Origin of the sequence: Cupriavidus sp. BIS7, from assembly GCF_000292345.1 — a bacterium.
In the GTDB taxonomy this organism is placed as follows: Bacteria; Pseudomonadota; Gammaproteobacteria; order Burkholderiales; family Burkholderiaceae; genus Cupriavidus.
In genome coordinates this window covers 56,974-112,784 of record NZ_ALOU01000058.1, presented here as the reverse complement: position 1 = coordinate 112,784, position 55,811 = coordinate 56,974, and the positions used below count along the sequence as shown (strand labels likewise).

The 55,811-nt window shown below is 64.2% G+C and carries 57 protein-coding genes (2 of these 57 only partly in view); 27 read left to right on the top strand and 30 right to left on the bottom strand.

What is annotated here, in order from left to right:
- The 4 genes from rsfS to rng all read left to right on the top strand — a co-directional run.
- Positions 1–136, top strand: partial view of a ribosome silencing factor gene (gene rsfS, locus B552_RS0119720; protein WP_026035844.1) — the 3' end only. The gene continues 644 nt to the left of window position 1, outside the view; the window shows 136 of its 780 coding nt (coding positions 645–780); the start codon falls outside the window, past its left edge; the stop codon is at positions 134–136.
- Positions 137–175: 39 nt separating this feature from the next.
- Positions 176–655, top strand: a complete 480-nt coding sequence (gene rlmH, locus B552_RS0119715; RefSeq protein WP_019450777.1) for a 23S rRNA (pseudouridine(1915)-N(3))-methyltransferase RlmH — start codon at positions 176–178, stop codon at positions 653–655.
- 102 nt (positions 656–757) lie between these two features.
- Positions 758–1,360, top strand: a complete 603-nt coding sequence (locus B552_RS0119710) for a Maf family protein (protein ID WP_026035843.1) — start codon at positions 758–760, stop codon at positions 1,358–1,360.
- A gap of 162 nt (positions 1,361–1,522) precedes the next feature.
- Positions 1,523–2,980, top strand: a complete 1,458-nt coding sequence (gene rng, locus B552_RS0119705) for a ribonuclease G (protein ID WP_019450775.1) — start codon at positions 1,523–1,525, stop codon at positions 2,978–2,980.
- Positions 2,981–3,064: 84 nt separating this feature from the next.
- On the opposite strand, the gene B552_RS27755 is transcribed toward rng, so the two are convergent.
- From B552_RS27755 to B552_RS0119690, 3 genes are all read right to left on the bottom strand, one after another.
- Positions 3,065–4,573, bottom strand: a complete 1,509-nt coding sequence (locus B552_RS27755; RefSeq protein WP_019450774.1) for a methyl-accepting chemotaxis protein — start codon at positions 4,571–4,573, stop codon at positions 3,065–3,067.
- A gap of 79 nt (positions 4,574–4,652) precedes the next feature.
- Positions 4,653–5,912 carry a multidrug effflux MFS transporter gene (locus B552_RS0119695; RefSeq protein ID WP_026035842.1) on the bottom strand — a complete coding sequence of 420 codons (1,260 nt, stop codon included), beginning with the start codon at positions 5,910–5,912 and terminating at the stop codon, positions 4,653–4,655.
- Positions 5,909–7,243: an MFS transporter gene (locus tag B552_RS0119690; protein ID WP_019450772.1), complete on the bottom strand. Its 1,335-nt coding sequence runs from the start codon at positions 7,241–7,243 to the stop codon at positions 5,909–5,911. The genes B552_RS0119695 and B552_RS0119690 overlap by 4 nt, the downstream gene beginning before the upstream one ends.
- Before the next feature lie 279 nt (positions 7,244–7,522).
- On the opposite strand from B552_RS0119690, the gene phnC reads away from it, so the two are divergent.
- From phnC to B552_RS0119665, 5 genes are all read left to right on the top strand, one after another.
- Positions 7,523–8,377 (top strand): phosphonate ABC transporter ATP-binding protein, encoded by an 855-nt coding sequence (gene phnC / locus B552_RS0119685; RefSeq protein WP_019450771.1) that lies wholly within the window; start codon positions 7,523–7,525, stop codon positions 8,375–8,377.
- A gap of 101 nt (positions 8,378–8,478) precedes the next feature.
- Positions 8,479–9,459 carry a phosphonate ABC transporter substrate-binding protein gene (gene phnD, locus B552_RS0119680; RefSeq protein WP_019450770.1) on the top strand — a complete coding sequence of 327 codons (981 nt, stop codon included), beginning with the start codon at positions 8,479–8,481 and terminating at the stop codon, positions 9,457–9,459.
- Positions 9,460–9,571: 112 nt separating this feature from the next.
- Complete coding sequence (phnE, locus tag B552_RS0119675; RefSeq protein WP_026035841.1) at positions 9,572–10,384, top strand: phosphonate ABC transporter, permease protein PhnE; 813 nt, start codon at positions 9,572–9,574, stop codon at positions 10,382–10,384.
- A gap of 2 nt (positions 10,385–10,386) precedes the next feature.
- Positions 10,387–10,920, top strand: a complete 534-nt coding sequence (locus tag B552_RS0119670) for a phosphonate degradation HD-domain oxygenase (RefSeq protein WP_026035840.1) — start codon at positions 10,387–10,389, stop codon at positions 10,918–10,920.
- Positions 10,917–11,384 (top strand): GNAT family N-acetyltransferase, encoded by a 468-nt coding sequence (locus B552_RS0119665; protein ID WP_019450767.1) that lies wholly within the window; start codon positions 10,917–10,919, stop codon positions 11,382–11,384. Before B552_RS0119670 ends, B552_RS0119665 begins: the two co-directional genes overlap by 4 nt.
- 165 nt (positions 11,385–11,549) lie before the next feature.
- Here the strand turns inward: B552_RS0119665 and phnN are convergent, their stop codons facing one another.
- From phnN to phnF, 4 genes are all read right to left on the bottom strand, one after another.
- Positions 11,550–12,137, bottom strand: a complete 588-nt coding sequence (phnN, locus tag B552_RS0119660) for a phosphonate metabolism protein/1,5-bisphosphokinase (PRPP-forming) PhnN (RefSeq protein WP_019450766.1) — start codon at positions 12,135–12,137, stop codon at positions 11,550–11,552.
- Positions 12,134–12,868: a DUF1045 domain-containing protein gene (locus B552_RS0119655; RefSeq protein ID WP_019450765.1), complete on the bottom strand. Its 735-nt coding sequence runs from the start codon at positions 12,866–12,868 to the stop codon at positions 12,134–12,136. Before B552_RS0119655 ends, phnN begins: the two co-directional genes overlap by 4 nt.
- Positions 12,865–14,097, bottom strand: coding sequence for an alpha-D-ribose 1-methylphosphonate 5-triphosphate diphosphatase (locus B552_RS0119650; protein ID WP_019450764.1), 1,233 nt, complete (start codon positions 14,095–14,097; stop codon positions 12,865–12,867). The genes B552_RS0119655 and B552_RS0119650 overlap by 4 nt, the downstream gene beginning before the upstream one ends.
- Before the next feature lie 110 nt (positions 14,098–14,207).
- Positions 14,208–14,942, bottom strand: coding sequence for a phosphonate metabolism transcriptional regulator PhnF (phnF, locus tag B552_RS0119645; RefSeq protein WP_026035839.1), 735 nt, complete (start codon positions 14,940–14,942; stop codon positions 14,208–14,210).
- A gap of 182 nt (positions 14,943–15,124) precedes the next feature.
- Between phnF and phnG the strand changes: the two genes are divergently transcribed.
- From phnG to B552_RS0119605, 8 genes are all read left to right on the top strand, one after another.
- On the top strand, positions 15,125–15,613 hold the full coding sequence (gene phnG / locus B552_RS0119640; protein ID WP_019450762.1) for a phosphonate C-P lyase system protein PhnG: 489 nt from the start codon (positions 15,125–15,127) through the stop codon (positions 15,611–15,613).
- 48 nt (positions 15,614–15,661) lie between these two features.
- Positions 15,662–16,261, top strand: coding sequence for a phosphonate C-P lyase system protein PhnH (gene phnH, locus B552_RS0119635; protein ID WP_157160306.1), 600 nt, complete (start codon positions 15,662–15,664; stop codon positions 16,259–16,261).
- Between the two features lies 1 nt (position 16,262).
- The gene (locus tag B552_RS0119630; RefSeq protein WP_019450760.1) at positions 16,263–17,384 is read left to right on the top strand and encodes a carbon-phosphorus lyase complex subunit PhnI; all 1,122 of its coding nucleotides are present in this window, start codon (positions 16,263–16,265) and stop codon (positions 17,382–17,384) included.
- Positions 17,381–18,277, top strand: coding sequence for an alpha-D-ribose 1-methylphosphonate 5-phosphate C-P-lyase PhnJ (locus tag B552_RS0119625; protein ID WP_019450759.1), 897 nt, complete (start codon positions 17,381–17,383; stop codon positions 18,275–18,277). Before B552_RS0119630 ends, B552_RS0119625 begins: the two co-directional genes overlap by 4 nt.
- A complete protein-coding gene (phnK, locus tag B552_RS0119620; RefSeq protein ID WP_019450758.1) occupies positions 18,274–19,050 on the top strand; it encodes a phosphonate C-P lyase system protein PhnK in 777 nt (258 codons plus the stop codon). The genes B552_RS0119625 and phnK overlap by 4 nt, the downstream gene beginning before the upstream one ends.
- A 5-nt stretch (positions 19,051–19,055) precedes the next feature.
- Entirely contained in the window at positions 19,056–19,778 is a 723-nt protein-coding gene (gene phnL, locus B552_RS0119615) for a phosphonate C-P lyase system protein PhnL (protein WP_026035837.1), read from the top strand.
- 39 nt (positions 19,779–19,817) lie between these two features.
- Positions 19,818–21,017, top strand: coding sequence for an alpha-D-ribose 1-methylphosphonate 5-triphosphate diphosphatase (locus tag B552_RS0119610; protein ID WP_019450756.1), 1,200 nt, complete (start codon positions 19,818–19,820; stop codon positions 21,015–21,017).
- A 176-nt stretch (positions 21,018–21,193) separates the two neighbouring features.
- The gene (locus B552_RS0119605; protein WP_026035836.1) at positions 21,194–21,709 is read left to right on the top strand and encodes a hypothetical protein; all 516 of its coding nucleotides are present in this window, start codon (positions 21,194–21,196) and stop codon (positions 21,707–21,709) included.
- Positions 21,710–21,715: 6 nt separating this feature from the next.
- On the opposite strand, the gene B552_RS0119600 is transcribed toward B552_RS0119605, so the two are convergent.
- Positions 21,716–22,309 carry a peroxidase-related enzyme gene (locus B552_RS0119600; protein WP_019450754.1) on the bottom strand — a complete coding sequence of 198 codons (594 nt, stop codon included), beginning with the start codon at positions 22,307–22,309 and terminating at the stop codon, positions 21,716–21,718.
- Between the two features lie 84 nt (positions 22,310–22,393).
- Positions 22,394–24,160, bottom strand: a complete 1,767-nt coding sequence (gene msbA / locus B552_RS0119595; RefSeq protein ID WP_019450753.1) for a lipid A export permease/ATP-binding protein MsbA — start codon at positions 24,158–24,160, stop codon at positions 22,394–22,396.
- Between the two features lie 96 nt (positions 24,161–24,256).
- On the opposite strand from msbA, the gene B552_RS0119590 reads away from it, so the two are divergent.
- A complete protein-coding gene (locus tag B552_RS0119590; protein WP_035880102.1) occupies positions 24,257–25,039 on the top strand; it encodes a glycosyltransferase family 2 protein in 783 nt (260 codons plus the stop codon).
- On the opposite strand, the gene B552_RS0119585 is transcribed toward B552_RS0119590, so the two are convergent.
- Complete coding sequence (locus tag B552_RS0119585) at positions 24,972–26,198, bottom strand: glycosyltransferase (RefSeq protein WP_019450751.1); 1,227 nt, start codon at positions 26,196–26,198, stop codon at positions 24,972–24,974. The genes B552_RS0119590 and B552_RS0119585 overlap by 68 nt on opposite strands.
- Positions 26,199–26,226: 28 nt before the next feature.
- Entirely contained in the window at positions 26,227–29,730 is a 3,504-nt protein-coding gene (gene dnaE, locus B552_RS0119580; RefSeq protein ID WP_019450750.1) for a DNA polymerase III subunit alpha, read from the bottom strand.
- A 170-nt stretch (positions 29,731–29,900) separates the two neighbouring features.
- Between dnaE and B552_RS0119575 the strand changes: the two genes are divergently transcribed.
- The gene (locus B552_RS0119575) at positions 29,901–30,749 is read left to right on the top strand and encodes a sulfurtransferase (RefSeq protein WP_019450749.1); all 849 of its coding nucleotides are present in this window, start codon (positions 29,901–29,903) and stop codon (positions 30,747–30,749) included.
- Between the two features lie 15 nt (positions 30,750–30,764).
- Here the strand turns inward: B552_RS0119575 and B552_RS0119570 are convergent, their stop codons facing one another.
- From B552_RS0119570 to rpsP, 5 genes are all read right to left on the bottom strand, one after another.
- Positions 30,765–31,445 (bottom strand): CoA pyrophosphatase, encoded by a 681-nt coding sequence (locus tag B552_RS0119570; RefSeq protein WP_019450748.1) that lies wholly within the window; start codon positions 31,443–31,445, stop codon positions 30,765–30,767.
- Between the two features lie 162 nt (positions 31,446–31,607).
- Entirely contained in the window at positions 31,608–31,997 is a 390-nt protein-coding gene (rplS, locus tag B552_RS0119565; protein ID WP_019450747.1) for a 50S ribosomal protein L19, read from the bottom strand.
- A gap of 73 nt (positions 31,998–32,070) precedes the next feature.
- A complete protein-coding gene (gene trmD, locus B552_RS0119560; RefSeq protein ID WP_019450746.1) occupies positions 32,071–32,853 on the bottom strand; it encodes a tRNA (guanosine(37)-N1)-methyltransferase TrmD in 783 nt (260 codons plus the stop codon).
- Positions 32,854–32,871: 18 nt separating this feature from the next.
- Positions 32,872–33,534, bottom strand: coding sequence for a ribosome maturation factor RimM (gene rimM, locus B552_RS0119555; protein WP_019450745.1), 663 nt, complete (start codon positions 33,532–33,534; stop codon positions 32,872–32,874).
- Between the two features lie 61 nt (positions 33,535–33,595).
- On the bottom strand, positions 33,596–33,847 hold the full coding sequence (rpsP, locus tag B552_RS0119550; RefSeq protein WP_019450744.1) for a 30S ribosomal protein S16: 252 nt from the start codon (positions 33,845–33,847) through the stop codon (positions 33,596–33,598).
- 175 nt (positions 33,848–34,022) lie between these two features.
- On the opposite strand from rpsP, the gene B552_RS0119545 reads away from it, so the two are divergent.
- The 6 genes from B552_RS0119545 to B552_RS0119520 all read left to right on the top strand — a co-directional run bounded on the left by B552_RS0119545 (position 34,023) and on the right by B552_RS0119520 (position 39,199).
- A complete protein-coding gene (locus B552_RS0119545) occupies positions 34,023–35,144 on the top strand; it encodes a sorbosone dehydrogenase family protein (protein WP_019450743.1) in 1,122 nt (373 codons plus the stop codon).
- Between the two features lie 207 nt (positions 35,145–35,351).
- Positions 35,352–35,756: a hypothetical protein gene (locus B552_RS0119540; protein WP_019450742.1), complete on the top strand. Its 405-nt coding sequence runs from the start codon at positions 35,352–35,354 to the stop codon at positions 35,754–35,756.
- A 448-nt stretch (positions 35,757–36,204) separates the two neighbouring features.
- A complete protein-coding gene (locus B552_RS0119535; RefSeq protein WP_026035832.1) occupies positions 36,205–36,705 on the top strand; it encodes a TM2 domain-containing protein in 501 nt (166 codons plus the stop codon).
- A gap of 35 nt (positions 36,706–36,740) precedes the next feature.
- The gene (locus B552_RS0119530) at positions 36,741–37,679 is read left to right on the top strand and encodes a LysR family transcriptional regulator (protein WP_019450740.1); all 939 of its coding nucleotides are present in this window, start codon (positions 36,741–36,743) and stop codon (positions 37,677–37,679) included.
- A gap of 45 nt (positions 37,680–37,724) precedes the next feature.
- A complete protein-coding gene (locus tag B552_RS0119525; RefSeq protein ID WP_019450739.1) occupies positions 37,725–37,958 on the top strand; it encodes a hypothetical protein in 234 nt (77 codons plus the stop codon).
- 155 nt (positions 37,959–38,113) lie between these two features.
- Complete coding sequence (locus B552_RS0119520; protein ID WP_019450738.1) at positions 38,114–39,199, top strand: PA0069 family radical SAM protein; 1,086 nt, start codon at positions 38,114–38,116, stop codon at positions 39,197–39,199.
- Positions 39,200–39,223: 24 nt separating this feature from the next.
- Here the strand turns inward: B552_RS0119520 and B552_RS0119515 are convergent, their stop codons facing one another.
- Entirely contained in the window at positions 39,224–39,739 is a 516-nt protein-coding gene (locus tag B552_RS0119515; RefSeq protein ID WP_026035831.1) for an Lrp/AsnC ligand binding domain-containing protein, read from the bottom strand.
- Positions 39,740–39,847: 108 nt separating this feature from the next.
- On the opposite strand from B552_RS0119515, the gene B552_RS0119510 reads away from it, so the two are divergent.
- Positions 39,848–41,152 carry a D-amino acid dehydrogenase gene (locus B552_RS0119510; protein WP_019450736.1) on the top strand — a complete coding sequence of 435 codons (1,305 nt, stop codon included), beginning with the start codon at positions 39,848–39,850 and terminating at the stop codon, positions 41,150–41,152.
- A 74-nt stretch (positions 41,153–41,226) separates the two neighbouring features.
- Here the strand turns inward: B552_RS0119510 and B552_RS0119505 are convergent, their stop codons facing one another.
- From B552_RS0119505 to B552_RS0119475, 7 genes are all read right to left on the bottom strand, one after another.
- Positions 41,227–43,011 (bottom strand): acyl-CoA dehydrogenase, encoded by a 1,785-nt coding sequence (locus tag B552_RS0119505; RefSeq protein ID WP_019450735.1) that lies wholly within the window; start codon positions 43,009–43,011, stop codon positions 41,227–41,229.
- Positions 43,012–43,113: 102 nt separating this feature from the next.
- Positions 43,114–44,049: an FAD-binding protein gene (locus tag B552_RS0119500; RefSeq protein WP_019450734.1), complete on the bottom strand. Its 936-nt coding sequence runs from the start codon at positions 44,047–44,049 to the stop codon at positions 43,114–43,116.
- Between the two features lie 18 nt (positions 44,050–44,067).
- Positions 44,068–44,817, bottom strand: a complete 750-nt coding sequence (locus B552_RS0119495) for an electron transfer flavoprotein subunit beta/FixA family protein (protein ID WP_019450733.1) — start codon at positions 44,815–44,817, stop codon at positions 44,068–44,070.
- Positions 44,818–45,026: 209 nt separating this feature from the next.
- Positions 45,027–45,821, bottom strand: a complete 795-nt coding sequence (locus tag B552_RS0119490) for a MetQ/NlpA family ABC transporter substrate-binding protein (RefSeq protein WP_019450732.1) — start codon at positions 45,819–45,821, stop codon at positions 45,027–45,029.
- Positions 45,822–45,847: 26 nt separating this feature from the next.
- A complete protein-coding gene (locus tag B552_RS0119485) occupies positions 45,848–46,501 on the bottom strand; it encodes a methionine ABC transporter permease (protein WP_019450731.1) in 654 nt (217 codons plus the stop codon).
- Positions 46,491–47,525: a methionine ABC transporter ATP-binding protein gene (locus B552_RS0119480; protein WP_019450730.1), complete on the bottom strand. Its 1,035-nt coding sequence runs from the start codon at positions 47,523–47,525 to the stop codon at positions 46,491–46,493. The genes B552_RS0119485 and B552_RS0119480 overlap by 11 nt, the downstream gene beginning before the upstream one ends.
- 173 nt (positions 47,526–47,698) lie before the next feature.
- Positions 47,699–48,622, bottom strand: coding sequence for a histone deacetylase family protein (locus tag B552_RS0119475; RefSeq protein WP_019450729.1), 924 nt, complete (start codon positions 48,620–48,622; stop codon positions 47,699–47,701).
- Between the two features lie 162 nt (positions 48,623–48,784).
- On the opposite strand from B552_RS0119475, the gene mltB reads away from it, so the two are divergent.
- A complete protein-coding gene (mltB, locus tag B552_RS0119470; RefSeq protein WP_019450728.1) occupies positions 48,785–49,891 on the top strand; it encodes a lytic murein transglycosylase B in 1,107 nt (368 codons plus the stop codon).
- A 65-nt stretch (positions 49,892–49,956) separates the two neighbouring features.
- Here the strand turns inward: mltB and cysM are convergent, their stop codons facing one another.
- The 6 genes from cysM to B552_RS0119440 all read right to left on the bottom strand — a co-directional run.
- On the bottom strand, positions 49,957–50,859 hold the full coding sequence (gene cysM / locus B552_RS0119465) for a cysteine synthase CysM (RefSeq protein WP_019450727.1): 903 nt from the start codon (positions 50,857–50,859) through the stop codon (positions 49,957–49,959).
- Between the two features lie 111 nt (positions 50,860–50,970).
- Complete coding sequence (locus B552_RS0119460) at positions 50,971–52,296, bottom strand: solute carrier family 23 protein (RefSeq protein WP_019450726.1); 1,326 nt, start codon at positions 52,294–52,296, stop codon at positions 50,971–50,973.
- A 227-nt stretch (positions 52,297–52,523) separates the two neighbouring features.
- Positions 52,524–52,853, bottom strand: coding sequence for a helix-hairpin-helix domain-containing protein (locus B552_RS0119455; RefSeq protein ID WP_019450725.1), 330 nt, complete (start codon positions 52,851–52,853; stop codon positions 52,524–52,526).
- Positions 52,854–53,099: 246 nt separating this feature from the next.
- On the bottom strand, positions 53,100–54,095 hold the full coding sequence (rfaD, locus tag B552_RS0119450) for an ADP-glyceromanno-heptose 6-epimerase (RefSeq protein WP_019450724.1): 996 nt from the start codon (positions 54,093–54,095) through the stop codon (positions 53,100–53,102).
- Positions 54,096–54,121: 26 nt separating this feature from the next.
- A complete protein-coding gene (gene rfaE1 / locus B552_RS27750) occupies positions 54,122–55,066 on the bottom strand; it encodes a D-glycero-beta-D-manno-heptose-7-phosphate kinase (protein ID WP_019450723.1) in 945 nt (314 codons plus the stop codon).
- Positions 55,067–55,144: 78 nt separating this feature from the next.
- Positions 55,145–55,811 carry the final stretch of a UDP-glucose/GDP-mannose dehydrogenase family protein gene (locus B552_RS0119440; protein ID WP_019450722.1) on the bottom strand. It continues 707 nt past the right edge of the window, so the window shows 667 of its 1,374 coding nt (coding positions 708–1,374); its start codon lies off the right edge, out of view — the gene reads right to left on this strand; the stop codon is at positions 55,145–55,147.

The window sequence follows — 55,811 nt, the reverse complement described above, 5'->3', positions numbered from 1 at the left end:
GGCGCGCAAGGTTGCCGCCAAGACTGCTTCCACAAAGACCACTGCCCGGCCTGCTACGAAGACTGCCGCGAAGACTGCTACGAAGACTGCCGCCAAGACCGCTGCGCCGCGCAAGCGTGCCACGCGCTCGGCCTGATTCGTCGAAGTCTTGCAGTCCTGACCACCGGGCATATCCATGCAACTCGTGATCGTGGCTGTTGGCCACAAGATGCCCGGCTGGATCGAAACCGGCTTTGCGGAATATGCGAAGCGGATGCCGCCCGAGTTGCGCATCGAACTTCGCGAGGTCAAACCGGAGACCCGTTCGTCGAGCAATAACGCCGCCACCGTGATGCAGCGCGAAGCCGCGCGCATCGAGGCGGTGCTCGGTTCGCTATCGAAACAATGCCGCATCGTGGCGCTGGACGAACGCGGCAAGGACTGGACCACGGTCCAGCTTGCCGAGCAACTGACTGGCTGGCAGCGTGAAGGTGGCGACGTCGCCTTCCTGATCGGCGGCGCCGACGGGCTCGACCCGGCGCTCAAGGCACGCGCGCAGACGCTGGTGCGCCTCTCCAGCCTGACCCTGCCCCACGGCATGGTGCGCGTGCTGCTGGCCGAACAACTGTATCGCGCCTGGTCGGTCACGCAGAATCATCCTTACCATCGGGCTTGATGTTTCCTGGTGGTCGACTCCCCTCTCCCGCCCTGCGGGAGAGGGGAGCAAGACGGCGCGAGTACAATCGGCGCAAACTCGATTCCTGCTACGACATAGTCCGTGACCTCCCTTCTCTATCTCGCCTCCCAAAGCCCGCGCCGCCGTGAATTGCTGACGCAGCTCGGCGTGACCTACGAACTGCTGCTGGCCGATGCCGGCGAGGATGCCGAGGCGTTGGAGGCCGTCCTTCCGGGCGAAACGCCGGATGCCTACGTCCAGCGCGTGTGTGCGCTGAAGGCCGAGGCAGCGGTCCAGCGCCGCAAGCGCCGTGGCCTGCCTGAAGCGCCGATCCTGACTTCCGATACCACGGTCTGCCGTGGCGGCGACATCCTCGGCAAACCGACCGACGCCAGTGACGCCTCCGCGATGCTGGCTGCGCTGTCCGGCACCACACATCGTGTATTGACCGCCGTAACTGTCGCATCACCGGCTGGACTGCGCCACGCACTTTCGATCTCCCACGTCACTTTCCGTGCGATGCAGACAGCCGAGATCGATCGCTACGTGGCCAGCGGAGAACCGCTCGGCAAAGCCGGGGCGTATGGCATCCAGGGCCGCGCGGCGGAATTCGTCGAAAGGATTGACGGTAGCTATTCGGGTATCATGGGCCTGCCCTTGTTCGAGACGGCGGCACTGCTGCGCGAGGCCGGTCTGCGCTTCTGAGTCACCCCCGCCTTAAAGCCTCAAGTCTCAAGTCTCAAGTCTCAAGCCTCAAAGCCTCCAGCTTCCGGACAAGGTGTGAAGGGGTCAGAGTCCGGTCACAAACCGGGCCACAACAACAAGCGCCGGCGCACCGGCGACGCGAACCAACGCGTATCCATCGATATGACCGAAGACATCCTCGTCAACATTACGCCGCAGGAAACACGTGTCGCCATCGTGCAGCAGGCTGCCGTGCAGGAACTGCATGTCGAGCGCACGCTAACGCGCGGGCTGGTCGGCAACATCTATCTGGGCAAGGTCGTGCGCGTGCTGCCGGGCATGCAGTCGGCATTCATCGACGTCGGGCTGGAGCGCGCAGCGTTCCTGCATGTGGCCGATATCTGGCATCCGCGCGACGGCGACAAGAACGGCCACCTGGCCATCGAGAAGACACTGTTCGAAGGCCAGGCGCTGATGGTACAGGTCATCAAGGACCCGATCGGCACCAAGGGCGCACGGCTGTCCACGCAGATCAGCATCGCGGGTCGCACGCTCGTCTACCTGCCGCAGGACCCGCATATCGGCATCTCGCAGCGTATTGAAGGCGAAGTCGATCGCGAGGCGCTCCGTTCGCGCGTGCAGGGCCTGGTCCCGACCGAAGAACGCGGCGGGTTCATCGTGCGCACGATCGCCGAGGAAGCCAGCGACGAAGAACTCGGCAACGACATCGCCTACCTGCGCAAGATCTGGGCATCGATCCGATCGAACGCCACCACCCTGCCCGCGCCAAGCCTGCTCTATCAGGACCTGAACCTGGCCCAGCGCGTGCTGCGCGATTTCATCAACGACGCCACTGGCGTGATCCAGGTCGATTCGCGCGAGAACTACCAGAAGCTCGTGGAGTTCGCGCAGGAGTACACGCCGGCCGTGCTGTCGCGCCTTTCGCACTACACCGGCGAGCGGCCGATCTTCGATCTGTTCAATATCGACGTGGAGATCGAAAAGGCGCTGTCGCGCCGGGTGGACCTGAAGTCCGGCGGCTACCTGATGATCGACCAGACCGAGGCGATGACGACGATCGACGTCAACACGGGCGGCTACGTCGGGGCGCGCAACTTCGACGATACGATCTTCAAGACCAACCTCGAAGCCGCGCACACCATCGCGCGCCAGCTCCGCCTGCGCAACCTGGGCGGCATCATCATCATCGACTTCATCGACATGGAGAACGTCGAGCATCGCGACGCGGTGCTCTCCGAGCTCAAGCGCGCGCTGTCACGTGACCGCACGCGCATCACGGTCAACGGGTTCTCGCAGCTTGGCCTGGTCGAGATGACGCGCAAGCGCACGCGCGAATCGCTCGCGCATGTGCTGTGCGAACAATGTCCGGTCTGCTCGGGCAAGGGCCAGGTCAAGACGCCGCGTACGATCTGCTACGACATCCTGCGCGAAATCATGCGCGAGTCGCGCCAGTTCAACCCGCGCGAGTTCCGCATCCTGGCATCGCAGGAAGTGATCGACCTGTTCCTGGAAGAGGAAAGCCAGCATCTGGCGATGCTGGGCGATTTCATCGGCAAGCCGATCTCGCTGCAGGTGGAATCGACGTTCCATCAGGAACAGTACGACATCATCCTGATGTGACACCCAAGGCGCAGGCGGCATGCTTCCGAGTGGAGCATCCAGCCGCCCGCGTCCGGACTGCCCGCGCTTCCGGCGGGCGAGTCCTCAATCGTCCAGCCTGAAGCTTTGCACCACGCGGTTCAGCTTGCTGGTTTGATGCTGCTGATGCCTGACCTGCTCGGCGGTGTCGGCCACATGGGCCGCGTTTTCGCGAATGGCGTCGCCTATGCCGCCAATATTCGCGCCCACCTGGTCGATGCCAACGCGTTGCGCGCTGGTGGCCTGGGCCATTTCATGCACGATCGATGTCAATCGGTCGACGCTGGCCAACACTTCCGATATGGTCCCGCCGGTGCTCTCCACCAGACTGCTGCCGGCACGCGAGCGGTCCACGGAATCGCTGATCAGGCTGCGAATCTCCTTGGCGGCATCCGCGCTGCGCTGCGCCAGCGCGCGCACCTCTGACGCCACCACGGAAAAGCCGCGCCCGTGCTCTCCAGCCCGCGCGGCCTCTACCGAGGCATTCAGGGCCAGGATATTGGTCTGGAATGCAATGCCGTCGATCACGCCGATGATGTCCGTGATGCGCTCGCAGGCACGATTTATCTCACCCATGGTCTGGATGACGGCCTTGATCGCCTCGCCACCGTTTCTTGCCACATCGCTGGCCGAGCCTGCAAGGTCACGCGCCGAAGCAGCATGGTCCGCATTGTCATGGACGCTCTGCTTGAGTTGCTCCATGGCCGCCACGATGCTGTCCAGCGCCTGCCGCTGATGATCCGTGCGCGCCGACAATACGGCGTTACGTTGGCTGATCCCGCCGGCCGCCGCAGCCACCGCGTCAACGCTTTCGCGGACCTGCAGCAGGGTTTCGCGCACCACGTCGAGCGTGGAACGGAACGAACGCGCCAGCGCCGTGCTCGGCTGGCTCCCATCCTTGCACAAGGTGATATGGCCGGACTCCTGTCCGATGCGCTCAGCCATGGCCGCGAGTTCTCCCGCCAGCAGTGCATCGGCCTCCAGACGCCTGGCGATCATCGCCAGGAACGCCGTCTGGATCCAGACGAACGCGCAATGCTGCGCCACCACGTCGAGCCCCGTATGCGTGTACACGCTAAACCCCAGGCCGCTGGCCTGGAGCTGGTTCATGGCAAGCTGCTGCACGGTGACGAACGCGGCTGCCAGCAGCACCACGCGCGCATCGCGATAGGCCAGCAGTAGTGACAGCAGCACGAACACCATGAAATGGAACAGGTCCTGCCCATGTGCAAGGTGAACCATCAGCGCGGCGAAGCCCATGAACGTCACCGCCGACACGAACCGTGTCGCCAATTGACCAGGCCTTGCCAGTGCCAGCGCAGTCGAGCACAAGGCAAGCGGCAGACCCGCCTCGACGGCCGTCATTAACGTGCCAAAGTGCCAGCCGATGCCAAGCGATGCGGCAAACAGTATCCAGTTGACCACCATGCAAACGCGATCGACGCGCTTGTGCACCTGGGTGACCAGGCTCTCCTTGCCGGCTACACCGGGCGGAGAAGATGGGCGGCGCTGGGCGGTCTTCCCAGGACCTGACGATGCGACGACGGGTGCGACATTGAAGGACGTGCTGGACATTCTGTTCCCAATCCCTTGAGTAAAGTCCCATCCAAAAATCAATTCGATGATCCGATTGCGCGCCAGATTCGCGACGGCATCATTCAGACGCAGCACCTTCCGCGCCACGGCGCCGTGCGACGTGAAAAGCCGCAAACGCGGCAAGCTGGAGGCCGGCCATGCCGAGCGCCATCTTCACCGTGGAATCCAGCAGCAATGGCACCAGCAGCGCGGAAGACAGCAGGTTGCCAACCTGCTGCACCGTGACGTAGCCGCTGGACGCCAGGCCCCGCCGCTCCGGAAAGCAATCGAGCGCCAGCAACTGCAGGCTGGGCTGCGTCATCATCATCCCGGCCGCAAAGACCGGCAATGCAACCAGCGCCCACGGCATAGCCGGGGCGTGCATGACGGTCACGGCAACGTTGACGGCACCGGCCACCAGCATTACGGCGTGCCCCAGTATCACACTGGCCTCCGGGCTCGTACGGCCGGCAATGCGATGCGCCACCAGCGCGCCCGCGATAATCCCCGTCACGATCGGAATGAACAGCCAGCCAAACGATTGGGCGCCCAGTCCCAGATGCTGATAGACAAAGCGGGGCGCGGCGAAGACGTAGATGTAGATGGCCAGGTTGACGCCGGCATTGGCCAGTGCAAGTGCCATGAAGCGCCGGCTCGACAGCATTCCCATGTAGCCACGCGCCAGCAAGGCTGGATGCATCGGATGCCTGCGTGCCGGCGGCAACGTCTCCGGCACCCATAGCCAGCAGGAAACCAGCAAGCCACCCGATATCAGCGCAAGGAACACGAAGATGCTGCGCCAGCCGATCCACACAAGCAGCCAGCCGCCGCAGATGGGCGCCAGGGCCGGCGCCAGCGCAAAGATCATCGCGATCAGCGCCATGACCTTCTGGGCCTGCATGCCGTCGAATGCATCGCGCACCATCGCGCGTGCGACGATGACGCCGATTCCCGCGCCGACACCCTGCAAGGCCCGACCGGCGTAGAGCATGTCGATGCCAGTGGCCGCCGCGCAAACCAGCGATCCGGCCACGAAGAACACGCAGCCGGCCAGAATCATGCGGCGGCGGCCGATTGCATCCGAGATCGCCCCATGCCAGGGCAGCAGCAATGCAAACGGCAGCAGATAGGCCGTGAGCGATTGCTGCACCTGCGCGGTGCTCGCATGCAGGGCGTCCGCTATCGCGGCAAACGCCGGCAGGTAAGTCGCAATCGCGAACTGCCCCAGCATCGACAACCCGGCGGCCAGGGCCGCCATGGCACCGATGCTGGGCAAGCGGAGGCCGGCCTGCACGCCTTGCGCCGTATCCGGCCCCGCTACGTCCGCACAACGTGTCATGCCGTCATCGATGCCGCGGGCGCAGCCTGTGTGGTGACGGTGTCCTGGACGTCCGCCACTTGCTGCACATCGCGCTCATAGGTGCGCGATGCACGCAGGAAGCACAGCGCGGCAAGCAAGCCGAACGCCGGCATGATCGTCAGCGCGGACTGCAGTCCCAGGGCGTCGGACAGCGCACCACCGACGAACGGTCCGATGGCAAGGCCAAACATGTTCTGGAACAGCGACAGCACTGCGGCGCCGGTGGACCGAAGGCCCGGGTGAACCACGTCGAGCACCACGCCGGAGGCCGGGCCGACCGAGCAGGTCATCAGGAACCCGCCGAGCGCGATCATCAGGAACTGCTGGTTCATGGAATCGGCCGCGCCAAATGCGGCCATCAGGATCGGCATGGTCACCACGCACAGGAACGCCACCGCCTTGAGCTTGTTGCGCGGCTGCTTTGCTGCGGCAACGTCCGCGACGATACCCCAGAAGAACGAACCCACTGCGCCGCAAAGCACGATCAACGCCGCTTGCATGGCGGCCTGGTCCACGGGGATGCCGTGCACGCGATTGAAGTAGCTTGGCAGCCAGGCCCAGATGGTGGACACCACCACAAGTTGCAACGCGGCGCCGAGGCAGGTCCACCAGAGCGTGGACGAACTCGTCAGGGCCGCGATCATGTGCGTGAACAGACCCTTTGCCTGCCCACGGCTGGTGCGGTCACCAAGCTCCGCCGTCTTGTAGTCGGGCACCAGCAAATAGAGAATGGCCAGCAACAGACCCGGCACACCGACAACACCGAACGCCGCCTGCCATCCCCAGCGCGCCGTGATCACGCCGCCCAGCACGACACCGACCACTGCGCCGATCGAGCCTGCCGCGAAGAACGCACCGAGGAGCATCGAGCGCAGCCGCGCCGGAAACAGGCTCGCGATCAGTGCCGCACCAACGGAGCCATAGCCCGATTCGCCCGCCCCCACCACGGCCCGCGCGAGGAACAACTGCGAGTAGTTGCGCGTGAACATGCAGGAGATCGTGGCCATACTCCAGACCACCGCCATCACAAACACGCTCTTGACGCGGCTGACGCGGTCGGCCAGCAGTGCAACCGGAATGCCACCAAGCGCCACCACCACCGAGATGATGGATACCAGTGCGCCTAGCTGCTTGTCAGAAAGGCTCCAGGCCGCCTTGAGATGAGGAAACAGCGAGACGATGACCTGGCGGTCGATGTAGTCGAACAACATCAGCGCGAATGTCATTGCAAACGCAAACCAGGCTCGCCGCTTGCTGACGGCGTAGTCCTTGTTGTCTTCCTGCTGCGGGTCAGCGGAAATGTGATGCATAAGTAGTGTCTCCTCCTGTGCGAGCCGGCTAACGGGCCCTGTCACAACTGCCGTGGCTTGTTGAATGCCCGCTGTTTTTTTGCTGCGTTCAGCGGTGCGCAAACAGTATGGAGGTTCGCACGATGACAATTTGACTTAATGTGACATCGGCTTGACAAGCCGGGACACTAAGGGAATGTGCTATCCGGCCCTGGCAACCCTGAAAATCAGCCGGCGCGCGTCATCGTTCTGTCATCGCCCCCCTCCAGAATGCGCAGGTCATTCAAGCAAGGAGTCGACATGACGCATGCAATTGAAGTCCGCGGGCTGAGCAAGTCCTTCCGTGCGGACCGCAAGGCGCTTGACGATGTCACGCTGCAAATCGCCCCCGGCGAGATGGTTGCGCTGCTGGGCGCGTCCGGCTCGGGCAAGTCGACGCTGCTGCGCCATGTGGCCGGCTTTGTCACGGGCGATGCCGGTTCCGGCGAGATCCTCGTCAACGGCCGCACCGTGCAGCGCAATGGGCGTCTGGCCCGCGACGTGCGCCGCGTGCGCGCAGAGATCGGATTCGTATTCCAGCAGTTCAACCTGGTGGGCCGCCTGCCGGTGATCACCAATGTGCTGGTTGGCATGCTGACGCGCGTACCGAAATGGCGCAGCCTGTTCCGCATCTTCAAGGCCGCCGAAGTGCAGACCGGGCTCGATGCGCTTGCGCAGGTTGGTATAGACGACTATGCGTTTCAACGCGCTTCGACGTTGTCGGGCGGCCAGCAGCAACGCGCCGCCATCGCCCGCACGCTGGTGCAGAACGCGCAGGTGATCCTGGCCGACGAGCCGATCGCCTCGCTCGATCCCGAATCGTCGCGGCGCGTGATGTCGTTGCTCTCGCAGATCAATCGCACACGCAAGGTGGCCGTGGTGGTGTCGCTGCACCAGGTGGATGTGGCGATGCGCTACTGCCCGCGGGTGGTGGCACTGCGCCACGGCAAGGTGGTCTACGACGGCCCCTCCGCCGCGCTGACGCCGCAAATGCTGCGCGACCTGTACGGCACCGAAGCCGACGAACTGCTGCACGACAGCGTGCCCGACACGCCGCAGCCAGCGGAAGGCGTGCCCGCACCGGCCATGGTCAGGATGGAACTCGTGGCTGCCTGAAACGCCGCCTGAAACGCCGCCTGAAGCTCTGCCCCGACCGCCGCACACCAGTCGCCTTCCCCAACCGCTTTTCCCCTCAGCCTTTCCAAACGGAGTTTTCGATGCTTCGCAGAACCTTTCTTGCCGTGGTCGCTTCGGGTGTCGTCGCACTGCCCGCCTTCGCCCAGGACGCCAAAGTCCTGAACATGGGCATCATCTCGACGGAGACGTCGTCGAACCTGAAGTCCGCCTGGCAACCCGTGATCGACGACCTCAGCAAAGCGCTTGGCGTGCAGGTCAAGCCGTTCTTTGCTTCGGACTACGCCGGCATCATCGAAGGCATGCGCTTCAACAAGGTGCAGATCGCGTGGTACGGCAACAAGTCGGCCATGGAAGCCGTGGACCGCGCCAATGGCGAAGTGTTCGCCTCGGTGATCGACAAGGACGGCAACCCGGGCTACTGGTCGCTGCTGATCGTGCGCAAGGATAGCGACCTGAAGTCTGTCGAGGACGTCATCAAGCGCGGCCGCGACCTGACCTACGGCGCCGGCGATCCCAACTCCACCTCGGGCACCGCCGTACCGGGCTACTACCTGTGGGGCGCCAACAAGGTCGAGCCGAAGACGCTGTTCAAGGCCGTGCGCATCAGCAACCACGAGACCAACCTGCTGTCCGTGCTGAACAAGCAGGTGGACGTGGCAGTGAACAACACCGAGAACTTCGAGCGCTATCGCATCAACACGGGCAAGAACGCCTATGACGATGTGCGCGTGCTGTGGAAGTCGCCGCTGATCCCGGCCGATCCGCTCGTCTATCGCAAGGACCTGCCGCCCGAGCTGAAGAAGAAGATCCAGGCCTTCTTCGTCAACTACGGCAAGGGTGCCGACGCCGCACGCGAAAAGCAGGCGCTGGCCACGCTGACGTACCAGGGCTTCCGCGCATCGAGCGATGCCCAGCTGGTGCCGATCCGCCAGATCGAACTGGCCAAGGAAAAGGCCAAGATCGAATCCGATACCACGCTGGCCGCCGCCGACAAGGAAAAGAAGCTGGCCGATGTGTCGCGCCGCCTGGCCGAACTCGACCACGCCACCAGCGCGCAGTAAGCCTCGCCTGAAGCCGATGGTGTGCCACGCGGTGCGCCATCGGACCTGCAGTTCCTGCTTCAGCATTCCAGCTTCAGATTCCCCGCTTCAGATTTCCCTTTCCCGACTGCCCATGACTGCCACTGCCAAGCCCGGCCTGCCCCCCACGCCACAGAGTTCCGTCCGGCCGCCGCGCAATTCCCTCTCCGTGATGCTGATCTGGGCAACCGTACTGGCCACGCTGGCCATGTCCTGGCAAGGCGCCGACATGCGCCCGCTGGACCTGCTGCGCGATTCCGGCAACATGGCCCAGTTCGCCGCTGATTTCTTCCCGCCCAACTTCCGCGACTGGCACACCTATCTCGACGAGATGCTCGTCACCGTGCAGATCGCGCTGTGGGGCACCGCACTGGCCGTGGTCATGGCCGTGCCATTTGGCCTGCTGTGCTCGGCCAACATCGTTCCCGCGTGGGTCTATCAACCTGCGCGCCGCCTGATGGACGCCTGCCGCGCCATCAACGAAATGGTCTTCGCGATGCTGTTCATCGTCGCCGTTGGTCTTGGTCCGTTCGCCGGCGTGCTGGCGCTCTGGATCCACACCATGGGCGTGCTTGCCAAGCTGTTTGCCGAAGCGGTCGAGGCGATCGACCCGCGCCCCGTCGAAGGCGTGCGCGCCACGGGCGCCGGCCCGATCGAGGAGATCGTCTACGGCGTGATCCCGCAGGTGCTGCCGCTGTGGCTGTCGTTCGCGCTGTATCGTTTCGAATCGAACGTGCGCTCGGCATCGGTGGTCGGCATCGTCGGCGCCGGCGGCATCGGCACCGTGCTGTGGGAGATCATCCGCAGCTTCCAGTATGCGCAGACTTGCGCGGTGATGATTATCATCATTGCATTCGTGACCGCCCTCGACATCGTTTCCGCCCAGATTCGCAAGGTGCTCGTATGACCATGCTGACACTTCCGCGCATTGCATCGCTGTTTGAAAACCACGGCACCGCGTACTACGGCGGCGAGGCCATCAGCCAGACGGCCCACGCATTGCAGTGCGCGCAGCTTGCCGAGCAGGCTGGCGACCCAGAGGCGCTGATCGTCGCGGCGTTGTTGCACGATATCGGCCACCTGATGCTGGCGGAGAGCCTGACCACCGACATGCGCCATCAGGAAACCGGCGCCGATGCGCTGCGCGACCTGTTCGGCGAAGACGTGACGGAACCGATACGCCTTCATGTAGCGGCCAAGCGCTACCTGTGCGCCGTGGACCCGGCGTACTTTGAAACGCTGTCTCCGGCATCGGTGCATAGCCTGTCGCTACAAGGTGGCCCGCACGACGCCGGGCAGGCCGCCGCGTTCGCAGCCCAGCCGCATGCCACGGCAGCGGTGCGCCTGCGCCGCTATGACGACCTGGCCAAGGTGGTGGATCTGCAGACGCCTCCGCTTTCCCACTATCTCGAGATGGCCGCACGCTGCGTCCGCACGGCATGAGCGAGATCGACCACGGGATACATCTGATGCTGCGCGAAGTGCAAGGCACCGACGCGGAACTGCTGCAGCTTTCCGCGCTGCTGGCGACGATGGACGACGAAGCGCCGCTGCCACTGGCAACGATGCGCGAGCGCTTTGCGGCCATGCGCCGCTATCCCGACTACCGCTGCTATCTGGTGACTGATGCCGACGACGTGCCGCTTGGCACGTTCAGTCTGCTGGTCTTTCCGGTCATGGTGCACGACGGGCGCCCGGAAGCGCTGCTTGAGGCAGTGGTCGTGGCGCCGCCCGCGCGGGGCCGTGGCATTGGCAAGCGGATGATGCAGGAAGCGATGCGCCTGGCCCGCGAGGCTGGCGCGGCGAAGCTTGCCCTGTCATCGAATGCGCGGCGTCTGCAGGCGCATCAGTTCTATCGGCAACTCGGGTTCACCGAGCACGGGATCAGTTTTAGTACGGCGCTTTGAGAATTGAGTGCTGGCGTAGGGCGTTCGCGATTCAAGCGCTGGCCCTCTCCCCCGCCCCTCTCCCGCTCGCGGGAGAGGGGAGAACACCGCGAGCATATCAACGGCTGTTGGTTTGCTCCCCTCTCCCGCCCTGCGGGAGAGGGGCCGGGGGAGAGGGCAAGCGTTTCAATCCGCTGGCGCACCCACCAGTTGCGCAAACACCGCTGCCGACTCAGCCAGTTCACCGCTGTTGTCGATCTCGACCATCCGGCATCCGGGCGGCACGTCGAACGCCTGCGTCGCGCGTGCAAGCCTCCCGGAGATGGCCTCTTCAGACTCGCGCCCGCGCATCCGCAAGCGCGCGGCCAGCACCTCTGGTTTCACGCGCACATGCACGGCGCACAGCCGTGGATAGCGCGCCACCGCCTGCGGCAGATACTCGCGCGAGCCATTGACGATGACCGTGAGGCCCTGTACGAGCCACTGTTCGATCTCCACACCGATGCCGTAGTGCAGCCCATGGCTGTTCCAGTGCAGCGCCAGGCAACCGAGATCTACGCGCCGGTGAAATTCCTCGGCCGACAGCGCGACTGACGTCTCGTTCTCATCGGCCGCTCGCGTGATATAGCGGTGCGCCACGACGATTCGATCGTCGTGGCGCAGTCGTTCACGCAGCGCGCGCAGCAGCGAATCCTTTCCGCTGCCTGACGGACCCATCACGTAGAACAGGCCGCTGCCATCGGCGGCTGTACGCGGGACGGAGCGCGTGCTCATGCCTGGAGATACGGCGCGCCAGCCCCGTCGATGGTGGTGCCGTCGAATCCGAAATGCCGCGCGACGATAAAGTCCGCGCCGGGCTCGGGCTGCACGAACACGCTGATGCCATCGACATGCAGCGGCGACTCCAGCAGCTTTGCGCAACCGGCCGACAATTGCGCGAACGCTGCGGCCTCGCTGGCAGCGTCCAGCATGCCGGTCAGCGTGATATGGAACGTGAACGTGTCGAACGCGTACGGGTAGCCCCAGGCGTCGAGCATCGCGCGTTGAACAACCGTGAGCCGATGGGGCCGACGGCGGTTCATTTCCTCGACAGTAGCGGGCGCACGGAAACGATCGAACGCACGGATGCAGTCGTCAGCCAGCTCATGCATCCGCTGGCCGCCTTGCCCATTCTGATCGTCAAGACACCACGCGAGGAAGCCGCGCAATGCGCGCAGCGTCAGTGGTGCGTCGAACGCTTTGCGGCCATGCGCAAATGCGCGGGCTGCGGCATCGAGCATCTGCGCGTCGGTGCCGTCGGCCAGGCGGAATGGCGGCTTCAGCGTCGCGTGCAGCGCGTAATGCGCCGGGGCCTCGACCCATTCGGCCGGACGGTCCGCCATGCCCGCAGGCAGCGGCACGGCTGCGCCGGTGTCGGCGTCGCGGCCGAGCCATTGCGCGCCAAACGTGCGGAACGGTTCGGCCGGCGCGAGATAGATCGCGTAACGGTGCGCCTGCATCGTCATGCCGCCAGGCTGCCGCGATCGTCGGCAAGATCGGTGAGATCGGTGAGATCGGCCAGGTCGGTCATCGGCAGCGCAACCGTGGCGTGACGCAACTCGCCATTGACGATGGTGGCGCAGACGCGCGGCAAGCCCGGCTGGCTGTCGTCGACGAGAATCGCGTCGGCACGCATGCCCGGAGCCAGCACGCCGCGATCGCGCAGGCCCGCGGCACGTGCCGGGTTGCGCGATACCAGATGCCACGCATCGGGCAGCGCGCACACGCCAAGCTGCACGAGCTTGAACGCGGCCTGCAGCGGCGCGGGGTAGTAGTAGTCGGATGCCAGCACGGTGCACAGCCCCGCCGCCACCATCTCCGTGGCATTGGGTGCGCCGGTATGGCTCATGCCACGCAGCACGTTGGGGGCGCCGAACACGGTGTCATCGCCGATCTGGCGGGCCAGCGTAGCGGCCTCCACCGTCAGCGGGAATTCCGCAATCGTGCAGCCCTGGCGGTGATAGTGCTGGCGCGTTGCCACGTCCGGGTCGTCATGCGACGCGACGGGCAGGTTTGCGGCCCGCGCGGCGGCAATCAGCCGTGACATCGCGGCGGGCACTTCCTGCGCATTGCGGCTTGCCACACGGAGCCGGTTGCGGAACGTTTCGGTATCGCACTCTGCGCGCTCGGCGTACTGCACGAGCTTGCGCTCGTCGCCCATGCGGCGCGCCATGGTTGGCAGGTGATCGTTGATCGCAAGCAGGCCCACGCGGCCATCGCCCATCCAGGACAAGGCCAGTTCCACGCCCGCCAGGTGATAGGCCTCGAAGCGCAGATGCACCTTGTGCGAAGCACCAAGCACCGGCCGCAACTGGGCCAGAGCTTCGAACATGCGCAGCGCGTAAGCCTCGCCGCGCAGGCCGCCCTCCCACGACAATGTCACGCCGTGGAACTCGGTCGTGATGCCATGCGCCAGCAGTTGGCGATCGACGTCAAGCAGCGCGGCCCCGTACGGGAAGCTCACGCCGGGGCGCGGCATCACCGAACGCTCGAAAGCGTCACCGTGGATATCTACGATACCGGGCAGCACCAGCAGATCGCCCGCATCAATGCAGGGCCCGCTCGATGCAGGCTGCCGCGATACGTTGCCGCCTTGAAAGCCCAGTGTCGCCCGGCCAATGCCATCGGCGCCCAGTATGCGGCGGCCAGTAATCCCGCTGAGCGGGGTCGATGTGGTTTGAGAGATCGGTTGCATGCGCAGTACGTTAGCGTCGGCAAATGACAGACGGATGTCTAGACCAATGTGGCTGCATCGCCTTTCCGGGACAAACCGGGAACAGCCCGGGCGACGCTCTCATTCAATCGCTATTCGTTATCGGAAACGGTCAGTTGTACCCAGTCGCCGGCGAAGCGCGTCATGCTGTATTGCACGGGCGCGCCGTCGATGTCGACATTCAGTGCCTCCACCTGCAGGATCGGGCGCGTCTTGGGCTGGTTTAGCAGGCGTGCCACCGGTGCGCTCGGCATGGCCGCGGTGATGCGCGACCATTTGCGCGTGTAATCGGCAATGCCGTACAGCGCGAGTGCCCGCGAGATCGACTGCGTGCCACGCACCTTCTCTTCGAGATCGGGGAACCGCTTCGGGTCGAAATAATGCTCGGCCACGTCGATCGTGCGGCCCTCGGCCTTGCCAACCATCTGCACGTGCAGGATCTCCGCCGTCCGGCCCAGCCCGAGGTGTTTGGCGATCTCCGGCGCGCGCAGGATCTGGCTGTCGACGATTTCCGTGTGCCCGCGCATGCCCTGCGCGGCCAGGTTCTGCGAAAAGCGCGTACGACGGCCGATTGCATAGTCGATCGCATGTTCCTGCACAAAGGTGCCGCGGCCCTGCTCGATCCGCACGAGACCGCTCAGCTCCAGCTCGCCCATCGCGCGCCGGATCGTATGGCGGTTCACGGCAAAGCGCGATGCAAGTTCCGGCTCCGGCGGCAATTGCTCGCCCGGGCCATACAGCTTGTTGCGGATGTCCTCCGCCAGCGCCTCGCCAATCTGGCGCCATACCGCAACGCCCGAACCCCGTTCGACTTCCCGATCAGACATCTTGCCCTGTCCTGTTGTCATCAAGCATTCATCACTACCGTGCGATTGTGCCTCAGGCCCGGCGCGCCTGTCGCGTGCCCGAGAAAACGCCGGGCCGGTCACGAAACGTTCATCTGCCTGTGGTCTAGTATCGCCGTGTTGTGTTAGTTTACATCTAAACGTATAGACGTATAGGGGTGATCATGGAAAGCGAAACCGCAGGCCAGGCCAATGCGGCGCGTGCCGCGTGGATGCGGGTCCTGGCGCTGGCCCAATCGGACGCGCTGGATGCGGCCTACTCCCAGTTGGGCAATGTGGCTGCGCTGCCCGGTTACCGGCTGCTGCGCAAACCGGAATCAGGCATGGCGATGGTCCGGGCCCGTGCAGGCGGCACCGGGGCCCAGTTCAATCTGGGCGAAATGTCCGTCACACGTTGCGCCGTGGTGCTCGATGAGACGCAAGACCAGCCCGCCACTGCCGGCGTGGCCTATGTACAGGGGCGCGGTACGCGCCATGCCGAGCAGGCAGCCGTGCTGGACGCACTGCTGCAGCTACCCGCGCGGCACCAGCGTGTGATGGACATCGTCATCACACCGCTGGAGCGGGCCCTGGCCGAGCGCGCCGCGCGCCAGGCAGCCACTGCCGCGCAAACACGCGTCGAATTCTTCACGATGGTTCGCGGAGAGGACTGAATGCCATCCACCCAACCGATTGCCATCCAACCAATTGCCACCCTGCCGATGACCGCCACGCCGGCCACCTCGCTGCTGCCGGGTTTCGAGAACCCCGTCGATGACGCCCAGCAGGTGTTTCGCGCCACGCTCGACGCGTTTGCCCATCCGGGCCGGATTGAATCGCTGCCCGTGACTAGTGGACAGCCCGAGGGCCTGTCGGCGGCGCTGACCGCCTTGCTGCTGACGCTGGCCGACCCCGACACCCCTGTCTGGCTGCCCGCCGGCGTACCGGCCGCGGCGCGCGCGTTCCTGCGCTTCCATTGCGGTTGCCCGCTTGTCGATGCGCTTGATGCAGCCACCTTTGTCTGCGTCCCGGCCGGCCATGCCATGCCAGCGCTCGCCGAATGCGCGCAAGGCCTGCCCGCCTACCCAGATCGCTCTGCCACGCTGATCGTGGAAGTCGCATCGCTGCAGGAAGGCGAGGCGCTTACGCTGCGCGGACCCGGCATCGACACCACGCAGACGCTGCGCGTGACCGGCCTGCCGGCCGACTTCCGCAAAAGCTGGCGCGCCAACAACGCGGGCTTCCCGCTAGGCGTGGACCTGCTGCTGGCCAGCGGCGATCAATTCTGCGCGATGACGCGCACCACGCACGTGGAGGACTGACATGTACGTAGCCGTCAAGGGAGGCGAACGCGCCATCCTGAACTCCTACCAGATGCTGGACACCTACCGTCGTGGCGATACCTCGGTTCCGGAGATCACGCTCGACCAGATTCGCGAGCAGATGCCGCTGGCCGTGGCACGCGTGATGGCCGAAGGCTCGCTCTATGATCCGCACCTGGCCGCGCTTGCGCTCAAGCAGGCCGCAGGCGACCAGATCGAGGCGATCTTCCTGCTGCGCGCCTACCGCACCACGCTCGCGCGCTTCGGTTACACGCAGGCGCTCGATACCGGCAAGATGCGCCTGCAGCGCCGGATCTCGTCGACGTTCAAGGACGTGCCCGGCGGGCAGGTACTCGGCCCGACCTACGACTACACGCAGCGCCTGCTCGACTTTTCGCTGGAAGCGGGCCGCGATCCCGCTCCGCTGCCGCCGTCACCGGAACCGCTGACAACGAACATGCCGCGCGTCACCGGTCTGCTCGAAGCTGAATCGCTTGTCGAAGCCGATACGATCCCCGCGGGCGACCCCGCCCCGCCGGACCTGACGCGCGAACCGCTGACCTTTCCCGCCGAGCGGCCCGCACGCCTGCAGAACCTGGCGCGTGCCGACGAAGGCTTTCTGCTGTCGATGGGTTACTCGACGCAGCGCGGCTACGGCAACTCGCACCCGTTCGCGGCGGAGATCCGCTTTGGCAGCACCGAAGTCGAACTGTTCGTCGAGGAACTTGGCTTTGCCGTGACGATCGGTGAAGTCGAGCTGACCGAATGCCAGATGGTGAGCCAGTTCGCCGGCAACGCCGACGAAGCGCCGCGCCTGACACGCGGCTACGGCCTCGTGTTCGGCTACAACGAACGCAAGGCGATGTCGATGGCACTGGCCGACCGTGCAATGCGCGCCGAAGAACTCGGCGAGGCCGGCGATGCCCCGGCCAATGACATCGAGTTCATGCTGTACCACAGCGATAACGTCGAAGCGTCCGGCTTCGTGCAACACCTGAAGCTGCCGCACTACGTGGACTTCCAGGCCAACCTCGAACTGCTGCGCCGCCTGCGTGCCGAACAGCAAGGCACGGCCGCCACCGAGCCGGCCGAAGAACAACCCCAGGAGGAGTCGCTGGCATGAACGCCACCGCCACCGTCGCACGCGACGACCACTACAACTTCGCCTACCTCGACGAATCGACCAAGCGCATGCTGCGCCGCGCGCTGCTGAAGGCCGTGGCGATTCCGGGCTACCAGGTGCCGTTCGGCAGCCGCGAAATGCCGCTGCCATATGGCTGGGGCACGGGCGGCATCCAGGTCACGGCTGCCATCATCGGCCGTCAGGACGTGCTCAAGGTCATCGACCAGGGATCGGACGACACCACCAACGCGATCAACATCCGCCGCTTCTTCGGCCGCGTGACCGGCGTCCAGACCACCGAGCGCACCGCCGAGGCCACCATCATCCAGACGCGCCACCGCATTCCGGAAACGAAACTGCGCGCAGGCCAGACGATGGTCTACCAGGTACCCATCCCCGAGCCGTTGCGCTGGCTGGAGCCGAGCGAGACCGAAACGCGCACGATGCATGCGCTGGCCGAATATGGCTCGATGCACGTGAAGCTGTATGAAGACATCGCCCATCACGGCCATATCGCCACCACCTACGACTATCCCGTGATCGTCAACCAGCGCTACATGATGCGGCCCTCGCCGATCCCGAAGTTCGACAACCCCAAGCTCGACCGCAGCCCTGCGCTGATGCTGTTTGGCGCCGGACGCGAGAAGCGTGTCTATGCGGTGCCGCCGTACACGTCGGTCAAGAGCCTCGATTTTGTCGATCATCCGTTCACCGTGGAGAAGTGGTCTAGCTGCTGCGCGCAATGCGGCGCCACCGACAGCTACCTCGACGAGATCATCACCGACGATGCCGGCACGCGCATGTTCGTCTGCTCGGACACCGAATACTGTGCCGATCGCCAGGCCGCGCAGGCCGCACAGGCCATAAAGCATGCCGCCGGAGGTGAACAATGAGCGCGACACCACTGCTGTCGGTACGCAGCCTGACGCACACCTGGGATGGCGTGCACGGCTGCCACGACGTAGCCTTCGACCTGTATCCCGGAGAAGTGCTTTGCGTGGTGGGTGAATCGGGCTCGGGCAAGAGCACGCTGCTGCAGGCGCTGTCGATGCAGGTCAAGGCGCAGCGCGGCAGTGTCAGCTACGACATGCGCGAATCGGGGCTGACGGACCTGGCCACGCTGTCGAGCGCGCGCATGCGCCTGCTGGCACGCACCGACTGGGGCTTCGTGCGCCAGCACGCCCGCGACGGCCTGCGCATGCAGGTCAGCGCCGGCGCCAATATCGCCGAACGCCTGATGGCCGTCGGCAATCGCCACTATGGCGACCTGCGCGAGATCGCCGGTGCATGGCTCGAAAAGATGGAGATCGACCTTGCACGCCTGGACGATGTGCCGAGCACGTTCTCTGGCGGCATGCAGCAGCGGCTGCAGATTGCGCGCAACCTGGTCACGCATCCGCGCCTGGTGTTCATGGACGAGCCCACCGCGTCGCTCGATGTCTCGGTGCAGGCCCGCCTGCTCGACCTGATGCGCCGCCTGGTCACCGACCTCGGCCTGGCTGCGATCCTCGTCACGCACGACCTGGCCGTGGCACGGCTGCTCGCGCATCGCACGTTGGTGATGCAAGGTGGCCGGGTGGTCGAACAAGGCCTGACCGACCAGATCCTCGATGACCCGCAGCATCCGTACACGCAGTTGCTGGTTTCCTCGATCCTGCAGGGATGATCATGATGCAAGCAGACAACCAGAAGCTGATCGAGGTTCGTGGCCTCGGCAAGATGTTCACGTTGCACAACCAGGGCGGCATCCGCCTGCCGGTACTGCGCGCGATCGATTTCGATGCGTCGCGCGGCGAATGCCTGGTGCTGTCGGGCCGCTCGGGCACCGGCAAGAGCACACTGCTGCGGTGCCTGTACGGCAACTACCTGGCAACCGAAGGCACGATCCGCCTGCGCGACACCAGCATGCCGGACGAACCGTGGGTAGAACTGAGCCATGCTCCGGAACAGCGCGTGCTCAAGCTGCGCCGCGACGTGATTGGCTATGTCTCGCAGTTCCTGCGCGCCATACCGCGCGTCTCCGCGCTTGACGTGGTAGCCGAGCCGCTGCAGCAACGCGGCACCAGCCACGAGGAGGCTCGCATCCGGGCCGCCGCGCTGCTAGACCGGCTGAACCTGCCGCGCCGCCTGTGGGAACTGCCGCCTGCCACGTTCTCTGGCGGCGAGCAGCAGCGCGTGAACATTGCGCGCGGCCTGATCGGCGGGCATCCGATCCTGTTGCTCGACGAACCCACCGCGTCGCTCGATGCCGAGAACCGGGCCGTGGTGATCGCCCTGATCCTCGAGGCGCTGGCCGAGGGCCGCGCGCTGGTCGGCATTTTCCACGACGAAGCCGTGCGCGACGCCGTGGCCACGCGCCTGTTGCCGCTGCAGCCTGCCACCGCACTCGCCTGAAACCGACCGACCTTGCCTGAACCTGAAACGGAACCGGACATGTCTACCACTTACCTCACGCACGCGACGCTGGTGTTGCCCGATTGCGTGCTGCAAGACAGCGCGCTGCTGATCGCCGACGGACAGATCGCCGCCATCGAGCCCGCCTCGGCCCCCGCCAGCGCCAACGTCATCGACCTGCGCGGCCATACCGTGATGCCTGGCCTGATCGACGTGCATTGCGATGCCATCGAAAAGGAAGCCGAGCCACGAGCCAATGTGCTGTTCCCGCTCGACTTTGCCGTTGCGCAGGTGGACCGGCGCAACGCCACGGCCGGCATCACCACGCCGTACCACGCGCTTTCTTTCGCCAGCAACCAGTTCGGCGTGCGCAACAACGAGACCGCCGCAACGCTGGTGCGCGCGGTGGCGGCCTATCGCACGCACAGCCTCGTCGACAACCGCATCCACTGCCGCTACGAAGTGACCGATGGGGCCGCCGTGCCCGTGCTCGAAATGCTGATGGCGGAAGGCGTGGTCGACCTGCTGTCGGTCATGGACCACTCGCCGGGCCAGGGCCAGTTCAAGACGCTTGATGCGTACCTGTCGTACATGATGGGCAACCACGGCATGAGCCGCGAGGAAGCCGCCGATGCTGCCGCGAAGAAGACGGCCTCACTCGACGGCGCGACCGAGCGCGTCAACCGGCTCGTCTCCAAGGCTCATGAGCTTGGCATTCCCACGGCGAGCCACGACGACGATTCGCCGCAGCGGATTGCCGCGATGCACGCGCTCGGTGTGCGCATGAGCGAATTCCCGATCAACGTGGAAACGGCGCAGGCCGCCTCGGCCCATGCGCTGCCGACGATCCTTGGCGCACCGAACGTACTGCGCGGCAAGAGCCAGAGCGGGTCGATGCGAGCGATCGATGCCATCCACGCCGGTGTCGGCACTATCCTCTGCTCCGATTACCAGCCTTCGACGCTGATCGCCGCAGCGTTCGCCGCCGCTCGCCTGGCCGAACTGCCGCTCGACAAGGCGCTTGCACTGGTCACCGCCAACCCGGCCGATGCCTGCCTGCTGAACGACCGCGGCCGCCTGGCGCCGGGCAAGCGCGCCGACGTGATCGCCGTGGGCAACGTCGCCGGACAGCCGCTGGTCACACACACGTGGTCGGCAGGTCGGCTGGTATTTGCGGCGGGATACCCGATGGTGCAGCACGCGGCGCCACGTGCGGCGGAAATGCGGGCGGTGGCTTGAGACGCGGCGCAAGCTTGAGAGGGCCGGCGCATTGCATCGCGCCGGCACATTCTCTAAATATAGGCTGCCGCCCCGAACCCGCACGCTAGGATTTTTCCCGAACATATCGGGCTGGCCTTTGGAATGGCATCCCCTACAGTGAATAGGCGCGAGCGGGTCACGCAAGGGGGGCCGACATGAAGTTAATAAATGCAATGCCAGCACTGCTGGCTGTTTTTTTGTGCGCGGCCTGTGAGGACATGTTCGTCTCCAGGGCGCCGCCGGTCTATCAACGCCCGCTTCCGGCGCCCTACCCGACCCAGCAGCCAGAGGTGGTGCGTGCCACGCCGATCGCGCCGCATGAAATCGACATTGCAGGCTCTTGCAAGCGCACGGAGGAAGACGGTTTCCGGGAAGATGCCACGGTACGCGTTTCGCACAACGCCGTGCAAACGCTGACCTGGAAGCTCTGGGTATCGCGCCGTGGCTGGTGTCATTTCGACCTGGCAGAGTTCAAGCAGGTACAGCAGACGCCACACATCGAGCTGCATGCGATCGATGGCAGCGGCTGCACGCTGATGGTCTGGCAAGACCCACGCCGCATCACGCTGGCCCACGCACGCTGCGAGAAACATTGCACCCCGGGGATCTACGACGAAGCGTGGCCTGTGCTGTTTGACCCCAGGAGTGGCGGCTGCGCGCAGATCCGCTGATTTAGGCTACTTCGCCCTGGGCACGCGGCCCATCAGGAAGAACTCGTCGTTGGGCCGCATGCCGATGGTGTTGGCCATGCGGTTGGACAGTCCAAAGAACGCCGTGATGGCAGCGATATCCCACGCGTCTTCGTCGTCAAACCCGTGAGCGCGCAGCGCGTCGAAATCGGCTTCGCCAACCGTGTGCGAAGCCTGGCAGACTTTCATCGCGAAATCGAGCATCGCCCGCTGGCGCGGCGTGATATCGGCCTTGAGGTAGTTGACGGCCACCTGGTCGGCCACCAGCGGTTTCTTCTCGTAGATGCGCAGGATGGCGCCGTGGGCCACCACGCAGTAGAGGCACTGGTTCGCGCCGGAAGTGGCCACCACGATCATCTCGCGGTCGCCCTTGGTCAGGTTGCCGGTCTCCTTGAGCATCAGCGCGTCGTGATACGCGAAGAATGCGCGGCACTCGTCCGGCCGATGGGCCAGGGTCAGGAAGACGTTGGGAACAAAGCCGGCCTTTTCCTGGACTTCCAGGACACGCTGCCGGATGTCGTCCGGCAGGTTTTCGATGGTGGGAACCGGGTAGCGGCTGATCGGCGCTTGTGGCTGGGTCATGTCTGTCTCCTCGGGATATCTTTCCCTGTTGGTACATGCCCGGCCGTGACTCGTTGTTGTCACGGCCGTCGAATCACGGAAAGCTTACGCCTGTGACGCGAACTGGATGCGATGCAGGCCCGCGTACAAGCCATTTCTGTCGAGCAGCTCGGCATGGCTGCCCTGCTCGGCAACACGGCCTTGCTCCAGCACCACGATCCGGTCGGCGTTCTCGATCGTCGACAGGCGGTGTGCAATCACCAGCGTGGTACGGCCGACCATCAGCGATTCCAGCGCCGCCTGCACCTGGCGTTCGGATTCGGAATCGAGTGCCGAGGTAGCTTCGTCCAGGATCAGGATCGGCGCATCCTTGTAGATTGCGCGTGCGATGGCCATGCGCTGGCGCTGGCCGCCGGACAGCTTCATGCCGTTGTCGCCGATATTGGTCTCCAGCCCCTCTGGCAGGCCCTTGACCACGTCCGTCAGGTAGGCAGCCGCCAGCGCGCGCTCCACGCGGGCGATGTCGATCTTTTCGCGCGGATGCACACCATAGGCCACGTTGGCGGCCACGGTGTCGTTGAACAGCACGACATCCTGGCTGACGAAGGCGATCTGGCGGCGCAGGTCCGCCAGCGCAAAGCGGTCGATCGGCTGGCCGTCGAGCAGGATGCGCCCCTCGGTCGGATCGAAGAAACGCGGCACCAGGTTCACGAGCGTGGTCTTGCCACTACCCGAAGGGCCCACCAGCGCCACTACCTCGCCCGGCGCGGCACGGAGGCTCACATGGTTCAGTGCGGCACGCGGGGCGTCGCCATAACGGAAACCCACGTTGTCGAGCACGAGATCGCCACGCGCACGCTCCAGCGGCAGACCACCGGCTTGCGGCTCGATCGGTTCGTCGATCAGCCGGAAGATCATTTCGGCAGCGGTCAGGCCGCGCTGCAGCGGCTGGTTCAGGTCGGCCAGGTGCTTGAGCGGCGAGATCAGCAGCAGCATCGCCATCACGAAACCGGTGAAGGCGCCGATCGTGGTCTGGTTGCCCTGCGCCTGGATCATTGCGATCGTCAGGATCACGGACAGCGCCAGCGATGCCAGGAATGCCGTTACCGGCTGGTTCAGGCCGCCGGCCACTGCCATGCGCATCGAATATCCGCGCAGCCGCTCGGCCATCACCTCGAAACGCGACATTTCATACGCTTCGCCGCCGTGGAGCTTGACCACCTTGAAGCCACCGACGGATTCCTCCACGACATAGGCGGCGGTGTTGGTCAGCGTCTGGTGTTCGCGGTTCAGGCGGCGCAGGCGGCGGTTGACCTTCGACATCACAAAGCCGATCGCAGGCAGCAGCACCGCCACCACCAGCGTCAGCTTCCAGTTCGTGTAGAACAGGTAGATCAGCAGGGCCAGCACGGTCAACGAATCGCGCACCAGCGTGATCAGCACACCCGTGAGGATCTGCATCACCTGGTTCACCTCGAAGATCACGGCGTTGATCAGCGATGCGGCGGTATTGCGGTGGAAGAACAGCGCCGGCGCGTGCAGCATGCGGTCGAACATCTGCATGCGCATCTTCAGCAACACGCGGTTCGAGATCAGCGAAAGCAGGTAGCCCGAGGCAAACTGCGCTAGGCCGCGCACCAGCGCCACGCCCACCAGCAGTGCGGGAACGTGCCAGAGCTTGCCGGCGTAGGTGCCGCCGAAGCCCTTGTCGAGGAGGTCGTTGACGACCTTCGGAATAATCCCTTCGGCACCCGCCACCAGGGCCATGGCGATGATGGCCAGGACAAAGTTGCGCTTCTCGGGCTGCAGATAGGCCCAGACGCGCTTGAGGGTGTCGGATTCCTGGGGCGTTTGCTGTTTGTTGTCGTTCACGTTCGCTCCACTTGCCAACGGGAAAGGGACGCCGGGGCGACTGCCGCTAGAATGGCGGGCAGCGTCGGCAAGCGGTATCCCATTGCAAGCATCTCTATGAAAATCTCTGTCGTACTGATTACCAAAAACGAGGCACACAATATCCGGGAGTGCCTCGAAAGCGTCTCCTGGTGCGACCGCGCGATTATAGTGGACTCCGGCAGCACGGACGGCACAGTAGAGACCGCGCGCGCCATGGGCGCTGAGGTCTACGAGACCGCCACGTGGCCCGGTTTCGGCCCACAAAAGAACCTCGCCCTGTCCAAGGTGCAGAGTGAGTGGGTACTCTCCATCGACGCCGACGAGCGCGTCACGCCGGAACTGCGCGACGAGATCCTGGCGGCGATTGCATCGGGCCAGGCCGACGCTTACGACATGCCACGCCTGTCACGCTTCTGCGGCCGCTTCATCCGGCACAGCGGCTGGTACCCCGACCGCCTGATCCGCCTGTTCCGCGCGGGCAAGGCCAGGTTCACCGACGACCTTGTGCACGAAAACGTGGTGACCGACGGCCCGGTTGCCCACCTGCAGAACCCGCTGCTGCACTACACCTACGACAACTTCTCGCAGGTGCTGCGCAAGGTCGACCAATACTCGACGCTGGGCGCCCAGCAGGCGTTCCAGCGCGGCAAGACCGCCTCGCCGGCCAGCGCGTGGCTCCATGGAAGCTGGGCGTTCCTGCGCACCTATGTCCTGCGCCGCGGCTTCCTGGATGGCCCGCAGGGCGTTGCCATCGCCCTGATGAACGGCCAGGCCAGCTACTACAAGTACATCAAGCTGTGGCTGCTGCAGCAGCAGGCGCGGCAGCCCGTTGCGTCAGGCGACCCGCAAGCACACTGAACGCCTGGGCGGTTGGCCCAAAGCCCATCTGCTCGATGTGGCGCGCGGCATGCGCCAGCAGCGCCTCGCGCAGCGGCGCGTCCTGCAGGCCCTGCCGGATCGCCGCCGCCAGTTGCGCGGCGTCGCCAACCGGCACCAGCAGCCCGGCGCGGCCATCATCGAGAATCTCGCGCGGCCCCGTCGGGCAATCGGTACTGACCACCACCTGCCCCACGGCCAGCCCTTCTAGCAGCACATTGGGCAAGCCTTCCATCTTCGAACTGAACGCGAGCAGCCGGGCCTGACGAATCCAGGCATGCGGATTGGACTGGAAGCCGGCAAAGGTCACACGGCCGGCGATGCCAAGCGAGCGCGCCAGCGCTTCCAGTTGCGGCCGCGACGCTCCGTCGCCTACCAGCACCAGCCGCTCCTCGATCCCTTCCTGCACCAGTTGCGCATAGGCGTGCAACAGCGCGGTGAAGTCCTTCTGGCTTTCCTCCAGCCGGCCCACGGATACGATGTACGGCCCCGAAGGCGCCACCGCTGCGTCGAGCGGCAGGTTCGCCCTGGCGCGGATATTGTCGAGATCGATCGTGTTGTAGAGTCGCACCAGCTTGTCCGCCGCCTCGGGGATCAGCGCGCGCGCATCGTTCAGCATGCTGTCGGTCAGCATCACCACGGCGTCGTAGTCCGTCTTGCACTGATGCCGCAGCTTGCGCAACTTGCGTCGGTGGCCCCGATCGAGGTGCGCCACGCTGAAGTGCTGATAGCCGATCATCGGCACCGGCAACGGCCCGGTAATGCGCGACAGCGACATGTCGTAGTCAACCACCACGTCATACCCCTGCGCCAGGACCCGCCGGAAACGGCGATTCATCAGCGGCTTGCGCACCGGCGGCAGCAGCAATTCCTCGTAGACCTTGCCGAGCGGCCCGAGCTTGCGCGCCTTCTTGAGCTGGCGGCAATGCGACAGCCAGCGCTCGGGCGCCAACACCTGCAGCTTCACGCTGGCCGGCAGCCGTGCGCGGAAATGGGTCTCAAGTGCCTCCGACGGATACGTCACCGTCAGGCCGACCTCGAACCCTTCATGGTCCAGCGCAGCAAGCAGCGACACCAGCGACGTCTCGATGCCGCCGTGCAGGAAGTGCGTCACATGAAACAGGATGCGCGGCTTACGCATAACTGGCGCACCGGGCGCGCTCATTCGATCAGTCATACATCATGCGCACAGTGTCACCCAGCGCACTGCGCAGGCTCGTCAGCGCTTCTTCGGATGGCGTAATCTGCCACTGGTCGCCAAGCATTGCCTCGCACTGCGCGGTCTTGTTGACGTAGCGAATGCGCACCGGTACGCCCGGGGTCTGCGAGACGTTGGCCAAGTACGGCGTCAGCAGTTCTCGCAGCCGCTCGGTCGATGCGTTGCCATTGAAGCCCAGGCACACCGCATCGGCATAGCGCGCGCGCGCGGCAACCAGGTCCAGCACCGATTCCGCTGTGAACCGCACGCCGCCCGTGAAGGTGTCATGGCGCGCGTTGCCGTGGGCTATCAGCAGCTCGTCTTCGCGGAACATGTGACGGTTGGCGTCGTACAGCTCATTGAATACCGTCAGTTCGATCTGCGCGGACCCGTCGTCGAGCAGCACGATGATCAGCTTGCCGCGCTGGGTCATCTGGGTGCGGATGCCCGTGATGATGCCGGCAATCACCTTGCCGCGCACGTCGCGGCCATAGCCGCCACCGTTGCCCTGTACTTCCTTTTCGAGCGCGGCAAGCGTGCCCTTGACGAACTTGCGCACTTCGTCGCGCGACGCATCGAACAGATGGCCGGAGAAGTAGTAGCCGAGCGCCTGCTTTTCTTCCTGCAGCGTGCGCTTGGGCGACCATCGCGGCTCGTCCACCAGTTCCGGGCGGTGGGATTCGCCCGCGTCGTCCATCAGGTCGAACAGTGACACCTGGTTGGCCGATTCGGCCTTCTGGTCAGCCGCCTCCATGGCGATCGACACCGATGCCAGCAGTTGCGCGCGATTGTCGTTGAGGCTATCGAACGCACCGGCGCGAATCAGCGCCTCGATCGTGCGGCGATTGACCTGGCGGCGGTCGACGCGTTCGCAGAAATCAAACAGGTCCTCGAACGGCTTTTCCGCGCGCGCGCGCAGGATGTCTTCAATCGCGCCCTGACCGGAGCCCTTGATGCCGCCCAGACCGTAGCGAATCGTCTTCGCGTCGGTCGGCGCGAAGCGGTACTCGCTCGCGTTGACGTCGGGCGGCAGCACCTCGATCTTGTTCAGGCGGCAGTCCTCGTAGAGGATCTTGACCTTGTCCGTGTCGTCCATGGCCAGCGACATGTTGGCTGCCATGAATTCGGCCGGATGGTGCGCCTTGAGCCACGCCGTGTAGTAGGCCAGCAGCGCGTACGCAGCCGCGTGCGACTTGTTGAAGCCGTAGCCAGCGAACTTCTCCATCAGGTCGAAGATGTCGTCGGCCTGTTGCGCGGTCAGCCCGTTCTTGTCCGCGCCCTCGCGGAACAACTCGCGGTGCTTGGCCATTTCTTCGGCCTTCTTCTTGCCCATGGCGCGGCGCAAGAGATCGGCGCCACCGAGCGAGTAGCCGCCGATGATCTGCGCCATCTGCATCACCTGCTCCTGGTAGACCATGATGCCGTAGGTCTCCTTGAGCACGGGTTCGACGCGCGGATCGGGATACTCGACCTTCTCGCGACCATGCTTGCGCGCGCAGAAGCTCGGAATCAGGTCCATCGGGCCGGGACGATACAGCGCCACGAGCGCGATGATGTCCTCGAAGCGGTCGGGCTTGGCGTCCTTGAGCATGCCCTGCATGCCGCGGCTTTCCAGCTGGAACACCGCCACCGTGTTGGCGCTCTTGAGGATATCGAACGCAGGGCCGTCGTCGAGCGGAATCTGGCTGCAGTTCCAGTCGGCCTTGCTCGGGTCCAGGCGACGGATGTAGCGCTCGGCCCAGTCGAGGATCGTCAGCGTGGTCAGGCCCAGAAAGTCGAACTTGACCAAGCCGGCGGCTTCCACGTCGTCCTTGTCGTACTGGCTGACCACGCCGCTCATGCCGTCCGTGCCCTGCGTATAGAGCGGGCAGAAATCGGTCAGGCGCCCCGGGGCGATCAGCACCCCGCCGGCGTGCATGCCGACGTTTCGCGTCATGCCTTCCACGCGTTGCGCCAGTTCCAGCAACTGGCGCACCTCTTCTTCGTTGCGTTCGCGCTCGGCCAGCGCCGGCTCTTCCTTCTTGGCTTCCTCTAGCGTGACGAGTTTGCCCGGCTTGAACGGGATCAGCTTGGCCACGCTGTCGACAAAGCCATAGCCCAGGTCCAGCACGCGGCCCACGTCACGCACGGCAGCCTTGGCGGCCATCGTGCCGAACGTGGCGATCTGCGACACGGCGTCCTTGCCGTACTTTTCCTTCACGTACGTGATCACGCGATCGCGGCCGTGCTGGCAGAAGTCAATATCGAAGTCGGGCATCGAGACCCGCTCCGGATTCAGGAAACGCTCGAACAGCAACGCGTACTTGAGCGGATCAAGGTCGGTAATGCCAAGCGCGTACGCCACCAGCGAACCGGCACCGGAGCCACGGCCCGGACCCACTGGCACGCCGTTGTTCTTCGCCCAGTTGATAAAGTCCGCCACGATCAGGAAGTAGCCCGGGAAGCCCATCTTGATGATGGTGCCGGTCTCGAACTCCAGCCGCCCGTAGTACTCGGCTCGCTTCTGCTCGCGCTCGGCCTCGTCGGGGAACAGGACTGCCAGGCGCTTCTCCAGGCCGTCCTTGGCCATGAAGACGAGGTAGTCATCGAGCGACATGCCGTCGGGCGTGGGGAACAGCGGCAGGCGCGGCTTGCCGAGTTCCAGCGTCAGGTTGCAACGCTTGGCGATTTCCACCGAGTTCTGGAGCGCCGACGGGATATCCGCGAATAGCGCGGCCATCTCGTCCTGGCTCTTGAAGTACTGGTCGGTGGTGAACTTGCGCGTGCGGCGCGGGTTGGCCAACAGTTCGCCCTCGGCGATACAGACGCGTGCCTCATGCGCCGTGAAATCGTCCTGCGTCATGAACTGCACCGGGTGCGTGGCCACCACGGGAAGCTGCATCGATGCGGCGAGTTGCACGGCCTGCGGCACGTAGGCATCGGTGCCTGGCTGGCCGGCACGTTGCAGTTCGATGTAGTAACGCTTCGGGAACACGCTGGCCCAGTGCTCGGCGGCACGGCGCGCCGCGTCGGCATTGCCGTTGGCCAGCGCCTGGCCAACATCGCCGCCCATCGCACCCGAAAGCGCGATCAGGCCGGTGGCCAGCGGCAGGCCCTCTTCGCCCGGTTCCTCGAACCAGCCCGGCTCGAGTTCGGCTCGGCCGCGGTGCTGGTTGCCGAGCCAAGCACGCGACAGCAAAGTGCACAGATTCAGGTAACCGATGCGGTCCTGCACGAGCAGCAACATGCGCGACGGCTTGTCTCGATCATCGGCGTTGGTCAGCCAGACGTCGGCGCCCACCACCGGTTTGACGCCGCCGCCACGCGCCTCCTTGTAGAAGCGGATCAGGCCGAAGGCGTTGGCGAGGTCGGTCAGCGCGAGCGCGCCCATGCCGTCGCGGGCGGCGGCCTTGACGGCGTCGTCGAGACGGACGATACCGTCAACGATCGAATACTCGGAGTGCAGGCGGAGGTGTACGAAGCGGGGTGCAGACATAGGGCGCCATTGTACCGGCTCCCCAAATCCCGCAGTCTGAGAGTTTTCTGAAACGCGAGACGCCGGCGACACGTCGACGGGTGTCCCGAAACGCTTTGAGAGGCTATAATTTCGCCTTTCCAATCAGGCAGTTACCGAGCGCCTTGTGCGCCGGCCCGGCAGCAGCGCCCATGCAGATCGTCAATATTTCCGCTTACAAGTTCGTCACGCTCGAAGACATCGAGACCCTGCGCCCCGCCATGCGCGAACGCTGCGACGCGGCCGGCCTGAAAGGCACGATCCTGCTTGCGCCGGAAGGCATCAACATGTTCCTGGCCGGCACGCGTGAACAGATCGACGAATTCATGGCCTGGCTGCATGCCGACGCCCGTTTCGCGGATATCGCGCCCAAGGAAAGCGTGTCGGAAAACCAGCCCTTCAAGCGCATGCTCGTGCGTGCCAAGAAGGAAATCATCACGATGAAGATGCCGCTGATCCGCCCGGAAGCCGGACGTGCGCCGTCGGTGCGGCCCGTGGACCTGAAGCGCTGGCTTGACCAGGGGCACGACGACGAAGGGCACCCGGTGGTGATGCTCGATACACGCAACGCGTTCGAGGTGGCGGTTGGCACGTTCGACGACGCGGTGGAGTACGGCATCGGCAAGTTCAGCGATTTCCCGCCAGCGGTGGCAGAGAACAGGGCGGCACTTGAAGGCAAGACCGTCGTGTCGTTCTGCACCGGAGGCATCCGTTGCGAGAAAGCCGCCATCCACATGCAGGAAGTGGGCATCGAGCGCGTCTATCAGCTCGAAGGCGGCATCCTCAAGTATTTCGAGGAAGTCGGCGGCAGCCACTACAACGGCGATTGCTTCGTGTTTGACTACCGGACCGCACTGAATCCGAATCTGGAGCCGTCCGGGCCTGTGCAGTGCTTCGCGTGCCGCGCGGTGGTCTCGCCCGAGGAACAACAGCACCCGAAATACGTGGTGGGCAAGAGCTGCCCGCACTGCGCGGAAGTGAACGCACCGGCGGCTGCCTGAGCCTGCAGGCGCGAATCAGGCGGCCAGCAGGTGGTAGAGATTGCGTAGCATGCCGGCCGTGGCGCCCCAGATAAAGTGCTGACCACCATCTTCGCGCGGATAGGGCATGGCGTAGAACAGGCGCTCGCCGCCTTCCCAGCGGAACAGCCGGCGCTCATGCCTTGCCGGGTCCATCAGGAACGCCAGCGGCACCTCGAAGATCTCCGCCACTTCCCGCTCGTCGGCATGCAGGGTGAAACCCGTGTGCACCAGCCCGACAACCGGACTCACGTGATAGCCGGTACCCGTGATGTAGTCCGGCAGCGAACCCAGTACCTCGATGTAGTCCCTTGCGAGGCCGATCTCTTCCTCGGTTTCGCGCAGCGCCGTGGCAATGCGGTCGGCGTCGAAGGTTTCCTGGCCACCACCCGGAAAACTGATCTGTCCCGCGTGTGCATTCAGGTTGGCATTGCGCTGGGTAAGCAGCACTGTCAGGCCGTCCGGGCGCTCCACCAGAGGCACCAGCACCGCGGCTTCACGCAGGCCGCGCGTCTTGTCGTAGACACGCGACTCGTCGGTCAGCTCTGGCTGCCATGCCGGCGGCGAAAGCAGCCGGTGCCGGATGAAGTCGGGTTTCATACGCGGCGCGGCAAGCGGCGCGCGGCGGCTATCGGTCTCGATGACCGGTAGCGCCTCGGGGTCGAATTTAGGGCGCATAACGCCAACAAGTATGACAGAAGCGCACGATGTCGCATCGCAGCATAATCGCGCCCGCGTTGCGGATCAGACAAAGGAAACGAGCAAAGAAAAAGGACACCCGAGGGGTGTCCTTCGCAATTCCGGCACGGCACCGGTTGCCCGGTGCCTGACAGGGAAAGCTTATTGCGCAGCGACGGTGGCCTTGGCCTTCGTCACCAGCTTTTCCTTGATACGTGCCGACTTGCCCGAGCGCTCGCGCAGGTAGTACAGCTTCGCGCGACGGACGTCACCGCGACGCTTCACTTCGATGCCGGCGATCAGCGGCGAGTACAGCTGGAACGTACGCTCCACGCCTTCACCCGACGAGATCTTGCGCACGATGAAGGACGAATTCAGGCCACGGTTACGCTTGGCAATCACCACGCCTTCGTAAGCCTGCACGCGCTTGCGGTTACCTTCCACCACGTTCACGCTGACGATAACGGTATCGCCAGGCGCGAATTCGGGGATGGTCTTGTTCGCCGTCAGACGCGCGATTTCTTCCTTCTCGATTTGCTCGATGATGTTCATCGTTTTCTCCGTAACCATCGTGCCGGCGTTGGATGCCCCAGATCGTTCTGGGCCCCGGCAGAGGATGGGGATTTCATTTGGCGGGAGCGAACTCCTGCCCTGCTTTCGCCGCCCACTCCGACAAAAACTTCTCGTCGGCCTTGGACAACAATCCTTGCTCGCGCGCGGCCACGATCAGGTCGGGACGCTTGCGCGCGGTATTGGCCAGCGCCTGCTGGCGCCGCCACTTCTCGATCTCGGCATGATGGCCCCCGAGCAATATGTCGGGAACCCGCACGCCTTCATATTCTTCCGGCCGCGTGTAGTGCGGACAATCGAGCAGGCCATTGACGAAACTGTCCTGCACCGCCGACTGCGCATCGCCCAGCACGCCGGGCAGATGCCGCACCACTGCATCGATCAGCGCCATGGCCGGCAGTTCGCCGCCCGACAGCACAAAATCGCCGAGGCTGATTTCCTCGTCCACGCGACGATCGATCAGACGCTGGTCGATCGCCTCATACCGGCCGCACAACAGCACCAGACCTGGCCGCTGCGACAACGCCATGACTTTTTCATGGGTCAGCGGTGCGCCCTGCGGCGACATCAACACAACGTGCGGCCTGTCGACGCCCGCATCCGACTGCGCTGCCGCGGCAGCGTCTATCGCATCCTCGAGCGGCTTTGCCAGCATCACCATGCCGGGGCCACCGCCATAGGGGCGATCGTCGATTGTCCGGTAATTGTCGACGGTAAAATCGCGCGGATTCCAGGTCCGCAGCGCATAGCGCTGCTGCTTGGCCGCCCGGCTGGTGATACCCCAGTCGGTCAGCGCGCGAAACATCTCGGGAAACAGCGTGATTACATCGAACTGCATCGCGCCTCCCTTGGCACTTCAGTAATCGAGCCCCCAGTCCACCACGATCCGCCGGGCCGATGTATCCACCGTCCGCAGGAACGCGTCGACAAACGGGATCAGCCGCTCCTCGGCCTTGCCGTCCGGCAGCGTATAAGCCACCTGAAGGATCTGATGGGCGCCGTTGTCGATCAGGCCAGTCACTTCGCCGAGCGCTTCGCCCTGCTCGTTGACCACGGCACAACCGATCAGGTCGACCCAGTAAAATTCACCATCTTCCGGCGCGGGGAAATCCGCACGCCGAATCCAGACGCGGCGCCCCTTGAGCATTTCGGCCATATTGCGGTCCGAAACGCCGGAAGGCTGCGCAACCACGGTACCGCTGTGTTCACGCGACTGGGAGATCTTGACGCTTATCGCATCGGCCGATTGGGCCGGCGCCGATACCACGCCTGCCGGCGGCGCACGCAGCAACCACCAGCGACGGGCGTGGAGCAATGCGGAGGCGTCGTCCGCATGCGGCTGGACCTTGATCCAGCCCCGGATACCATAAGCTGCGCCCACATAGCCCACCTCGACCAGATCGTCGGGCAGGCTATCTGCGAACAACAGCGCGGCGGGCAGTTTATCCTGCCGGCCGGGCGCACCGCCTGGCGTGGCGGCCAGGTTCAACGGCTTGCGGCCGGAGGCGTTGCCAGTCACTTTAGCGGAGCGTCAATATTGCTTCAGGCGCGTGCCTTGCGTGGCACGCTGCTCAAAGCTATCAGGCAGCAGCCTTGGCAGCTTGCTTGACCAGGCGGGCAACGGTCGGCGACAGTTGAGCGCCAACGCCTTGCCAGTAGGCCAGGCGGTCTTGCACCAGGCGCAGGCCCTCTTCCTTTTCGGAAGCCAGCGGGTTGTAGAAGCCAACGCGCTCGATGAAACGGCCATCGCGACGGTTGCGCGAATCGGTTGCCACGATGTTGAAAAACGGGCGCTTCTTGCTGCCGCCGCGAGCCAGACGGATTACGACCATGTTTATTCCTCGAAAAAACGGGGGTGTGCGAACACGAAACGCAAGAGTATAGCCCACTTCCCGAGTCCAAACAAACACTTACGGCTTTCCCGCTGCAAGTGGCGCGTCCGGAGCGATGTTGACGCAACATGGCCTGGGGCGCAGCGTGGCAAAAACCGCGAACCGGAGACAAGTCATGCGCCTGAATCAGCACATCACAAGATTCACCAGCATCGTGGCCCTGTTTGGCGCCACGTGGTCCGCAACCGCTGCACTGGCCGCCCCACCGATCGACCAGATCCGGCTGCCGCCGGGGTTCAGGATAGAAGTACTCAGCGACGACGTGCCGGGCGCGCGCGGCATGACGTTTTCCCCGAGCGGCACGCTGTTCGTGGGCAGCCGCGGCGAAGGCAAGGTGTATGCGCTGACGGCGCCGCTTGAACCGCATCCGAAGACGCGCGTGATTGCGTCGGGACTCACCATGCCGGTTGGCGTCGCCTTCCGCGACGGCGCATTGTACGCATCGTCGACCTCACGCATCGTGCGCCTCGATGACATCGAGGCCCGGCTCGACAATCCGCCACGCCCCGTCACGGTCAGTGACAAGTTTCCAACCGAAACGCATCACGGCTGGAAATTCATCGCCTTCGGTCCGGATGGCTATCTATATGTTCCGGTGGGTGCGCCATGCAACATCTGCGCGCAAGACGAAAACCGCTACGCAAACATCATGAAGATGAAGCCGGATGGCTCCGATCTGCAGGTGGTGGCCAAAGGCGTGCGCAACTCGGTTGGCTTCGACTGGAATCCGGTCACGCATGAACTCTGGTTCACCGACAACGGGCGCGACTGGCTTGGCGACGATCAGCCCGACGATGAACTCAATCGGCTGACACGTCAGGGCGAGCACTTCGGCTACCCCTATTGCCACGCTGGCACGGTCCCCGATCCCGAGTTCGGAAAGCAACGCCCGTGCTCGGCATTTGTACCTCCCGTTGCCAAGCTCGGACCGCATGTCGCGGCGCTTGGCATGCGCTTCTACACCGGCAAACAATTTCCGCCCGAATATCGGAAGAACAACATCTTCATCGCCGAGCATGGCAGCTGGAACCGCTCGGTGCCCATCGGCTACCGGATCGCGCGGGTTGTGCTCGATGACGCCGGGCATGTGCTGCACCAGGAGATCTTTGCCGAAGGCTGGCTGCAGAATGGCAAGGCCTGGGGCCGACCGGTCGATGTGCAGGTCGCCCCCGACGGTTCGCTGTTGGTCAGCGACGACATGGCCAATACGATCTACCGCATCCGGTACGCGCCTTGAAGCATCGCTGGAAATCCCGCCCCAACCCCGCCAAGGCAGGCCTGGCGCGGCGTTGCGGCGGAGTTGCGACAGACGCTCCAAAGCTGTCAAAAATGACGAAACAATCCGTTACACCGGTAACGGGATTGGCATAGGCGGTCACACGGCCCCTGCGTACCATGAACCCAACTCCTGACTTATCTCTGCTACAGGATCTTGGGATTCCGCATGCTTACCCGCCCCCGCCTGCGCCTTCTGGTGGCTGGTACCGTGGCCGTCATCGGCCTTGTTGGCAGTATTGCCACCGGCCACGCGCAAGTCGCCTTCTGGCAGCACAACCACACCGATCACCCGGTGCGTGCGGGGCGTTTTGGCGGCTGGGAAATGGCGAGTGTACGCGCCGAGAATCGTGACCATGTGCAGGCGCAGATCGACCGCATGGAGGCGCGCGCTCGCAACGATGACCGCCTGAGCGGGCGTCCACCGACCGCTGGCGGGCGTGAAGACGAACGTGCACATCATCCTGGAGGGGACCGCAACACCCCCGGGGAGGCCACAATGCGTGGCAATGAAGCGCGGCAAGGCAACGGCGGCCCCGGCTGGCAGGCACGTGGGCGCGAAGGCGGCCGCTAGACCTGTCAACAAGCACCAACCGAACGGCCGGAACTTCCGGCCGTTTTTCTTTGTCTCTACATTCGTGCGCGCGAACTAGCGCCGCACAGGCTGCCGCCCGGCGCTGTCCGGGGACGTACAGTGTGCCGTCGTTGCGCAGACGGCAATCGACCTGACCTGCCTCTGTCCGGCACCCACTGCATTGCCTCCACGGTCGGGCGCAGCCTCCATTCATCATGCCTCCCTTATTGACGACCTGACACGGCTTCCGGGCCGTCATCCGGGTCGTTTATCGCCTTCGTAGCTACATGCTGCTGCACACTGTCGTGCTGTACAGCGAAAAGCATATTTCCGATCTGGCCTCGAACGTTGTTGCTGCCATCTGGTCATCCCGACGACAGCAAAATCGTCCGGGCGCGGGCGTACAATGTGCGACCGATTGCCCGCCACCCGCCACCAATTCCATACGATGTCTGCTGCCAGCCAAGCCCCCGCCATCGCCACTGAAGCCCGCAAGACGCCCGACACGCGCGGCAAATCCAAACTGGTCACCGTTGCACTGGCCTTCCTGTTCGGCAGCCTGGGCGCGCATCGTTTCTATCTGAAGGGGCTTGGCGACAAGTTTGGCTGGGCCCATCTGATCGGTACCGTGGCTGGTGCCATCGGCATCGCGTCGCTGATGATCGGAGTCGGCAACACGGCCCTGAACTGGGTATTCGCCGTTGCCGGCGGTATTTCGCTGACAAGTGCCTTCCTGACGGCCATCGTGTTCGGCCTGCGTCCCGACGAGAAATGGGACGAGCGCTATAACCCGCACGGCGCACCCACGCGCTCGGGCTGGCCCGTGGTGATCCTGATCATCCTTTCGCTGATGATCGGCACGGGCCTGCTGATGGCCGGACTTGCGATCAGCTTCCAGACATTCTTCGAATCGCAGGTGGAAGCCGCGAAGGCACTCTCGCAGGAATAAAGGGCACACTGCGAATCGCGCCTCGTGCCACGGCGATGCACTTCGATCTGATCGATATCGCGGTATTCGTGCGCGCGGCGGCGCTCGGCAACCTTTCGGCGGCGGCGCGCGATCTTGCGTTGTCGACCTCCACCGCCAGCGCCCGCCTCCAGAGGCTTGAGGATCAACTCGGCACGCGGCTGCTGCACCGTACCACGCGCCGTCTTTCCCTCACCAGCGACGGCGAGCGTTTCCTTGAGCATGCAGAGCAGTTGCTGGCCACATCGGAACTTGCCGCGCAGTCGGTTGGCCGAGGCGCGGAAGCACCACACGGCGCGCTTCGCGTCGCTGCGCCGGCATCGTTTGGCCGTCAGCATGTGTCCCCCGCGATTCCCGCATTCCTGGCCGCTTACCCCGGCCTGATGCTGGACCTGCGCCTTACCGATCAGATTGTCAGTCTTGTCGATAGCGGCATCGACGTCGCGCTGCGCATGGGCGCCCTGCCTGACTCCACGCTCGTGGCGCGGCCGCTCGCCCCAAGTCATCGCGTTATCTGCGCATCGCCGGCCTACTTTGCCCGCCACGGCGTGCCGCGCCACCCGGAAGACTTGCGCAAGCACAACTGCCTGGTTCTTGGCGATCAGTCGACCTGGCGCTTTGACACCCCCGTGGGCGAAACCTCGGTGAGCGTGCGCGGCAACCTGCGCGTCGACAACGGCGAGGTGATTCGCGATGCAATTCTCGCAGGCATGGGTATCGCGCTGAAGTCGACCTGGGATGTCGCGGTGCATTTGCGCCGCGGGGAACTGGTAACGGTGCTCGACGAATATCCGGTCCTGCCGGCGGTCTCGATCTGGGCCGTGTACCCCAGCCGCCATCTGGTGCCCGCCAAGACGCGCGCCTTTGTCGACTTCTTCGCCAACAGGTTCGGCTCGCCACCCTACTGGGATCGCGACGATTCGCCCCCTCCTCCGCGTATCGCCCATACTGTTTAGATTGACACGCAGCGCCACGCTCCCGGCGCGGCAAAGGGGGACCAGATGGAGCATCCAAGTTATGAGGAAGGACGCCTCGCGGCGATCGCTGTACGGCTGGCCATGTCGTCTGGCCTGCCGCCAGCCAATGCAAAAGCGGCACTGGAACTGGCCTGCCACATGATCGACGACGCCATGGCCCAGAAAAACGAACCTTGCCTGCCGGCTGCCTTGCGCGGTCGGCCCTTCGGTCTCGGCGGGGGACGGAGCAGCAGCCTGTCGGGTTCGAAGCATCTGTAGCAATACCGGGGCAATGCGGCCCCGGCACATTCAGGGAAATGCGCCGGCATGAGATTCCGGCACGGCAGGCGCACTTCCCTTCAAGGCCCCACTATCATGCCCAAGATACTGTATATTTATACAGTATTAGTACTTGAGCAGGCGGGAGGCTCCCCATGGCTTCATTAACAGATGGATTCCGCAAGGGAAGAGGCGCACTGTCCAACGCAGAGTCGCGTTTTGACAGCCTGTCCCGGGAGGCGGATGCGGCCATCCTGACCGATCTGGAAGCGCTGCACGGCGAGCAATCCCCACCGAAAACCACGGTAGCGATAGAGCCCGCGAAGTCGATCATTTCGCGCAATCAATCCCCCGACGTCCCGTTCGACCAGTCGATCAATGCCTATCGAGGCTGCGAGCACGGGTGCTCATACTGTTTCGCGCGCCCGACCCATGCGTATCTGGGCCTGTCGCCTGGGCTCGACTTCGAAACCAAGCTGTTTGCCAAGCCGAATGCCGCGGAACTGCTTGAGCGCGAGCTTCGCAGAAAGACGTACAAGCCCAGCGTCATTGCACTTGGCACCAACACCGACCCGTACCAGCCGATCGAAAGGAAGTTCCAGCTCACGCGCGAGATCCTGGAAGTGCTGGAGCGGTTCAACCATCCGGTGGCGATCACAACCAAGTCGTTCCTGGTGACACGTGACATCGATATCCTCGCCCGAATGGCGGTGAAGGGCCTGGCTCGCGTGTTTGTCTCGGTCACGACGCTTGACGCCGATCTCGCCCGAAAGATGGAACCGCGCGCCAGTACGCCGATGCGGCGGATTGAAGCCATCAGGATGCTTGCCGAGGCAGGCGTGCCTGCGGGGGTACTAGTTGCCCCGGTCATTCCCGCCCTGAACGAGTATGACCTTGAGAACATCCTCAAGGCCTGCCGTGAAGCTGGCGCAACATCTGCCGGGTTCGTCATGCTGCGCCTGCCGCTGGAGGTGCACGACATCTTCGTCGAATGGCTTGGTGAACACTTCCCTGGGCGAAAGCAGCATGTACTGAGCATCATCGAGGACATGCGTGACGGGAAGCATAACGATGCCGAATTCACGCGGCGCATGCGCGGCACGGGGATTTTCGCTGAGCTTGTGCGGAAGCGATTCGATCTGGCTTGCAGGAGGCTTGGATTGAACCAGGAGCGTCACGCGCTTCGCACGGATCTGTTTCAGGTGCCGGCGGATGACGGGCCGCAGGGCAGCCTGTTCTGAGTACACGAACCTGGCCTGCTGCGCTCAGGCCGCGCCCGCCGGACCACGCTCCTTCTCGTCCACGGCAATCGCCAGCGTCTCCTTGATCTCCTCCATCACGACGTAGCTTTTGGACTGCGCGGCGCCCGGCAGCTGCAGCAGGATGTCGCCGAGCAGCCGGCGATACTCGCCGATCTCGCGAATGCGTGCCTTGATCAGGTAATCGAAGTCGCCCGAGACCAGATGGCATTCGAGCACCTCGGGAATCCGCAGCACCTCGCGCCGGAACTGTTCGAACATGTTGCCCGACTTGTTGCCGAGCGAAATCTCCACGAACACCAGCAGCGCGCTGCCAAGCAGCGCCGGATTCAACCGGGCGAAGTAGCCCATGATGACCCCGTCCCGTTCGAGCCTTTTCACGCGCTCGATGCACGGCGTAATCGTGAGGCCGACGGTCTCCGCCAGGTCCTTCATCGATATCCGTCCGTCCGCCTGCAGGACCCCAAGGATCTTCCGATCCAGCCGATCGAGCGAGCGCACCGGCTGACGACTCGTTCTCATGATTTTTTCCTGTTTCCCGACGAAATTCGGTAACTATGACTGCTTTGAAGTCAATAGTATAGAAGCGAATTCTTCCACACCACCATATTGCAGTTGAGAGCCCCCAAAATGCGCGTTCTAGTTCTTGGCAGTGGCGTGATTGGCGTTACCAGCGCCTGGTATCTGGCGCGGGCCGGTCACGAAGTCATCGTGGTCGACCGCGAAGGCGGCCCGGCTCTTGGCACCAGCTTTGCCAACGCCGGCCAGATTTCGCCGGGCTACGCGTCGCCATGGGCGGCGCCTGGTGTTCCGCTCAAGGCCATCAAGTGGATGTTCCAGGAGCACGCGCCGCTGACGATCAAACCCGACGGCACGCTGTTCCAGCTCCAGTGGATGTGGCAAATGCTGCAGAACTGCACGGCCGACCGCTATGCAGTCAACAAGGAACGCATGGTCCGTCTGGCCGAGTACAGCCGCGACTGCATCCGCGCGCTGCGCGCGGAAACCGGCATCAACTATGAAGGCCGCCAGCAAGGCACGCTCCAGGTGTTCCGTACCGACGCGCAGCTCGAAGCCGCGTCGCGCGACATCGCAGTGCTCAAGGAAGCGGGCGTGCCGTACGAACTGCTTTCGCGCGATGAACTCGCCGCGAGCGAACCGGCGCTCGCCGCCGTCGGCCACAAGCTGGCCGGTGGGTTGCGCCTGCCGAACGATGAAACCGGCGACTGCCAGCTGTTTACCGAACGGCTGGCAGCGATGGCTGAATCGATCGGCGTGCAGTTCCACTACAACCGTTCCATCGACGGCCTGCTGACGCAGGGCGACGCCGTGACCGGTGCAATCGTCGAGGGCCAGCCGATGATGGCCGATGCCGTAGTCGTCGCGCTTGGTAGCTGGTCCACACCGTTCGTGAAGCACGTGCTGCCGGGCTTGTCGAACCTGCCCGTCTATCCGCTCAAGGGATTCTCGATCACGGTGACGCTCACCGACGCATCGAAGAGCCCGGTATCGACCGTGCTCGACGAAACCTACAAGGTGGCGATCACGCGCTTCGACGACCGCATCCGCGTGGGCGGCATGGCGCAGATCGTTGGCTACGACCGCTCGCTGGATGCGAACAAGCGCCGCACGCTAGAGCATGTGGTAACCGACCTCTTCCCGGGCGCCGGCGACGTTAGCCGCGCGACGTTCTGGACCGGTCTGCGTCCGATGACGCCAGATGGCACGCCGGTAGTCGGGCCGGCCGGTATTCGCGGCCTGTGGCTCAACACCGGCCATGGCACGCTGGGCTGGACGATGGCATGCGGCTCTGGCCAGTTGCTGTCGGACCTCGTCTCGGGCACGCGCCCGGCGATCCGCGCCGACGATCTCTCCGTCGACCGCTATCGCAAGCAACCGCGCACGCACCACGTGCCGCGTCCGCTGCCGGCCTGATACCTCAGCGCCACCAGGCAAAAAAATGGGCGACCCCTAGGGGTCGCCCATTTTCATTGCTTCAGGCCGGCGGATCAGAACTGATCGGCGTTCAGCGCATTGACCGGCGCCCCACCTTCAACGATCGCTGCGCGCAGCGACGAAGCCTGCGACAGGATGTGCTGGCCGAAGAAATGCGCGGTAGCGACCTTGGCGTCGTAGAACGCCGGGTCTTCCGCACGCTTGGCATCGGCAGCCAGCATTGAACGGCCGAGCTGCCAGCCCGAGAACACGATGCCGCACAGCTTCAGGTACGGCACGCTGCCGGCGAACACGGCATTCGGATCGGCCTTGGTGTTGTCGACGACAAACTTAACCACGGCTTCCAGCGCTTCGCGGCCCTGCTTCAACTGAGCCTGGACCGCCGTGAACGCGGCGCCGCCATGCTTGCCAAGCGCAGCTTCCGTTTCGGCGATCTGCGCGCAGATTGCACGTGCCACGGCGCCGCCATCGCGCACGGTCTTGCGGCCGACGAGGTCGTTCGCCTGGATGGCGGTCGTGCCTTCGTAGATCGGCAGGATGCGCGCGTCACGGTAGTGCTGCGCGGCGCCGGTTTCCTCGATAAAGCCCATGCCGCCGTGCACCTGCACGCCCAGGCTGGTCACGTCGATCGACAGCTCGGTGCTCCAGCCCTTCACCACCGGCACCAGGAATTCGTACAGCGCCATGTTCTGGCGGCGCACGGCTTCGTCCGGGTGCTGGTGCGCGATGTCGCTGGCGGCAGCGGCCACATAGGCCACCGAGCGTGCGCCTTCGATCAGCGAGCGCATCGTCATCAGCATGCGCTTGACGTCCGGATGGTGGATGATCGTCACGGCTTCGCGCGCCGAACCATCTACCGGGCGGCTCTGCACACGGTCCTTTGCGTAGGCCACGGCCTGCTGGTAAGCGCGCTCGGACACGGCGATGCCCTGCATGCCCACCGAGAAGCGGGCCGAGTTCATCATGATGAACATGTACTCGAGGCCGCGATTTTCCTCGCCAACCAGCGTGCCAATGGCGCCGCCGTGATCGCCGAACTGCAGCACCGCGGTCGGGCTGGCCTTGATGCCGAGCTTGTGCTCGATCGACACGCAGTGCACGTCGTTGCGGTCGCCGAGCGATCCGTCAGCGTTGACCAGGAACTTCGGCACGATGAACAGCGAGATGCCCTTCACGCCTTCCGGTGCGTTGGGGGTACGCGCCAGCACGAGGTGGACAATGTTGTCCGCCATGTCGTGTTCGCCGTACGTGATGAAGATCTTGGTGCCGAACACCTTGTACGTGCCGTCGCCCTGCGGCTCGGCGCGCGTGCGCACCGCAGCCAGATCCGAACCGGCCTGCGGCTCGGTCAGGTTCATCGTGCCAGTCCACTCGCCCGAGATCAGCTTGGGCAGGAAGGTTTCCTTCTGCTCGTCGGTGCCGGCGGTGAGCAGCGCTTCGATCGCGCCGTCGGTCAGCAGCGGGCACAGTGCGAACGACAGGTTCGCCGAGTTCAGCATCTCGTTGCAGGCTGCCGAAATCACCTTGGGCAGGCCTTGGCCGCCGAAATCTACCGGGTGCAGCACGCCCTGCCAGCCGCCTTCGCCAAACTGGCGGAATGCATCGCGGAAGCCAGGCGTCGTGGTGACCACGCCGTCCTTCCAGGCGCTCGGGTTCAGGTCGCCGTCGCGGTTCAGCGGCGCCACAACCTGTTCGTTGAATTTTGCGGCCTCTTCCAGCACGGCTTGTGCCGTATCCGGCGTGGCTTCCTCGTAGCCAGGCAACTGGCTGATGCTCTCCATGCCGGCCAGTTCGTTCATGACGAACTGCATGTCCTTGAGCGGTGCGCGATAAGTCATAGCTTGTCTCCTACATCCGTGAAAAAGCCGCTCCGGGCTGTACCCGGAACGGCTTCATTCTTCTGGTTCGACCGGCCGGCTCAGCCGCCGGTCAGGTACCGATCAGCCCAGCGCAGCAACCAGTTCCGGCACCACGGTGTTCAGGTCGCCAACCAGGCCGTAGTCCGCCACCGAGAAGATCGGGGCTTCCGCGTCCTTGTTGATCGCGACGATCACCTTGGAGTCCTTCATACCGGCCAGATGCTGGATCGCGCCCGAGATACCGACCGCAATGTAAAGCTGCGGCGCGACGATCTTGCCGGTCTGGCCCACCTGGTAGTCGTTCGGCACGAAGCCGGCGTCCACGGCGGCACGCGATGCGCCCAGCGCGGCGCCGAGCTTGTCGGCCAGCGGAGTCAGCACCTTAGTGTAGTTCTCGCCCGAGCCCACGCCACGGCCACCCGACACGATGATCTTGGCGGCGGTCAGTTCCGGACGGTCGCTCTTGGTCACTTCACGCGACACGAACTGCGAGATGCCCGCGTCGGCCACGGCCGGGATCGTGTCCACGGAAGCCGAGCCACCCTCAGCAGCGGCAGCGTCAAAGCCGGTACCGCGCACGGTGATGACCTTGATCTTGTCCGACGACTTCACGATGGCGATGGCGTTGCCAGCGTAGATCGGGCGCTCGAACGTATCGGGCGAATCGACCTTGGTGATATCCGACAGTTGGGCCACGTCCAGCTTGGCGGCAACGCGCGGCAGGATGTTCTTGCCGGAGGCGGTAGCCGGAGCCAGGATGTGCGAGTAGTCGCTGGCGATGGCCAGGATCTGCTCGCCGACGTTTTCGGCCAGGCCGTCACCGAAGTAGGGTGCGTCGGCCAGCAGGACCTTCGAAACGCCGGCGATCTTCGCGGCGGCATCGGCGGCGGCCTTGGCGTTCGAGCCGGCCACCAGCACGTGGACATCACCGCCGCATTGGGCGGCTGCCGTCACGGCGTTCAGCGTGGCGGCCTTGATCGATTGATTGTCGTGTTCAGCAATGACGAGTGCAGTCATGTTCTATCTCCCCCGCGCTCAGATAACCTTGGCTTCCGTCTTCAGCTTTTGCACCAGCGTGGCCACATCCGGGACCATCACGCCAGCACTGCGCTTCGCGGGCTCGACGACCTTGACGGTCGACAGGCGCGGCTTCACGTCAACGCCGAGATCTTCCGGCTTGACGGTATCCAGCGGCTTCTTCTTGGCCTTCATGATGTTCGGCAGCGTCACGTAGCGCGGCTCGTTCAGGCGCAGGTCGGTGGTCACCACGGCCGGCAGCTTGACCGACACGGTTTCCAGACCGCCATCGACTTCACGGGTCACCGATGCGCGGCCATCGGCCACCACCACCTTCGAGGCGAACGTAGCTTGCGGCAGGCCGGCCAGCGCGGCCACCATCTGGCCGGTCTGGTTCGAGTCATCGTCGATCGCCTGCTTGCCCAGGATCACCAGGCTCGGCTGCTCCTTGTCGATCAGGGCCTTCAGCAGCTTGGCCACGGCCAGCGGCTGCAGGTCTTCGGCGGATTCCACCAGGATGCCGCGGTCGGCGCCGATGGCCATCGCGGTACGCAGGGTTTCCTGGCACTGGGCCACACCGCACGACACGGCAACGACCTCGGTGACGACGCCGGCTTCCTTCAGACGAACGGCCTCTTCCACGGCGATTTCGTCGAACGGGTTCATGCTCATTTTCACGTTGGCCAGGTCGACGCCCGTGCCATCCGACTTCACGCGGACTTTGACGTTGTAGTCCACCACCCGCTTGACTGCGACGAGTACTTTCATGCGCTCACTCCACTGATAGCTGATAGTCCAAAGTTTTGATTCGCTCGCCATTATAACCACCGGGTTGGCGACGGTACTGATTTTCGAACGATCGTACTATTTTATAGACAAAGAATTGCCGGGCATAGCCGGCAATCCAAAAATTTTGCAGCGATTGTGCCGCAGGATGCCCTGCGCGCACAGGGTTTTTTACGAAAGTCCCGAAAAGATCACCAGGCGGTGATCACGGAATCCTTGAACGTGGCCTGGATGTACTGCTTGATCTCCGGCGAGTGGTAAGCCTTCACGAGCTTGGCCACCCACGGCTTGTTCTTGTCGGCCTCGCGGATTGCGATCAGGTTGGCGTACGGACCCTTCGGACCTTCCATGGCGATCGCGTCACGCGTGGGCGACAGGCCGGCCGACTCCGCGTAGTTGCCGTTGATCGCGGCGGCGTCCAGGTCGTCGAGCGAGCGCGGCAGTTGGGCGGCGTCGAGTTCCACGATCTTGATCTTCTTCGGATTCTCGACGATGTCGAGCGGCGTCGCCTTCAGGCCGGCGTCCGGACGCAGCTTGATCAGGCCCTTGCTCTGCAGCAGCAGCAGGCCGCGGCCGCCGTTGGTCGGATCGTTTGGCACGCCAACGCGGGCGCCCTGCTTGATCTGATCGAGCGACTTGATCTTCTTCGAATAGATGCCCATCGGGAACGTCACCGTGAATGCCACGTTCGTGAACTTGTAGCCACGATCCTTGATCTGGGCTTCGAGGTACGGCAGGTGCTGGTAGCTGTTGGCATCCAGGTCACCGGCGGCCAGCGCGGCATTCGGCTGGATGTAGTCGCTGAACTCCACCACCTGGATGTTCAGGCCATCCTTGGCCGCCACCTTCTTCACCTGCTCCATGATCTGCGCGTGCGGGCCGCCCGTCACACCAACCTTGATCGGCTTCTCCTGCGCAAATGCGCCAGCCGATACCACCACACCCAGCGCGACGATGGCGCCCTTCAGCACGTTACGACGTTGCATTTTTGTACCCCTTCTTCCCAAGAAATCTATCGGTGGCTGATGCGACGTACGAGCCAGTCTCCAAAGCTCTGCACGGCCTGCACGAAGACAATCAGGATCACCACCACGGCCACCATGATTTCGGTGATGTAGCGCTGGTAGCCATAGCGGATGCCGAGGTCACCCAGGCCGCCGCCGCCAATCGCTCCGGCCATCGCCGAATAGCCAACCAGGCTCACGAACGTAATGGTCAGGCCGGCCACGATGCCCGGCATCGCTTCAGGCAGCAGTACCTTCCAGACGATCTGCCCCGTGGTGGCGCCCATCGACTGCGCAGCTTCCACGAGCCCCTTGTCGACCTCGCGCAGCGCGGATTCCACCAGGCGCGCGATAAATGGAATTGCGGCGATCGTCAGCGGCACGATGGCTGCCGTCGTCCCGATTGAAGATCCGACGATAAAGCGCGTGAACGGAATCACCACCACCAACAGGATGATGAACGGGATCGAACGCACGGCATTCACAACCACGCCGATCGTGCGGTTGAACAGCGGGTGCGACAGCACGCCGCCGCGGTTGGTCAGGTGCAGCAGCACGCCCAGCGGCACGCCGAGCAGCGAACCGACCACGCCGGAGATCGCCACCATCAGCAGCGTTTCGCCGAACGACGACAGGAACAGGTCAAACATTTCAGACCACATGTTCGATCTCCTCCACAACTACGCCCTGCGTCTGCAGGTAATCCATGGCCGCGCGCACGTCGGCCAGGTCGCCCGTGGCCATGATCGCCAGCGAGCCAAACGCCTGGCCCTGGATCTCGTCGATATGGCCATGCAGGATGTTGAAGTCGAGCCCGTGCTGGCGGATTGCCTGGGCCAGCACCGGCCGATCGACGTTCTCGCCCGTGAATGCGAGGCGATAGACGTGATCGCGCCCGTTGCCAAGGCGGCTTTCCACGCGCTTGAGCACGCTCACCGGCAGTTCCTGGGCGATGACGTCGCCGATCATCGCGCGTGTGACTTCATGCTGCGGGCGCAGGAACACGTCGATCACGCGGCCGGTTTCCACCACCTGCCCGGCTTCGAGCACGGCCACGCGGTCACAGACCTGTTTGATCACTTCCATCTGGTGCGTGATCATCACGATGGTCAGCCCCAGTTCCTTGTTGATCTGCTTGAGCAGATCCAGGATGGAACGCGTGGTCTCCGGGTCCAGCGCGGACGTCGCTTCGTCCGACAGCAGCACCTTCGGCTTGCTGGCCAGCGCGCGCGCAATGCCCACGCGCTGCTTCTGCCCACCGCTGATCTGCGCTGGATAGCGGTCACTCAGCTTGGACAGGCCCACCAGTTCGAGCAGAGGCTCCACTGTCGAGGCAATCTCCTGCTTCGACTTGCCGGCCAGTTCCAGCGGCAGCGCCACGTTGTCATAAACCGTGCGAGACGACAGCAGGTTGAAGTGCTGGAAGATCATGCCGATCTCGCGGCGCGCCTCGCGCAGCGCGCCGTTGCCGAGCGCGGTCAGGTCCTGACCGTCGACAATCACGCGGCCGCTGGTAGGCCGATTCAGCAGGTTGATGGCACGCACCAGCGTGCTTTTGCCGGCGCCGCTTCGGCCGATGATGCCGAAGATCTCGCCGGCGGCGATGGAGAGAGACACATCCCGCAGCGCATGGACTTCCCCCGACCCGCCGGGGAACCGCTGCGAGAGTCCTTGCAGTTCAATCATGGAAAGTGAAAAGAAAACGGCAACATCGCGGGGGTCTCCTGCGTTGTTGCCGCACTTTATTTTTGTGAAGCGCACATTTTATGCGATCCGCTTCATACCTCAAACGAGATTTTTTTGATGGCTTTATGCGCTGGCGTCATATAGAAGCGATTTAAAATGCCTCATACGACACATCAAGCTTCCATCAGCACCTTCAGATGGGCGAACACACTTCGCGCCAGGGCGCTGAGGTTGTAGCCGCCTTCCAGGCAGCTCACGATGCGCCCGTTGGCGTGCTTGCGCGCGACGTCGACCAGTTGCCCGGTGATCCAGGCATAGTCCTGTTCGACCAGACCCATCTGTCCGAGGTCGTCCTCCCGGTGCGCGTCGAAGCCTGCGGAAATGAACAACATCTCGGGCTTGAATTCGTTCAGGCGCGGCAGCCAGATCGTTTCCACCACCTCGCGCACGGCCATGCCGTTGGTGTATGCCGGCAGCGGGATGTTCGACATGTTCGTCGACAGATGCTCGGTGCCGCTGTATGGATAGAACGGGTGCTGGAAGAAGCTGCACATCAGCACTTGCGGGTCATCCCGGAAGGCCGCCTCGGTGCCGTTGCCGTGGTGGACGTCGAAATCGACAATTGCCACGCGCGATAGTCCATGCGCCGCCAGCGCGTGCCGCGCGGCAATCGCCACGTTGTTGAAGAAGCAGAACCCCATGGCGCGATCGGGCTCGGCGTGGTGCCCGGGCGGGCGCACGCAGCAGAACGCATTCTCCAGCTCGCCCGCGATGACGGCATCCGTGGCAGCCACTGCAGCGCCAGCCGCATGCGTCGCGGCTGTGAGCGTGTGGGGGTTCATGGAGGTATCGGGATCGATCGGGTGATAGCCACTGGCCGGACTCATCGCCGCCAGACTGGCCACGTAGTCGGGCCGGTGCACGCGTTCGATCTGTGCCTCGGTGGCGGCCGGCGCCTCTCGCCGGTCCAGCAGGCCTTCCATCCCGTGCGAGATCAGGTGGTCCTCGATCGCCTGCAGGCGTTCCGGGCATTCAGGATGGAAATGTCCCATCTCGTGCATCAGGAACGACGGATGCGTGTAGTAGCCCGTTGACATTTTTCGTTCTGGGTCAAGTTTGTCTCCAGACGTTACGTTAGCACATGACGTGCCCGCGTTTCGATGCCTGTCGACTGTCGCGCACAGCGAACCCGAACACGCCCGGGCGGAGCGTAGCGAACATCGCATCCGCTATACTCGGTGCGACTTGCAAAGGACAACATGACCGACCAACAGCGCACCCTGCGCCGCCCGCTGATCGGCGCCGCACTCACCGCTGCCGCATTGGGCCTGTGCGGCATTTCTCCGCAACTTCTGGCCGCAGGCAAACGCCGCGTGAGCGTCCGGGAAGAAGAAATCGAACCGGGCCGCTATCAGAATCACCCGCAAACCCGCGCATTCATCGACGACATGGTGGCCCGCCACGGCTTCCAGCGCGATGTGCTCGAGTCATGGTTCGGCCAGGCAGTCTATTCGGCAACGGTGTCGCGCCTGATCATGCCGCCGACTACACCTGGCAAGAAGAGTTGGCGCGCCTATCGGTCGCGCTTCATCGAGCCGATCCGCATCAACGCGGGCGTACGCTTCTGGCAGCAGAATCGCGACACGCTGCGCCGTGCCGAAGCCGAGTTCGGCGTGCCGGCGTCGGTCATCGTCGGCATCATTGGCGTGGAAACGATCTACGGGCGCGACATGGGCAATTTCCGTGTGCTCGATTCGCTTTCGACGCTGGCCTTCGACTACCCCGACACGCCTAACCGCGAGGCGCGCACCAAACTGTTTCGCGATCAGCTGGCCGACTACCTGATCTGGTGCCGCGATACCAAGACCGACGTGTTTTCGGTGCTTGGGTCCTATGCCGGCGCAATCGGCATTCCGCAATTCATGCCGACGAGCCTGCGCGAGTATGCAATCGACTATGACGGCGACGGGCATATCGACCTGCGCAACAGTGCAACCGACGCCATCGGCAGCGTGGGACGTTTCCTGCAACTGCACGGCTGGGAACAAGGGCGCCCCGTGGTCTGGAACATCGCCAATGACGACGGCAGCCGCGGCGTGGCGGCAGCCGCGGCAGACGGCGAACCGTGGCCGACGCGCACGCTGAACCAGCTCACGCGTGCCGGACTGCGTGTGGATGAGCCGATCGACGTGGCCCGCGAAGGCGAAACCGGCGTGCTGATCGTTGATCTGCCCACGCCAGACCAGCCGACCGAATACATGATCGGCCTGCGCAATTTCTATGTGCTGACGCGCTACAACCGCAGCTTCTTCTACGCGCTGGCCGTGTATCAGCTTGGGGAGGCGGTGAAGGCGGCGATGGGCTGACGAAGATTTTCTCCCCTCTCCCGCAAGTGGGAGAGGGGAGAAAACCAAGAGTGTCGCTCGACTGATCAGGCCGGGAACACGCCCGTCGACAGATAGCGATCGCCTCGGTCGCACACGACGAACACGATCGTCGCGTTCTCGACCTCTTCGGCGATCCTCAGTGCCACGCACAATGCGCCGGCCGCCGAGATTCCGCAGAAGATGCCTTCCTCGCGGGCCATGCGGCGTGCCATATGCTCAGCGTCGGCCTGCGTCACCGGCTCCTGGCGATCGATGAACTTCGGATCGTAGATTTTCGGCAGATATGCTTCCGGCCATTTGCGGATGCCTGGAATGCGCGAGCCCTCCGCCGGTTGCGCGCCAACGATCTGGATCTCCCGGTTCTGCTCCTTCAGGTAGCGCGACACGCCCGTGATCGTACCGGTGGTACCCATCGCCGAAACGAAGTGGGTCACGCGGCCCTCCGTATCCTGCCAGATTTCCGGGCCGGTCGTTTCGTAGTGCGCCAGCGGGTTGTCCGGGTTGGCGAACTGGTCGAGGATCACGCCCTTGCCTTCGCGCTCCATGGCGTCCGCCAGGTCCCGCGCGTATTCCATGCCGCCCTTGACCGGCGTCAGGATGATCTCGGCACCGTATGCCGCCATGCTCTGACGGCGCTCCAGGCTCAGGTCCTCCGGCATGATCAGGACCATGCGATAGCCGCGAATGGCTGCGGCCATGGCCAGCGCGATGCCGGTATTGCCCGAGGTGGCTTCGATCAGCGTATCGCCAGGCTTGATCCGGCCACGTGCCTCGGCATGCCGGATCATCGACAGCGCCGGGCGGTCCTTGACCGAGCCGGCGGGATTGTTGCCTTCCAGTTTGCCCAGAATCACATTACCGCGTGCCTCGATCGCGGCACCGGGAATGCGCTGGAGTCTGACCAGCGGCGTCTTGCCGATGGTGTCTTCAATCGTTTTGTAAGCCATGGGGGTACGGAATGGTCGGTTTTTCGCAGGCCATTGTAATGCACCCTCCTTTCCCGCACCGGCGGCCGGGCCATTCCCGATGGCCCTGCAACCTGGACCCGGCTTGCCCGATCAGTGGGTCAGGCCCTGCTCCTGCTCCCGACCGTTGCCAAGCAGGTGATACAGCAGGATTGCGCCGAACGTGGCGGTGCCGATGCCGCCCAGCGTCATGCCGCCCAGCTTCAGCGTCAGGTCACCGGCCGCCACGGTCAGCGTGGCGCCCACGGTAATCAGGTTGCGCGAACTCGAGAAGTCAACGTGGTTCTGCACCCAGATGCGGCCTGCCGTGGCCGAGATCAGGCCGAACACGACGATGGTCAGGCCACCGATCACCGGCCCCGGGATTGTCAGGATCAGCGCGCCAAACTTCGGCGAAAAGCCGAGCAGGATGGCCACCGCGGCCGCCACCACGAAGATCAGCGTCGAATAGATCCTGGTAACGGCCATCACGCCCATGTTTTCGGCATAAGTGGTCACGCCGGTGCCGCCACCAGCCGCGGAGAGCATCGTCGCCACGCCGTCACCGATGAACGCACGACCGATGTACGGGTCCAGGTTGCGGCCCGTCATGACGCCGATGGCCTTGATATGGCCCAGGTTCTCGGCCACAAGGACGATGGCGACAGGCGCTATCAGCAGCATCGCGTTGGCCTGGAAAACAGGCGCCGTGAACTCGGGCATGCCGAACCAGCTTGCCGCCACCACGCCGGAAAAATCGATGGCCTTGCCCAGTCCCATCAGATTGGTGGCAACGAAGTAGGCCAGGTAACCGGCCAGGCCGCCCAGCAGCACGGGCAGACGCCCCAGCATGCCCGGCGCGCGCACCGCGATCAGGCCTACGGCCAGCACGGTCAGCAGGCCAACCCAGGTATCGAGCGGCGCGCCGCTGACAGCCTTGACCGCCACCGGCGCCAGGTTCAGGCCGATGGCCGCGACGATCGCACCGGTGACCACCGGGGGCATCAGCTTTTCCACCCACGCGTAGCCGACGGCCTGCACGATCAGGCCGATCACCGTATATACCGCACCGGCCGCGATGATGCCGCCGAGCGCCAGCGGAATATTGGGATTGGGACCGCTGCCCGAATAGCCCGTGGCGGCGATGACCACGGCGATGAACGCAAAGCTCGATCCGAGATAGCTCGGCACGCGCCCGCGCACGCACAGGAAGAAAAGCAGCGTGCCGATGCCCGAGAAAAGAATGGCGATATTGGGATGGAAACCCATCAGGATCGGCGCGATGGCGGTTGAGCCGAACATCGCCACCACGTGCTGGACACCGGCCAGCAGCGTTTGCCCGGCCGGCAGGCGCTCGTCAGGGGCGATCACGCCCTCGGTCTTGAGCCGCCACTTCGGCAGGAACCCCGCATCCCCCGCGTTTTCCGGGCCATTCGCCATATTGTTCTCTCCCTTTCAGAGCGGCCCAGCTTGTACCAGGCGCGCCTTTTGGTCTGTCTTGTTCGATGAAATTGTCGTGCGACGCGATGCAACAGCCATCAACCGCCACCGTTGGCAGCGGCGTTGCGCATGATACCCCGCACCCCGGGCCCTGCAAACGACACGTCGTGCCGCAAGCACAACGCATACCAGCCCGGGTCTGTTGACCCGGGATGCGGCGGCAGCCGTCAGCGCGAAGCCGCAGCCTTGGGCGCCGGCTTCGCGTCCTTGCGCGCGGGCGCGGCCTTGCCGAAGGTCAGCCCTGCAGCCTGAAGGTTGGCCACCGATTTGGGGCCAACGCCTGCCACGCGGTCCGCCAGGTCGTTGCCGTCCTTGAACGCCCCGTTTCGGTCGCGTTCCTCGGCTATGCGCCTGGCAGTGGCCGGCCCAATGCCCTTGATGGTGGCCAGCGCCGTTTCATCGGCACTATTCACATCGACGTCTGCATAGGCTGGATTCATGGCAAGCACCGACAACGACAGCCCGGCGGCCACGCCAGCCAGACGCACGGCTCGCATGCAACGACTCAGGGAAATGCCAGAGAAGGAATTGAAGGGAAGATCGAACGTCCTGCGCATCTGAAAGACTCCTGTTCCGTTTGAGTTGACTCCCCGGCACCGGATGGCGACAGGGAACGGTCAGGATAGGAGTCCGAACGGACGTCGGAAACGGCTGGACACGAAGGTTCACAACCCTCGCGCGGATGTGTGTCCAACTGAAATGACTACGTTGCAATCCGCAGCCATTTCACAACAGAGTGAGGTTCAGGCGCTACGTTCCAGCAGCCACTTGCAGTAGCGGCTGACGCCTTCCTGCACCGTCAGGAACGGATCGGTGTAGCCGGCCGCGCGCAGGCGCGACACGTCCGACTGCGTGAAGCACTGGTACTTGCCACGCAGCGCGTCCGGGAACTTGACGTACTCGACCAGCCCTTCCTGGACCATTTCCTCAAGGGACAGCGCCGGCTTGTCTTCCGACTCTCGCAGTGCGTTGACGACCGAGACCGCGATGTCGTTGAACGGCTGCGAACGCCCGGTGCCAAGGTTGAAGATGCCGGACTTCTCCGGGTGGTCGAGGAAAAACAGGTTGACCTTGACCACGTCCTCCACCGAGACGAAGTCGCGGCTCTGCGTCCCCGGGGCATAGCCGTTGTATTCGCCGAACAGCTTGACCGTGCCTTCGGCGCGGAACTGGTTGAAATGGTGGAATGCCACGGACGCCATGCGGCCCTTGTGGAATTCGCGCGGCCCGTACACGTTGAAATAGCGGAAGCCCACGATCTGCGAGTGGGCCGACGGCAGGCGGCGGCGCACGACCTGGTCGAACAGGAACTTGGAGTAGCCGTAGACGTTCAACGGCTTTTCGTACTCGCGGTCCTCGCGGAACAGCGTGGATGCACCATACGTGGCTGCCGAGGACGCGTACAGGAACTGCGCACCCTGCTCCAGGCACGCCTCCATCAGCGCCAGCGTGTAGCGGTAGTTGTTCTCCATCATGTAGCGGCCGTCGGTCTCCATAGTGTCGGAGCAGGCGCCTTCGTGGAACACCGCGCGGACATTGCCGAAGTCGCCGCGTGCAAAGCGGGCAACGAACTCGGTCTTGTCCAGGTAGTCGGAAATCTCGCAGTCGACGAGGTTATTGAACTTCTCGGCGCGCGTCAGGTTGTCGACGGCGACGATATGGGTCTCGCCGCGTTCGTTCAGGCCCTTGACGATGTTGCTGCCGATAAGGCCGGCAGCGCCGGTCACGATGATGGTCATGGCGGATTCAGGCTCGGTGGCGCGCCTCAGGCGGCGCCGAACAATTCGGAATAAGTGACAACGGCAGTACCCAGCTTGCCGACGACGATGCTACCGGCGCGGTTGGCGTGCTGGACGGCCTCCTTGAGCGGCACGCCCGCGCCGAGCATGGTGGCCAGCGTGGCGATAACGGTGTCGCCGGCCCCCGATACATCATAGACTTCGCGCGCCTGCGCCGAGACATGCAGCACCTCGGCCTCGGTATAGAGCGTCATGCCCTCTTCGGAGCGCGTCAGCAGCAGCGCTTCGAGCTGCAGTTCGCGCCGCAGGTTCTGGGCGCGGATCGTCAGGTCGGCCTCGGTCTTCCACGCACCAACGACCGCACGCATTTCCGAGCGGTTCGGTGTGATCAGCGTGGCGCCGCGATAGCGCGAGTAATCGTCGCCCTTCGGGTCGATCAGCACCGCGCGGCCCGCAGCGCGGCCTGCCTCGACCATGCGGCCGACGTGGGTCAGCCCGCCCTTGCCGTAGTCGGACAGCACCAGCACCTGGTAGTCATTGACCAGTGCAGTGAAACGATCCAGTACCGATGCCAGCACTTCGGTGGCCGGCGCGTTCTCGAAGTCGACGCGCAGGAGCTGCTGCTGGTGTGCCACCACGCGCAGCTTGATTGTCGTATTCAGGCTTGCGTCGCGATGCAGATATGGCTCAACGTGGCTGGCATTGAGCAGTGCTTCGAGCGTACGGCCGGGCTCGTCGTCACCGACCACACCGAGCATGCCAACCTTCGCACCCAGCGCGGCGGCATTGCGCGCCACGTTGGCGGCGCCGCCCAGGCGCTCGTCGCTGCGCTTGATGTGCACCACCGGCACGGGTGCCTCGGGAGAAATGCGGTCGACGTCGCCGAACCAGTAGCGGTCCAGCATCATGTCGCCCACCACCAGCACTTGCGATTGCCGGATCTGATCGAGCGAAATCGGGTTCTTGCTCATGAACTTCCCTTTGCGCCCCGGCCGCGCCCAACCGGGACGCGGCCCGTTCGGGCTCTCACGGATACGCGGATTGACAGGTCAGCGCGCCGAGCTGGAACGCCCGATCGCGTGATACTCGATGCCGGCTTCCTCCATGGCATCGGGTTCATACAGATTACGACCGTCAATAATGACAGGCGTTTTGAGCATGCTGCGGATCTGCGAAAAATCCGGGCTGCGGAACACCTTCCACTCGGTCACGATCACCAGCGCATCGGCGCCCTGGAGGACATCCATTTGCGCCTCGCAGAAATGCAAGCGCGCCATGCCGTCGGGGATATCGGCCAGATCGATTTCCAGCACGCGGCGCGCTTCCTCCATGGCCACGGGATCGTGCACGCGCAGCGTCGCACCGCGCGAGATCAGTTCGCGGGCCAGCACGCGCGACGGCGCTTCGCGCATGTCATCCGTGTTCGGCTTGAACGCCAGGCCCCAGAGGCCAAACGTCTTGCCGCCCAGGTCCTCGCCAAAGCGCTTGACGATCTTGTTGCCGAGCACCTGCTTCTGGGAATCGTTGACTTCCTCGACGGCCTCCAGCACGCGCATCGGCTTGCCATGAGCGCTGGCCGTGCGCATCAGCGCCTGCACGTCCTTCGGGAAACACGAGCCGCCGTAGCCCGCGCCGGCATAGAGGAAGCTGTAGCCAATACGCGGGTCGGAACCGATGCCAAGGCGCACGAGTTCGATGTCGGCGCCGACTTCATCG

Coding starts and splice junctions, on each gene's coding strand:
- rlmH (WP_019450777.1), top strand. CDS start 176: ATGCAACTCGTGATCGTGGCTGTTGGCCACAAGATGCCCGGCTGGATC.
- rng (WP_019450775.1), top strand. CDS start 1,523: ATGACCGAAGACATCCTCGTCAACATTACGCCGCAGGAAACACGTGTC.
- B552_RS27755 (WP_019450774.1), bottom strand. CDS start 4,573: ATGTCCAGCACGTCCTTCAATGTCGCACCCGTCGTCGCATCGTCAGGT.
- B552_RS0119695 (WP_026035842.1), bottom strand. CDS start 5,912: ATGACACGTTGTGCGGACGTAGCGGGGCCGGATACGGCGCAAGGCGTG.
- B552_RS0119690 (WP_019450772.1), bottom strand. CDS start 7,243: ATGCATCACATTTCCGCTGACCCGCAGCAGGAAGACAACAAGGACTAC.
- phnC (WP_019450771.1), top strand. CDS start 7,523: ATGACGCATGCAATTGAAGTCCGCGGGCTGAGCAAGTCCTTCCGTGCG.
- phnD (WP_019450770.1), top strand. CDS start 8,479: ATGCTTCGCAGAACCTTTCTTGCCGTGGTCGCTTCGGGTGTCGTCGCA.
- phnE (WP_026035841.1), top strand. CDS start 9,572: ATGACTGCCACTGCCAAGCCCGGCCTGCCCCCCACGCCACAGAGTTCC.
- B552_RS0119670 (WP_026035840.1), top strand. CDS start 10,387: ATGCTGACACTTCCGCGCATTGCATCGCTGTTTGAAAACCACGGCACC.
- B552_RS0119665 (WP_019450767.1), top strand. CDS start 10,917: ATGAGCGAGATCGACCACGGGATACATCTGATGCTGCGCGAAGTGCAA.
- phnN (WP_019450766.1), bottom strand. CDS start 12,137: ATGAGCACGCGCTCCGTCCCGCGTACAGCCGCCGATGGCAGCGGCCTG.
- B552_RS0119655 (WP_019450765.1), bottom strand. CDS start 12,868: ATGACGATGCAGGCGCACCGTTACGCGATCTATCTCGCGCCGGCCGAA.
- B552_RS0119650 (WP_019450764.1), bottom strand. CDS start 14,097: ATGCAACCGATCTCTCAAACCACATCGACCCCGCTCAGCGGGATTACT.
- phnF (WP_026035839.1), bottom strand. CDS start 14,942: ATGTCTGATCGGGAAGTCGAACGGGGTTCGGGCGTTGCGGTATGGCGC.
- phnG (WP_019450762.1), top strand. CDS start 15,125: ATGGAAAGCGAAACCGCAGGCCAGGCCAATGCGGCGCGTGCCGCGTGG.
- phnH (WP_157160306.1), top strand. CDS start 15,662: ATGACCGCCACGCCGGCCACCTCGCTGCTGCCGGGTTTCGAGAACCCC.
- B552_RS0119630 (WP_019450760.1), top strand. CDS start 16,263: ATGTACGTAGCCGTCAAGGGAGGCGAACGCGCCATCCTGAACTCCTAC.
- B552_RS0119625 (WP_019450759.1), top strand. CDS start 17,381: ATGAACGCCACCGCCACCGTCGCACGCGACGACCACTACAACTTCGCC.
- phnK (WP_019450758.1), top strand. CDS start 18,274: ATGAGCGCGACACCACTGCTGTCGGTACGCAGCCTGACGCACACCTGG.
- phnL (WP_026035837.1), top strand. CDS start 19,056: ATGCAAGCAGACAACCAGAAGCTGATCGAGGTTCGTGGCCTCGGCAAG.
- B552_RS0119610 (WP_019450756.1), top strand. CDS start 19,818: ATGTCTACCACTTACCTCACGCACGCGACGCTGGTGTTGCCCGATTGC.
- B552_RS0119605 (WP_026035836.1), top strand. CDS start 21,194: ATGAAGTTAATAAATGCAATGCCAGCACTGCTGGCTGTTTTTTTGTGC.
- B552_RS0119600 (WP_019450754.1), bottom strand. CDS start 22,309: ATGACCCAGCCACAAGCGCCGATCAGCCGCTACCCGGTTCCCACCATC.
- B552_RS0119590 (WP_035880102.1), top strand. CDS start 24,257: ATGAAAATCTCTGTCGTACTGATTACCAAAAACGAGGCACACAATATC.
- B552_RS0119585 (WP_019450751.1), bottom strand. CDS start 26,198: ATGCGTAAGCCGCGCATCCTGTTTCATGTGACGCACTTCCTGCACGGC.
- dnaE (WP_019450750.1), bottom strand. CDS start 29,730: ATGTCTGCACCCCGCTTCGTACACCTCCGCCTGCACTCCGAGTATTCG.
- B552_RS0119575 (WP_019450749.1), top strand. CDS start 29,901: ATGCAGATCGTCAATATTTCCGCTTACAAGTTCGTCACGCTCGAAGAC.
- B552_RS0119570 (WP_019450748.1), bottom strand. CDS start 31,445: ATGCGCCCTAAATTCGACCCCGAGGCGCTACCGGTCATCGAGACCGAT.
- rplS (WP_019450747.1), bottom strand. CDS start 31,997: ATGAACATCATCGAGCAAATCGAGAAGGAAGAAATCGCGCGTCTGACG.
- trmD (WP_019450746.1), bottom strand. CDS start 32,853: ATGCAGTTCGATGTAATCACGCTGTTTCCCGAGATGTTTCGCGCGCTG.
- rpsP (WP_019450744.1), bottom strand. CDS start 33,847: ATGGTCGTAATCCGTCTGGCTCGCGGCGGCAGCAAGAAGCGCCCGTTT.
- B552_RS0119545 (WP_019450743.1), top strand. CDS start 34,023: ATGCGCCTGAATCAGCACATCACAAGATTCACCAGCATCGTGGCCCTG.
- B552_RS0119540 (WP_019450742.1), top strand. CDS start 35,352: ATGCTTACCCGCCCCCGCCTGCGCCTTCTGGTGGCTGGTACCGTGGCC.
- B552_RS0119535 (WP_026035832.1), top strand. CDS start 36,205: ATGTCTGCTGCCAGCCAAGCCCCCGCCATCGCCACTGAAGCCCGCAAG.
- B552_RS0119530 (WP_019450740.1), top strand. CDS start 36,741: ATGCACTTCGATCTGATCGATATCGCGGTATTCGTGCGCGCGGCGGCG.
- B552_RS0119525 (WP_019450739.1), top strand. CDS start 37,725: ATGGAGCATCCAAGTTATGAGGAAGGACGCCTCGCGGCGATCGCTGTA.
- B552_RS0119520 (WP_019450738.1), top strand. CDS start 38,114: ATGGCTTCATTAACAGATGGATTCCGCAAGGGAAGAGGCGCACTGTCC.
- B552_RS0119515 (WP_026035831.1), bottom strand. CDS start 39,739: ATGAGAACGAGTCGTCAGCCGGTGCGCTCGCTCGATCGGCTGGATCGG.
- B552_RS0119510 (WP_019450736.1), top strand. CDS start 39,848: ATGCGCGTTCTAGTTCTTGGCAGTGGCGTGATTGGCGTTACCAGCGCC.
- B552_RS0119505 (WP_019450735.1), bottom strand. CDS start 43,011: ATGACTTATCGCGCACCGCTCAAGGACATGCAGTTCGTCATGAACGAA.
- B552_RS0119500 (WP_019450734.1), bottom strand. CDS start 44,049: ATGACTGCACTCGTCATTGCTGAACACGACAATCAATCGATCAAGGCC.
- B552_RS0119495 (WP_019450733.1), bottom strand. CDS start 44,817: ATGAAAGTACTCGTCGCAGTCAAGCGGGTGGTGGACTACAACGTCAAA.
- B552_RS0119490 (WP_019450732.1), bottom strand. CDS start 45,821: ATGCAACGTCGTAACGTGCTGAAGGGCGCCATCGTCGCGCTGGGTGTG.
- B552_RS0119485 (WP_019450731.1), bottom strand. CDS start 46,501: ATGTGGTCTGAAATGTTTGACCTGTTCCTGTCGTCGTTCGGCGAAACG.
- B552_RS0119480 (WP_019450730.1), bottom strand. CDS start 47,525: ATGATTGAACTGCAAGGACTCTCGCAGCGGTTCCCCGGCGGGTCGGGG.
- B552_RS0119475 (WP_019450729.1), bottom strand. CDS start 48,622: ATGTCAACGGGCTACTACACGCATCCGTCGTTCCTGATGCACGAGATG.
- mltB (WP_019450728.1), top strand. CDS start 48,785: ATGACCGACCAACAGCGCACCCTGCGCCGCCCGCTGATCGGCGCCGCA.
- cysM (WP_019450727.1), bottom strand. CDS start 50,859: ATGGCTTACAAAACGATTGAAGACACCATCGGCAAGACGCCGCTGGTC.
- B552_RS0119460 (WP_019450726.1), bottom strand. CDS start 52,296: ATGGCGAATGGCCCGGAAAACGCGGGGGATGCGGGGTTCCTGCCGAAG.
- B552_RS0119455 (WP_019450725.1), bottom strand. CDS start 52,853: ATGCGAGCCGTGCGTCTGGCTGGCGTGGCCGCCGGGCTGTCGTTGTCG.
- rfaD (WP_019450724.1), bottom strand. CDS start 54,095: ATGACCATCATCGTGACCGGCGCTGCCGGCCTTATCGGCAGCAACATC.
- rfaE1 (WP_019450723.1), bottom strand. CDS start 55,066: ATGAGCAAGAACCCGATTTCGCTCGATCAGATCCGGCAATCGCAAGTG.